50 protein-coding genes, 3 tRNA genes and 5 pseudogenes are annotated in these 50,196 nt (G+C 51.4%); 31 read left to right on the top strand and 27 right to left on the bottom strand.

Annotation, left to right across the window (positions count from 1 at the left end; all coding sequences use genetic code 11):
• The first annotated feature begins 131 nt into the window (after positions 1-131).
• Both BN1135_RS10770 and BN1135_RS10775 read left to right on the top strand, forming a co-directional pair.
• Positions 132-217 (top strand) — tRNA-Leu (locus BN1135_RS10770).
• A 109-nt stretch (positions 218-326) separates the two neighbouring features.
• The gene (locus tag BN1135_RS10775; protein ID WP_042020981.1) at positions 327-599 is read left to right on the top strand and encodes a late competence development ComFB family protein; all 273 of its coding nucleotides are present in this window, start codon (positions 327-329) and stop codon (positions 597-599) included.
• On the opposite strand, the pseudogene BN1135_RS22420 reads toward BN1135_RS10775, so the two are convergent.
• Positions 594-799, bottom strand: a pseudogene (locus BN1135_RS22420) (hypothetical protein). The gene BN1135_RS10775 and the pseudogene BN1135_RS22420 sit on opposite strands and share 6 nt — an antisense overlap.
• A gap of 295 nt (positions 800-1,094) precedes the next feature.
• Between BN1135_RS22420 and nhaC the strand changes: the two are divergent.
• Positions 1,095-2,504, top strand: a complete 1,410-nt coding sequence (nhaC, locus tag BN1135_RS10780; protein ID WP_042020982.1) for a Na+/H+ antiporter NhaC — start codon at positions 1,095-1,097, stop codon at positions 2,502-2,504.
• Between the two features lie 138 nt (positions 2,505-2,642).
• Here the strand turns inward: nhaC and erpA are convergent, their stop codons facing one another.
• The 3 genes from erpA to clcA form a co-directional block, all read right to left on the bottom strand.
• Positions 2,643-2,993: an iron-sulfur cluster insertion protein ErpA gene (erpA, locus tag BN1135_RS10785; RefSeq protein ID WP_042020983.1), complete on the bottom strand. Its 351-nt coding sequence runs from the start codon at positions 2,991-2,993 to the stop codon at positions 2,643-2,645.
• 87 nt (positions 2,994-3,080) lie between these two features.
• A complete protein-coding gene (locus tag BN1135_RS10790) occupies positions 3,081-3,776 on the bottom strand; it encodes a DUF6776 family protein (RefSeq protein ID WP_042020984.1) in 696 nt (231 codons plus the stop codon).
• A gap of 91 nt (positions 3,777-3,867) precedes the next feature.
• Positions 3,868-5,256, bottom strand: coding sequence for a H(+)/Cl(-) exchange transporter ClcA (gene clcA / locus BN1135_RS10795; RefSeq protein WP_042020986.1), 1,389 nt, complete (start codon positions 5,254-5,256; stop codon positions 3,868-3,870).
• Between the two features lie 243 nt (positions 5,257-5,499).
• On the opposite strand from clcA, the gene hemL reads away from it, so the two are divergent.
• Entirely contained in the window at positions 5,500-6,786 is a 1,287-nt protein-coding gene (hemL, locus tag BN1135_RS10800; RefSeq protein ID WP_042020987.1) for a glutamate-1-semialdehyde 2,1-aminomutase, read from the top strand.
• A 215-nt stretch (positions 6,787-7,001) separates the two neighbouring features.
• Positions 7,002-7,817 (top strand): hypothetical protein, encoded by an 816-nt coding sequence (locus BN1135_RS10805; RefSeq protein ID WP_042020988.1) that lies wholly within the window; start codon positions 7,002-7,004, stop codon positions 7,815-7,817.
• Here the strand turns inward: BN1135_RS10805 and BN1135_RS10810 are convergent.
• Both BN1135_RS10810 and BN1135_RS10815 read right to left on the bottom strand, forming a co-directional pair.
• Positions 7,732-8,634: a sulfite exporter TauE/SafE family protein gene (locus BN1135_RS10810; protein ID WP_042020989.1), complete on the bottom strand. Its 903-nt coding sequence runs from the start codon at positions 8,632-8,634 to the stop codon at positions 7,732-7,734. The two genes, BN1135_RS10805 and BN1135_RS10810, sit on opposite strands and share 86 nt — an antisense overlap.
• 298 nt (positions 8,635-8,932) lie before the next feature.
• The gene (locus BN1135_RS10815; protein WP_042020991.1) at positions 8,933-9,682 is read right to left on the bottom strand and encodes a DsbA family protein; all 750 of its coding nucleotides are present in this window, start codon (positions 9,680-9,682) and stop codon (positions 8,933-8,935) included.
• 197 nt (positions 9,683-9,879) lie between these two features.
• Here BN1135_RS10815 and BN1135_RS10820 point away from each other — a divergent pair.
• Positions 9,880-9,967: transfer RNA gene (locus BN1135_RS10820), tRNA-Ser, on the top strand.
• Between the two features lie 1,148 nt (positions 9,968-11,115).
• Entirely contained in the window at positions 11,116-12,324 is a 1,209-nt protein-coding gene (locus BN1135_RS10825) for a tyrosine-type recombinase/integrase (RefSeq protein WP_042020992.1), read from the top strand.
• A gap of 151 nt (positions 12,325-12,475) precedes the next feature.
• Here the strand turns inward: BN1135_RS10825 and BN1135_RS22100 are convergent, their stop codons facing one another.
• Complete coding sequence (locus BN1135_RS22100; protein ID WP_139245109.1) at positions 12,476-12,919, bottom strand: hypothetical protein; 444 nt, start codon at positions 12,917-12,919, stop codon at positions 12,476-12,478.
• Between the two features lie 104 nt (positions 12,920-13,023).
• On the opposite strand from BN1135_RS22100, the gene BN1135_RS10830 reads away from it, so the two are divergent.
• Positions 13,024-13,233, top strand: a complete 210-nt coding sequence (locus BN1135_RS10830) for a DNA cytosine methyltransferase (protein WP_042020993.1) — start codon at positions 13,024-13,026, stop codon at positions 13,231-13,233.
• 335 nt (positions 13,234-13,568) lie between these two features.
• Here BN1135_RS10830 and BN1135_RS22105 read toward each other — a convergent pair whose 3' ends face one another.
• Positions 13,569-14,228 carry a hypothetical protein gene (locus BN1135_RS22105; RefSeq protein ID WP_139245107.1) on the bottom strand — a complete coding sequence of 220 codons (660 nt, stop codon included), beginning with the start codon at positions 14,226-14,228 and terminating at the stop codon, positions 13,569-13,571.
• 277 nt (positions 14,229-14,505) lie between these two features.
• Here BN1135_RS22105 and BN1135_RS10840 point away from each other — a divergent pair, with 277 nt between their 5' ends.
• Positions 14,506-15,153 carry an EAL domain-containing protein gene (locus BN1135_RS10840; RefSeq protein ID WP_042020995.1) on the top strand — a complete coding sequence of 216 codons (648 nt, stop codon included), beginning with the start codon at positions 14,506-14,508 and terminating at the stop codon, positions 15,151-15,153.
• 67 nt (positions 15,154-15,220) lie between these two features.
• Here the strand turns inward: BN1135_RS10840 and BN1135_RS21570 are convergent, their stop codons facing one another.
• The 9 genes and pseudogenes from BN1135_RS21570 to BN1135_RS22425 form a co-directional block, all read right to left on the bottom strand.
• On the bottom strand, positions 15,221-16,117 hold the full coding sequence (locus BN1135_RS21570; RefSeq protein WP_139245105.1) for a helix-turn-helix domain-containing protein: 897 nt from the start codon (positions 16,115-16,117) through the stop codon (positions 15,221-15,223).
• Positions 16,118-17,389: 1,272 nt separating this feature from the next.
• Entirely contained in the window at positions 17,390-18,298 is a 909-nt protein-coding gene (locus BN1135_RS22110) for a hypothetical protein (RefSeq protein ID WP_139245103.1), read from the bottom strand.
• A 263-nt stretch (positions 18,299-18,561) separates the two neighbouring features.
• Positions 18,562-19,071 (bottom strand): hypothetical protein, encoded by a 510-nt coding sequence (locus tag BN1135_RS22115; protein ID WP_139245101.1) that lies wholly within the window; start codon positions 19,069-19,071, stop codon positions 18,562-18,564.
• Positions 19,058-19,750, bottom strand: coding sequence for a fimbrial chaperone (locus BN1135_RS10850; protein WP_175479092.1), 693 nt, complete (start codon positions 19,748-19,750; stop codon positions 19,058-19,060). The genes BN1135_RS22115 and BN1135_RS10850 overlap by 14 nt, the downstream gene beginning before the upstream one ends.
• A complete protein-coding gene (gene pefC / locus BN1135_RS10855; protein ID WP_302846870.1) occupies positions 19,734-22,148 on the bottom strand; it encodes a PefC/AfrB family outer membrane usher protein in 2,415 nt (804 codons plus the stop codon). Before pefC ends, BN1135_RS10850 begins: the two co-directional genes overlap by 17 nt.
• A 106-nt stretch (positions 22,149-22,254) precedes the next feature.
• The gene (locus BN1135_RS22120) at positions 22,255-22,773 is read right to left on the bottom strand and encodes a fimbrial protein (RefSeq protein ID WP_042021001.1); all 519 of its coding nucleotides are present in this window, start codon (positions 22,771-22,773) and stop codon (positions 22,255-22,257) included.
• 441 nt (positions 22,774-23,214) lie between these two features.
• Complete coding sequence (locus BN1135_RS22125) at positions 23,215-23,532, bottom strand: hypothetical protein (RefSeq protein WP_139245099.1); 318 nt, start codon at positions 23,530-23,532, stop codon at positions 23,215-23,217.
• Between the two features lie 794 nt (positions 23,533-24,326).
• Entirely contained in the window at positions 24,327-27,761 is a 3,435-nt protein-coding gene (locus BN1135_RS10865; protein WP_042021002.1) for an ImpA family metalloprotease, read from the bottom strand.
• Positions 27,762-28,463: 702 nt separating this feature from the next.
• Positions 28,464-28,701 (bottom strand): annotated as a pseudogene (locus BN1135_RS22425) (hypothetical protein); the annotation flags it as partial.
• Positions 28,702-28,727: 26 nt separating this feature from the next.
• On the opposite strand from BN1135_RS22425, the gene BN1135_RS22130 reads away from it, so the two are divergent.
• Positions 28,728-29,009: a hypothetical protein gene (locus BN1135_RS22130; protein WP_175479091.1), complete on the top strand. Its 282-nt coding sequence runs from the start codon at positions 28,728-28,730 to the stop codon at positions 29,007-29,009.
• Between the two features lie 158 nt (positions 29,010-29,167).
• Here the strand turns inward: BN1135_RS22130 and BN1135_RS22430 are convergent, their stop codons facing one another.
• Positions 29,168-29,404, bottom strand: coding sequence for a DUF2931 family protein (locus BN1135_RS22430; protein WP_223290121.1), 237 nt, complete (start codon positions 29,402-29,404; stop codon positions 29,168-29,170).
• A 40-nt stretch (positions 29,405-29,444) separates the two neighbouring features.
• Between BN1135_RS22430 and BN1135_RS22135 the strand changes: the two are divergent.
• The 3 pseudogenes from BN1135_RS22135 to BN1135_RS10890 all read left to right on the top strand — a co-directional run.
• Positions 29,445-29,570, top strand: a pseudogene (locus tag BN1135_RS22135) (IS481 family transposase); the annotation flags it as partial.
• A 1,410-nt stretch (positions 29,571-30,980) separates the two neighbouring features.
• Positions 30,981-31,878, top strand: a pseudogene (locus tag BN1135_RS10885) (IS110 family transposase); the annotation flags it as partial.
• Positions 31,879-31,976: 98 nt separating this feature from the next.
• Positions 31,977-32,276 (top strand): annotated as a pseudogene (locus BN1135_RS10890) (helix-turn-helix domain-containing protein); the annotation flags it as partial.
• A 13-nt stretch (positions 32,277-32,289) separates the two neighbouring features.
• Here the strand turns inward: BN1135_RS10890 and BN1135_RS10895 are convergent.
• From BN1135_RS10895 to BN1135_RS10920, 7 genes are all read right to left on the bottom strand, one after another.
• Positions 32,290-33,087: a LuxR family transcriptional regulator gene (locus BN1135_RS10895; protein ID WP_042021006.1), complete on the bottom strand. Its 798-nt coding sequence runs from the start codon at positions 33,085-33,087 to the stop codon at positions 32,290-32,292.
• Between the two features lie 170 nt (positions 33,088-33,257).
• On the bottom strand, positions 33,258-33,485 hold the full coding sequence (locus BN1135_RS22435) for a hypothetical protein (protein ID WP_223290122.1): 228 nt from the start codon (positions 33,483-33,485) through the stop codon (positions 33,258-33,260).
• Between the two features lie 474 nt (positions 33,486-33,959).
• Positions 33,960-34,034: transfer RNA gene (locus tag BN1135_RS10900), tRNA-Thr, on the bottom strand.
• A gap of 169 nt (positions 34,035-34,203) precedes the next feature.
• On the bottom strand, positions 34,204-34,602 hold the full coding sequence (locus BN1135_RS10905; RefSeq protein ID WP_042021007.1) for an H-NS family histone-like protein: 399 nt from the start codon (positions 34,600-34,602) through the stop codon (positions 34,204-34,206).
• A 71-nt stretch (positions 34,603-34,673) separates the two neighbouring features.
• Positions 34,674-35,345: an inovirus Gp2 family protein gene (locus BN1135_RS10910; RefSeq protein WP_071287612.1), complete on the bottom strand. Its 672-nt coding sequence runs from the start codon at positions 35,343-35,345 to the stop codon at positions 34,674-34,676.
• A 428-nt stretch (positions 35,346-35,773) separates the two neighbouring features.
• Entirely contained in the window at positions 35,774-37,354 is a 1,581-nt protein-coding gene (locus BN1135_RS10915) for a YfjI family protein (RefSeq protein WP_042021009.1), read from the bottom strand.
• Positions 37,332-37,580 carry a helix-turn-helix transcriptional regulator gene (locus BN1135_RS10920; protein ID WP_042021010.1) on the bottom strand — a complete coding sequence of 83 codons (249 nt, stop codon included), beginning with the start codon at positions 37,578-37,580 and terminating at the stop codon, positions 37,332-37,334. Before BN1135_RS10920 ends, BN1135_RS10915 begins: the two co-directional genes overlap by 23 nt.
• A gap of 99 nt (positions 37,581-37,679) precedes the next feature.
• Between BN1135_RS10920 and BN1135_RS10925 the strand changes: the two genes are divergently transcribed.
• Positions 37,680-39,746, top strand: coding sequence for a hypothetical protein (locus tag BN1135_RS10925; protein ID WP_042021012.1), 2,067 nt, complete (start codon positions 37,680-37,682; stop codon positions 39,744-39,746).
• A gap of 1,182 nt (positions 39,747-40,928) precedes the next feature.
• Here the strand turns inward: BN1135_RS10925 and BN1135_RS10930 are convergent.
• Positions 40,929-41,273 carry a helix-turn-helix domain-containing protein gene (locus BN1135_RS10930; protein WP_042021014.1) on the bottom strand — a complete coding sequence of 115 codons (345 nt, stop codon included), beginning with the start codon at positions 41,271-41,273 and terminating at the stop codon, positions 40,929-40,931.
• A gap of 271 nt (positions 41,274-41,544) precedes the next feature.
• Between BN1135_RS10930 and BN1135_RS10935 the strand changes: the two genes are divergently transcribed.
• The 17 genes from BN1135_RS10935 to BN1135_RS11015 all read left to right on the top strand — a co-directional run bounded on the left by BN1135_RS10935 (position 41,545) and on the right by BN1135_RS11015 (position 48,855).
• Positions 41,545-41,910 (top strand): hypothetical protein, encoded by a 366-nt coding sequence (locus BN1135_RS10935; RefSeq protein WP_042021015.1) that lies wholly within the window; start codon positions 41,545-41,547, stop codon positions 41,908-41,910.
• 17 nt (positions 41,911-41,927) lie between these two features.
• Positions 41,928-42,614: a hypothetical protein gene (locus BN1135_RS10940; RefSeq protein WP_042021017.1), complete on the top strand. Its 687-nt coding sequence runs from the start codon at positions 41,928-41,930 to the stop codon at positions 42,612-42,614.
• An 84-nt stretch (positions 42,615-42,698) separates the two neighbouring features.
• On the top strand, positions 42,699-43,262 hold the full coding sequence (locus BN1135_RS10945) for a lecithin retinol acyltransferase family protein (protein ID WP_042021019.1): 564 nt from the start codon (positions 42,699-42,701) through the stop codon (positions 43,260-43,262).
• A gap of 35 nt (positions 43,263-43,297) precedes the next feature.
• Positions 43,298-43,723, top strand: coding sequence for a DUF2787 family protein (locus BN1135_RS10950; protein ID WP_042021044.1), 426 nt, complete (start codon positions 43,298-43,300; stop codon positions 43,721-43,723).
• A 10-nt stretch (positions 43,724-43,733) separates the two neighbouring features.
• Entirely contained in the window at positions 43,734-44,162 is a 429-nt protein-coding gene (locus BN1135_RS10955; protein WP_042021020.1) for a hypothetical protein, read from the top strand.
• Positions 44,137-44,445 carry a hypothetical protein gene (locus BN1135_RS10960; RefSeq protein WP_042021022.1) on the top strand — a complete coding sequence of 103 codons (309 nt, stop codon included), beginning with the start codon at positions 44,137-44,139 and terminating at the stop codon, positions 44,443-44,445. The genes BN1135_RS10955 and BN1135_RS10960 overlap by 26 nt, the downstream gene beginning before the upstream one ends.
• Before the next feature lie 91 nt (positions 44,446-44,536).
• Positions 44,537-45,034, top strand: a complete 498-nt coding sequence (radC, locus tag BN1135_RS10965) for a RadC family protein (protein WP_042021024.1) — start codon at positions 44,537-44,539, stop codon at positions 45,032-45,034.
• Positions 45,031-45,222 carry a hypothetical protein gene (locus BN1135_RS10970; protein ID WP_042021026.1) on the top strand — a complete coding sequence of 64 codons (192 nt, stop codon included), beginning with the start codon at positions 45,031-45,033 and terminating at the stop codon, positions 45,220-45,222. Before radC ends, BN1135_RS10970 begins: the two co-directional genes overlap by 4 nt.
• Positions 45,223-45,246: 24 nt before the next feature.
• On the top strand, positions 45,247-45,585 hold the full coding sequence (locus BN1135_RS10975; RefSeq protein ID WP_175479090.1) for a hypothetical protein: 339 nt from the start codon (positions 45,247-45,249) through the stop codon (positions 45,583-45,585).
• 119 nt (positions 45,586-45,704) lie between these two features.
• The gene (locus BN1135_RS10980) at positions 45,705-46,211 is read left to right on the top strand and encodes a hypothetical protein (protein WP_042021028.1); all 507 of its coding nucleotides are present in this window, start codon (positions 45,705-45,707) and stop codon (positions 46,209-46,211) included.
• Positions 46,211-46,426 carry a hypothetical protein gene (locus BN1135_RS10985; RefSeq protein WP_042021030.1) on the top strand — a complete coding sequence of 72 codons (216 nt, stop codon included), beginning with the start codon at positions 46,211-46,213 and terminating at the stop codon, positions 46,424-46,426. The genes BN1135_RS10980 and BN1135_RS10985 overlap by 1 nt, the downstream gene beginning before the upstream one ends.
• Positions 46,423-46,785, top strand: coding sequence for a hypothetical protein (locus BN1135_RS10990; protein ID WP_042021031.1), 363 nt, complete (start codon positions 46,423-46,425; stop codon positions 46,783-46,785). Before BN1135_RS10985 ends, BN1135_RS10990 begins: the two co-directional genes overlap by 4 nt.
• Positions 46,782-47,069, top strand: coding sequence for a hypothetical protein (locus BN1135_RS10995; protein WP_223290123.1), 288 nt, complete (start codon positions 46,782-46,784; stop codon positions 47,067-47,069). The genes BN1135_RS10990 and BN1135_RS10995 overlap by 4 nt, the downstream gene beginning before the upstream one ends.
• 70 nt (positions 47,070-47,139) lie before the next feature.
• Positions 47,140-47,682: a hypothetical protein gene (locus BN1135_RS11000; RefSeq protein ID WP_042021035.1), complete on the top strand. Its 543-nt coding sequence runs from the start codon at positions 47,140-47,142 to the stop codon at positions 47,680-47,682.
• Position 47,683: 1 nt separating this feature from the next.
• The gene (locus tag BN1135_RS11005; protein ID WP_042021037.1) at positions 47,684-48,040 is read left to right on the top strand and encodes a hypothetical protein; all 357 of its coding nucleotides are present in this window, start codon (positions 47,684-47,686) and stop codon (positions 48,038-48,040) included.
• An 84-nt stretch (positions 48,041-48,124) separates the two neighbouring features.
• Positions 48,125-48,439 (top strand): hypothetical protein, encoded by a 315-nt coding sequence (locus tag BN1135_RS11010; RefSeq protein ID WP_042021038.1) that lies wholly within the window; start codon positions 48,125-48,127, stop codon positions 48,437-48,439.
• Positions 48,440-48,441: 2 nt separating this feature from the next.
• On the top strand, positions 48,442-48,855 hold the full coding sequence (locus BN1135_RS11015) for a type IV toxin-antitoxin system YeeU family antitoxin (RefSeq protein ID WP_082186779.1): 414 nt from the start codon (positions 48,442-48,444) through the stop codon (positions 48,853-48,855).
• Here BN1135_RS11015 and BN1135_RS11020 read toward each other — a convergent pair.
• Entirely contained in the window at positions 48,852-49,457 is a 606-nt protein-coding gene (locus tag BN1135_RS11020; protein WP_042021040.1) for a FimV/HubP family polar landmark protein, read from the bottom strand. The two genes, BN1135_RS11015 and BN1135_RS11020, sit on opposite strands and share 4 nt — an antisense overlap.
• Positions 49,458-50,196 lie beyond the last annotated feature (739 nt).

Below are 50,196 nucleotides of genomic sequence, written 5' to 3' on the forward strand. Positions count from 1 at the left end.
GCTAGCTTCAGGTGTTAGTGCCCCCCGGGTGTGAGGGTTCGAGTCCCTCTCTTCGCACCATGATTCTGACATGTAAAAACAGAGCAATGCGTTCCAACCGCATTTAAAAATCAGATGGAGAAAATCAGTGTGCGAAGGTGGCGGAATTGGTAGACGCGCTAGCTTCAGGTGTTAGTGTCCCACGGATGTGAGGGTTCGAGTCCCTCTCTTCGCACCATTCATTTTTGCAAAAGGCCCTTCACGAAAGTGACGGGCCTTTTGTTTTTACTCCTTGTTATGACTATGCTTTTGACAACTCCCACCGAACGTCATACCAAGGAATGCATATGATACTGGATACCGATATTCACAACTTTTACGAACATCTGGTACTCAAGGAAATTGAAAAACAAAACCTGCAACAGACTCTCACCAGCGATCAGATGGCCGACCTCTGCTGCCTGACCCTCAATCAGCTCCCTTCCCACTATATTCGCCACGATGTCGACATGATCTACTTCCTGACCGATGCCAAACGCACCGAAATGGAGAAACTGGTCGTCGAATCGCTCAAGCTGGCACAGCAGAAGATCAAGCAGGCTCCCGTCAAGACCTCATAACCTGGGCTGCTGCCAGAGCAGAGTGACGATACCGGTCAACCCGGCCACTGGCAGCAAGATCAAGGCAGGCCGCAATCCGCGGCTCCAGCATCACCCATGCCGCCAGCAGACAAGCGGCACTCCAGGAGTCGAACTCTTTATCCTGACCCCATGCAAGTACGCCCCACCAGCAACATCATCCCCCGCAATAGCCAGCGCATTGTTTTCTCCCCCACCAACCATTGATAAAAATCATCATCTATTCGGGACGCAAGTCGCGTGGTAAGCCAGTGTCGTATGTGGCCCCCCCTGTCAACAGGGCGCTCAAAAACGGGTTATGAGATCAACTAATTTGTGATTTTTTCAATCAAATGTGTATTTTTACCAATTTGATGGGGCTTTAACCCATCAGGTTTGTGGTAGATTGCGGCCTCTTTTTGGGTTGGCCCCTCGGGATACATGTATCCACAGGACGAGAGGGACTGACCTTGGCGAGCAAGAGTTTAGGAAGTATCTATGCAAAACCAACAAAACCACATCCGACTACCGGGCATGGCACAGGTGTTTGCCTGTCTGGCCATTTTCCTGGCCTTGGCATTCTCGTTCACCAGCGTGCTCGATCTGCCGATCCAGCTGGCGCTGTTCATCGCCTGGTTTGTCATCATGGGGCTCGGCATCAAACTCGGCCACGATTACAAATCCCTGGAGCAGGCTGCCGTTGACGGCGTCGCCAAGGGGATGGGGGCCATCCTGATCCTAGTCTCTGTCGGTGCCCTGGTCGGCACCTGGATTGCTGGCGGCATAGTGCCCAGCATCATCTACTTCGGCCTCAAGGTGATCCACCCGTCCATCTTCCTGCTGGCGACCCTGATCATCTGCTCCCTGACCTCGCTGGCCACCGGCACCTCCTGGGGCTCTGCCGCCACCGCCGGTATCGCCATGATGGGGATCGGCCACAGCCTCGGCGTGCCTGCGCCGCTGGTAGCCGGTGCCGTGCTCTCCGGCGTCTACTTCGGTGACAAGCTCTCTCCGCTCTCCGACTCCGTGGTGCTGGCCTCGACCATGTCCAACGTCGACGTGGTGGAGCACATCAAAGGGATGCTGCCGATTAGCCTGCTCTCCTATATCATCACCGCCGTGCTGTTCACCGTGGTGGGCATGCAGTACTCAGGCAATGTCAGCCTGGAGCAGGTCAATCTGGTGATGGAGGCCCTCGACAGTCAGTTCAACATCACCCCGCTGGCCATAGTGCCGGTGGTACTGGTGCTGGGCCTGCTGGCCAACCGCAAGCCCGCCTTCCCGGTGATCAGCTTCGGCGCCCTGCTGGGCCTGATCTGGGCCATCGCCTTCCAGGGCATGGATCCGGTCAAGGCAATGCACTCGGCTTATAGCCCGTTTGCCATCACCTCCGGCATCGACTTTATCGACAACATTCTCGGTCGCGGCGGCATGGAGTCCATGCTGGGCTCGGTCGCGGTCATCATCTTCGGGCTGGGTTTCGGCGGCCTGCTGGAGAAGGTCGGCATTCTGGAAGTGATCGCCAGCGCCTTCGAGAAGCGCATTAACAGCGTAGGCAGCCTGACCAGCCACACCATAGGCACCGCGTTTCTGGCCAACGTGTTTGGCTCAGCCATGTATGTGTCGCTGATCCTGACCCCCAAGATCATGGCCAAGAACTACGATCGACTGGGACTGGCGCGCAAGAACCTCTCTCGCAACGCCGAGTTCGGTGGCACCCTCACCTGTGGCATGGTGCCCTGGAGCGACAACGGCATCTTCATGGCCGGGGTGCTGGGGGTGGCGACCCTCGACTACCTGCCCTACATGTGGCTCAGCTTCACCTGCATCATAGTGACCGTGTCCCTCGCCTATATGGGCAAAGGGGTAAACCGGATCCCGCTGGTCGCGGCCGCAAGCTCCCGCTAAGTCATCCTGCAAACAACAAAGGCGCCATCAAGGCGCCTTTGTTGTTTCAGGGGGATGCTGTTTGACCCTCATCGCAGAGCCCACAAACAAAAACAGCCCTCGTCGCCGAGAGCCGTTTCATCAGACTGATAACGCCAATCAGATGGAGAAGCTGGAGCCACAGCCACAGGTCGTGGTGGCGTTGGGGTTGGTCACGGTGAAGCGTGAACCTTCCAGACCCTCGATGTAATCCACACTGCCGCCTACCAGATATTGCAGGCTCATGGGATCGATCACCATGGTGACGCCGTTCTTCTCGACCACGGTATCCCCGTCGTTGATCTTCTCATCAAAGGTAAAGCCATACTGGAAACCGGAGCAGCCCCCACCCGTGATGTATACCCGCAGCTTCAGCTCGGGATTCTCTTCTTCGGTGACCAGGGTCTTCACCTTGTTGGCCGCCGCATCCGTCATCTGGATGGGCAACGGGGCTTCTGCTACTGCACTCATTACTGACCTCACAACCATTAGATCCACAAACATGGAAACCGCGAAATTATCTAATACCCGACCATTCAGTTCAAGTATTCACCACGTTTAACCGGCAGCGGGAACCGGAGCAGGCGGTGCGGCGACCAGCGGCTTGATCACCTCCCCCCACTCAACCAGCAGCTCTTGTGCCGGTTGCCTGCCGTCCTTGTTGATGGTGACACTGATCCGATCCGGCACAAAGCCTTCCGGCAACTGCCAATTCCCTTCCAGCAGCTGGAAATAACGCAGGGCATAGCGCCACTCGCTCACCTTCATCCCGAGATCCCGCCCGGTCAGCGTCTTCGGCTTATCGGCCAGACTCCCCTCGACCCGGATCTGCACCTGCCCACGAAACAGCTCCCGCTTCTTGGCAGGCTGGGTCAGGGCGAGACGGTAGTGGTAACGACCGGGAATGCTGGTCTCCTGCAGAGTCAGGTTGTCGATAACCACCCCCACCTGTTCACCGGTGGGGCGCATGATCCGCTCGAAAAAGGCCAGCTGGCGCTTGAGCTCCTGCACCTGCGCCTCCTGACTCTTCAGGGTGGTCTGCAACTGTTCGAAGGCTGCCCGCTGGGTCGCCAGCTGGGTATCTTTCACCCCCAACTCGGTCTTGAGCTGGCCGATGGCCTTGCCCTGGCGTTCCAGCGTCTCCTGCTGCACCACCAACAGACTGCTCTGGGCCAGCTCCTGGCGGTTACCGGCAAAGTAACCGATGAGCCCGCCAACGGCTAACACGACCAATAACTTCAATAGATTGGACATAGCCCCTCATCCCGTTATCACGCCATTTACGGCAGCGCCGCTCCCTTCACTATACCGCCCGGACTGGCGTCAAAGGCGATAAAGGGAAAAATTAACTGGCCGTGGCGCTGCCCTCACCCCGCTTTTGACGCGCGGCGAGCCGTAAAGTTCGCTCCAGGATCTGGGAATAGATGGGTCGGCCACCCAGCCACTGGGCAACCAGGGTCGCCCCGACCGTGGTGATCATCATCGGCAGGATCAGCTGATAGTTGTCGGTCATCTCGGTGACCAGCACGATGCCGGTGATGGGGGCACGTACGGTGGCAGCAAACAGCGCCCCCATCCCTGCAATGGCAAAGGCGCCGGGCTCGATGCCCAGCTCGGGGAACGCCGCATGAAACAGATGGCCGAACACCACGCCAAACAGGGTGCCTAGTGCGAGGGTCGGCGCAAACACCCCGCCCGGGGCACCGGAGCAGAAGCAGATAAGGGTCGCGACCAGCCGCACCGAGAAGATCAGGAACAGGGTCGCCATCGCATACTCATCCCCCATCAGATGGGGAATAAGCTCGGTGCCGCCGCCCGTCACCGAGGGGGCGAACAGCGACAGCACACCAAACGTTCCGGCGACCAGCATGCCGATGGCCACGAAACGGTGGCGCTTGTTCTGATGCAACGCCAGATAGCCATCCTGACAGGCCAGCACCAGCTTGTTGAAGACAAAACCGAGCACCCCGAAGGTGGCCCCCATAAAGAGGAACAGCCAGAGCGCCTTGAGGGCGGGCGCATCGTAGTGGGGCAAGGTGATCACCGCCCCCTGCCCTTTCATGTTCTGCAGCATCAAGGTCGCCATGATGGCGGAGATCCCCACCGCCTTGATGGCCAGAAAGGAGTAGCGAAACTGCGGCCGCATCTCCTCCATCACGAACAGGATGCCCGCCAGCGGCGCATTGAAGGCTGCCGCCAGACCGCCCGCCGCACCGGCGGCCAACAGGGCATGGCCATGTTCCTTGGGCAGCCGGAAGATATCCGCCACCATCTTGCCGAGGTTGCCGCCGATCTGTACCGAAGGCCCCTCCCGCCCCAGCACCATACCGGAGCTCAGGGTACAGATGCCGCCGAAGAACTTGACCGGCAACACTCGCCACCACCGCACCGGGCGCAGATCGTCCATCGCCCCCTCGATCTCGGGAATGCCGGAGCCCCCCGCTTCCGGGGCAAAGGTATGAGTGAGGAAGTAACCGACAAATCCCAGCAAGGCGCTGAAGCCAAAGCCAAGCAGACCGAGCTGCCACCAGGGACGGTCTGCCAGCAAGGCAATGCGTTGCTCTGCCAGCCAGTGGACACCCGATTCGAACAGGCCGCACACCAGTCCGGCCAAGGTGCCGACCAGCGCAGCCAGCAGTAGAACCAGCAAGGGCATCTTGTCTTGCCGGATAATGCGGGAAAGTGACCCCCGCGAAGAGGTATCGGGTTCAGAGGAGAGAGCTTGTTGCGCCATCTTGTTACACCAACTTGGAAAAACCACATCGTCAGCTAGCTGAGATCAGGATCACCCGGCGCGTGCTCGGCTGCCCAGGGCTGGGGCTTTCTGCTATAGTCGGCCCGTTAAATTTTTGTCACGGGAGCAGACCGAGAGTCCGGGTGGCGAGAGCGCAAAGCATACTCCTGATGCCCCTGCCTGCCGAGTCTCAATCGGCTGCAATCCCTTGTGTGACGCCCAAAATCCCATTAAGGATGATCCATGTCAAAATCAGATCAGCTGTTTGAACAGGCCCGCCAGACCATTCCGGGTGGCGTCAACTCACCGGTCCGCGCCTTCAATGGAGTCGGCGGCACGCCCCGCTTCATCGATCACGCCGATGGCGCCTATCTCTATGATGTGGATGGTCAGGCCTACGTGGATTACATCGGCTCCTGGGGCCCCATGCTGCTGGGTCACAACCACCCGGCCATCAAGGCTGCCGTCATCAAGGCCGTTGAGAAGGGGCTGAGCTACGGTGCGCCGACCGAGATCGAAGTGCTGATGGCAGAGAAAGTCCGCCAGATCGTCCCCTCCATGGAGCAGGTGCGGATGGTCAACTCCGGCACCGAAGCGACCATGAGCGCCATCCGTCTGGCCCGCGGCTATACCGGTCGCGACAAGATCGTCAAATTCGAGGGCTGCTACCACGGCCACGCCGACTCCCTGCTGGTCAAAGCAGGTTCCGGCGCCCTGACCCTGGGTCAGCCCAACAGCCCGGGCGTACCGGCCGATTTCGCCAAACACACCCTGACCTGCGTCTTCAACGATCTGGAGTCAGTGCGCGAAGCCTTCACCCAGTACGGCAGCGAGATCGCCTGCATCATCGTCGAGCCAGTTGCTGGCAACATGAACTGCATCCCGCCGGTGCCCGGCTTCCTGGAAGGGCTGCGCACCATCTGTGACGAGTTCGGCGCCCTGCTGATCCTAGACGAGGTGATGACCGGCTTCCGCGTCTCCCTGCGCGGTGCTCAGGGCCACTACAACATCGAGCCCGACCTTACCACCCTCGGCAAGATCATCGGTGCCGGCATGCCGGTAGGTGCCTTCGGCGGCAAGAAGAAGGTAATGCAATACATTGCCCCGACCGGCCCGGTCTATCAGGCAGGCACCCTCTCCGGCAACCCAGTGGCCATGGCGGCCGGTCTGACCATGCTGGATCTGCTGCTGGAGCCGGGCCTCTATGAGCAGCTGAGTGCCAAGACTGCGCGGGTTGCCGAAGGACTGAAAGCGGCTGCGGCCAAACACGGTATCCCGCTCGCCATCAACTATGTGGGTGGCATGTTCGGCTTCTTCTTCACTGACGAGCCCGAAATCACCCGCTACGAGCAGGTCACTCGCTGCGATATGGAACGCTTCAAGCGCTTCTACCATCTCATGCTGGAAGAGGGCGTCTATCTGGCGCCGAGCGCCTACGAGGCGGGCTTCCTGTCAATGGCTCACGGCGATAAGGAGATTAAGCACACTCTGGCCGCCGCCGAGCGCAGCTTCGCCAAGCTGGCTGGCTAAATCGCCGCCGGTTGTCGCAAAAGGGCCCGTCACGGGCCCTTTTCTATTGCAGTGCATTCATCATCACACAGGGCTGCACGCCCATTTCTGGTGCATTCCCGCCTCATCATCCGTCGTTTTGTCATCCTCTGGTGCAAATTGCCCCGCCATCCCTGTCATAAAGCAGGCCCACTATTTGCACATCCGCTACAAGAGCCCACGTCACCGAGGTCCATATGGCAGAGATGAGCCCCATCGATCTGCTGCGGCGCTATCAGGAGTATCAGGAGGAGCTGACCCCGCTACTGCTGGGGCTGCTCAGCGCCCCCCTTGCCTCGCTCAAGAGGTATCCCTTTGTTGTCAGCATTGACCGCTATCAGGGGCCGGTGTGCATCCAGCCTGCGGTACCGGCGGCCCATAACCGGCTGCATCTTATCGTGCAGGGGCAAGGACGGGAGATCACCGTCTGTCTGAATCAGCTGATTGGCTGGTTGATGGGGGACAGGGAGCGCCGCCGCGCCATGCCCTGGTTCAAGGCCGTCTATGTGGTGCTCAGCATGGCGCTGTTTCTTATCGTCGCCACCCTGATCTGGCACGGGCTGGAGCAGCTCTACCAGTTGTTGTGCGGTGAGCAGCAGAACCAGCTCGGCGCCTTTAGCGCCATCATCTTCCTGACATTGGCGCTGGCGGTGTTCGATCTGGGCAAGACCATTATGGAAGAGGAGGTGCTGCTGCATAAGGATATCTTCCGCCACAGCGCCATTCGCCGCACCATCACCCGCTTTATTGCCGCCATTCTGATCGCGGTCTCCATCGAGGGATTGTTGCTGCTGTTCAAAGGGTCGCTCGGCCAGAGCGAGCTGCTCTGGCCTGCGGTCGGGGTAATGGGGTGTGCGGTGGGTTTGCTACTGGCGCTGGGCCTCTATGTCTATCTGGGGGCCAAGGCCGAGGCGGCACTGGTACAGGCTAGCCTGCGCTCTCCACCGCCAGTTGCACAGAGGAGCGACGCGCCGCCCGCCAGGAGGCGTACATGGTCCAGGAGGTATAGATGACGATAAAGGCGACCAACCACTTCAGCATCTCCATATCCATGGATTTGACCAGCATGGCGGCTAGCACCACACCGATAGGGCCGAAGATGGCCACCGCCAGCACGGCTTTGGCATCGAACGCCCCTTTGCGGATAAAGGTGCCTGCGGAGAAGACGCTGAGCACGGCGGTGGAGCCCATCATGATGGGAAACGCCGCCAGCGGATTCATCCCCAGTAGATAGACCAGCGTCATGCAGGGGGCAAACAGGCCGATACCGACATTCATCAGCACCCCGAATATGAAATTGCCGATCAGGGCGATCACCAACTTGTAGCCACTGAGCCCCATCGCATCCCCGCCTACAGGGAAAAGCCCCAGCAAACCGGCAAAGATCAACCCGGCGACAACCAGCAGGGAAGTGGCCATCACCAGCCGGATGGTCTGCCGATCAAATGAGGCCACATGGCGGGCGCCCCAAGCAGCGCCAGCTGCGGCGGCAATCATCATGCTGATCAGCGTCAGCGGCTCCACCGCCACTGCACCGACGAAGATCAGCGACTGGGTCACGGTCGGCAACACGCATTGGCCATTGAGGGTACCCGGCAGCACCCGATCATCGATCAGCTTGAACTGCTTGTAGCAGGCGGTCTTTACCGCAAAGCTGCCCACCCCAAGGGTATCGAGGAAGTTGGCAACCCCGCCGATCAACGCCACCGGCCAGAAAGGCGTGGCCTCGAGCGTGCCGTTGCACTTCTTCTGCCAGCAGGCTTGCACCAGCATAAAGACAAATGCCAGGCCACCGGCTATAAAAATAATCCGCAAAATATCAACTAACATATGGGTTTCTCCTGCACCGGGCGGCGATTCTAAGGCAGGGCACAGAAAAAGTCTTGGCTGTAATTAAGCAAGCTCCACGACCCGTCAGAAGGTGTTGAAATCTTTCCAGATAGAAGTCGAACGACTCTGCTAATACTTGTTACTGAGGCCAATAGGCCGAGTCCTGAGCACGTTGTTATGGTCCTTTCGCGACGACCACCTGTGCCAAAGGACATAATAAAAAAGAGGGCCGGTAGCGATACCGACCCTCTTTCTGTATCTGGCTTGGGGCGCGTAGACCCCTTGCCATGGCAAGCGCTTATTGAATGCTCTTGCCAGCACGCACGTCCTTGATAAACCCCTTCAGGCTGGCCAGATCACGGGGCGCACCGCGCAGGATCTGATCACCTATGATGAAGGCGGGGGTACCTGAAATACCGAGCGCTTCAGCCAACGCACGGTTGGTGCCGAGGTTCTGGTCAATGCTGCCATCCTTGATCTTGGCCTCCACCTTGCTCCAGTCAACACCGGCCGCCAGTGCCAATTGCTTGACCTGGGCATCATCCGCGAGCGGGCCCTGATGGGTATAGAGCTTCTCGTGGAACGCCTGATACTTGTCAGGCTGGCCCAGCTGTACCGCCAAGGCAGCGCGAGCCGCAAGGTAGGAGGACTCGCTCAAAATGGGGAACTGCTTGTAGATGTACCGGATGTCTTTATCTTCCGCCATCAGCTGCTTGACCAGCGGATGAGCCCGCTTGCAGTAACCGCAGTTGTAATCAAAAAACTCCACCACCGTAAGCGACGCCTTCGGATTCCCCATCTCGGGATCATTGTTGGCATAAAGCTGCTTGGAGTGAGCCTTGATCAGCGCCTTGTCGCTTTCGGCCTGCTGGCTCTCCTGCTTGGCGCGCAGGGCATTGGACATCTCGACCAGGATCTCGGGATTCTTGACCAGATAGTCACGAACGATTTGCTCGACATCGCTTTTGGTCAACTCGCTTGCATGTACCGGTGCCGCCAGCAGGGTCACGCCTGCCAGCGCGCAAAACAGGGCATTTTTAATAGTCATAACGTTATCTTGCAGAGGATATGATAGAGGCCACTATAGTGGTTGAGTCTGTTTTCAAGTCAAGTTATCTGGCCTAAAAAGCGCTGGCGGTACCCGCTTTGCCACTTTTTTATGTCATTTCGTGCAATTTACCAGCAATCAAACCAAGTGGGGATTTACAAGCCGGATCAGCATGGTAATATTCGCCGCACTGCTGCGGAGGGGTGGCAGAGCGGCTGAATGCACCGGTCTTGAAAACCGGCGATGGGTGACCATCCGTGGGTTCAAATCCCACCTCCTCCGCCATCTATATAGCCCAACTGATTAATTCGGTTGGGCTTTTTTGTATCTGCTATTTTTGGCTGAATCACTCATCCTCCACCTCATTGGTCAGCGCCAGGCAGGGTGCGCCACTGAATTCGATCGTACCCATCACTTATCTGAATTCAGTAGTGATCCGAAGCTGTGTCTTGGGCGGCACCCCATTTCTTATTTAATGACCTCCCTGAGCATGTATCTTGTAGTAATCCCCATTGTCGGGCTGATGCTGCTAGCCCCTTGAGGCTGGCTCGCAACAGCTGCAAAGAGTGTCAGCTCACCAGCACCACTCTTATAACCTGACAGCCTAAGACACAATGCAGGGAAGCCCTCATTGAAGGTGCGCACCTCAGCCAGGCTCCAACATTACGGGATCAGCAAAAACACGACCCTCCACTGATATAGCCACTTTCTGAGCGAGATTGAAGCACATCAAGCCACATGGACAAAAGGCATCATTGAGGTGGCTGGAACCCTCCCTCTTATCGAATCGCTCAAGGAGCTACATGGATTATCCAGCTAGGCACGCCGACGTGGCGGTAAAGGACAAATATCCAGGATGGGATACGGGTTCTCTGAGCATGGTGCACTCCATTGGTTGACCATGCAGTAATTAGATCAAACCCCGGGATCGGCGCCGGGAGGGGTGTCATCAGCCTGAGGTCTTCCCAACGGGAAGGTCTCTTGGTTTGTGCAGCCGACCCAAGCCCCGTTCAAATGGTTGTGAATCGAGCAGATAATGCCGCGGTATAGATACAAAAAGGAGGGAATTGCAGGCTGTTGGGCACTCTTCCGGCAGGAAAAAGCCAGATTTAGGCTATTTTACATACTAAAAATGACAACGCCCGGTCGAGAGGCTGGGCTTTGGTGTTCACTCTGGTGTGCAAACATGGGCTTCAATGGGCAAAATCCGCCCATAGCAAAAAGGCCTTCCCAATCGGGAAGGCCTTTAAAATTAGTGGCGGAGCGGACGACCGCTATAAACAAGTCCGACACACGCCAAGCAAGCTCATTATACTAATCAAAATCATGAGCTTACATTAAAACCCAGTTCATCCCTGTCCAATCACACTTAACCATAGCCAACGTAAACTGGCATACTGCGTGGCACACTATGCTTTTATCAAGGATCTGTTATGGCACTCCTCTCTGATGCAAAAGCGCGTAGCATCAAACCAGACGACAAACCTATCCCACATGGCGGCATTACCGGCCTCACACTGCATCCCTCCACCACAAAAGGTCGTGGGAAATGGGTATTTCGCTATGTCAGCCCTGTTACCGGCAAGCGCCGTAACGCTGGGCTCGGTATCTATCCTGAAATCTCGATTGCCGATGCGGGCAACCAGGCTCGCCTGATGCGTGAGCAACTGGCCAAGGGGCTGGACCCCTTGGAAGTAAAGAAAGAAGAAGCCAGTAAGCCTGCGATACCCACAGTGGAAATTGCGGCTCGTCAGGTGCACGAACAGTTGTTACCCGGCTGGCGTAACCCCAAGCATGGGAAGCAATGGATCTCGACCCTGGAGCAATATGCCTTCCCGATCATCGGTCGACAGCCGATCAACGCCATCACCCCGGCACATATCGCCGGTGTACTACAGCCTATCTGGCTGGAAATCCCGGAAACTGCTACCCGCGTGAAACAGAGACTTCATGCAGTGATGGCCTGGGCTTGGGCTCATGGCTTTTGCCAAGCAAACCCTGTCGATGTCGTGGACAAGCTCCTGCCACTACAGCCCAGTAAAGCAATCCGCACTCAGCACCAACCAGCAATGGATTGGCGGATACTGCCAGCGTTCAACCAACAGCACTTGGCGAATGCAGAGCGCTTTGATGTCAGTAGGGCTCTGCTCTCGTTTGTGATCCTAACGGCCTGCCGCTCTGGCGAGGCGAGGAAAATGCGATGGGATGAGCTCGACCTAGACGCCGGAATCTGGACCATTCCGGCTGATAGGATGAAGACGCAAGTCACACATCGCATTCCGTTATCTCTTCAAGCTATGGCTGTATTGGAGAAAGTGCAGGGATTACATGGGGAATGGGTCTTTCCCTCCCCACGTAAACAGGTGCCGCTGACAGATATGGCGCTGACCACTTTGCTAAGAAGGATTGAAGCCCCGAGCACGACGCCTGGACGGCTGGCCACCGCTCATGGTTTTCGCTCCACATTTCGGGACTGGTGTAGCGAACACGGTTACCCCCGAGACTTGGCTGAACGGGCCCTGGCACACCTTATCCAAAACAAGGTTGAGGCGGCTTATCACCGCACCGACTTGCTGGAACAGCGACGTCTCATGATGTATGCATGGGCCGAATGGGTTGAACATGGTACAAATGGTAAATAAAGTGTGTGGCCCTTGGGGCCACTCTCATCATGAACATTAATTAATGATTATCATAGAATCAACAGTGAACATTATAACTTCACTATGGCTGAAATGAATCGGCACTATAATCTACATATGCTCTAAATATTCCATCTCCAACATCATCCACTCAGCGATGATATATCCTTGCCTTCTTGCACTTTTCCAGATAGTCATCTTCAGTAACGCTAATTGTTGAAGACACTGTATCTATAACTTTAATCCTATTCCCAAACGAGTCAACCGCATGTACCACATCTAACTTGTAGTTACTAAGATTACCTCTAATTGGGATCTTGAATCTTTGCTTTCTCCCAATCTCAATACCACTAAAACGCCAAAGCTGTGGAGATACAGGGTAACAATTCTTGGTTAGCGGAGTAATAACAATGTAGCCTTGATAAACATTTTCAACACCTTTATTTTCCAGCATACCACCAACAAAAGATGCATCATTGACACCCGACTCATCATGATAACTTAGGTACAAAGCAGGCTCTGCTGAAAGTAGTGATGAAAAAAATAACAAAGCTACAAGAGCAACACCTGATTGCGAACATAAAAGCATTCTCATGTTAATATCTAGACCCCATGATTCTATTCGCATTGCTTACACAGATATCCATAGACAGATTGCGTTAATTAATCATCACTCCCTGGATAAATGGAGAACATGACATGGAAGGGATGATCCATTCTGGACACTTACTCGCTTTACTCGTTGAGATGCATCACTACGCAATTGTAAAAATTGCTCTACCAAGTGTACATTGCCAGAATGTGGCTCATACTGACACCCACCATAGAGAGATAACCACCAACGTGGGCGAGTTGGATGCCAACTATCAACCGCTTTTTTTAACTGCAGGTCTGCGTGTGAGTAAGTAGCCAGTACATCTTTGTCACGCATTATAAACCTCCAATAAAATATAAACCTTTAGATGCTCATGCGGGTCTTAGGCATCAAGCCCACACAATAAACAAGGGAATAGTGTCGTCAAATAAACAAACTAGCATTACTCTCAGACGCTCACCCATCGAAAATAACAACCAGCAAGAAACACTTCAAACACAAGCACAATTATATAGCATACGTAGACAGGTCTCATTTTATTATACGCAATCACTCTGAGCTATTCACGTAAAAACGCATCGTCAAGCGGATAACGATATTTATTAAAAAATACTGCAATAAACCCATAATAAAAAACAACATATTCCTGTTATGTAGCACCTTTCCTCACAACAGTGAAATACTTATACTCTGGTCTATATATCGACAGTGTACTTTCTGCCTTGACCGAATATTTCTTATCATCTTCAAACAAGAATTCAACATCGAACCTACACAGGTTGATAAGCATCAACCTGAAACCGCTCTCACTGCTAAATAGATAGCCTTTATCAAAGGCAGATTTTACTTTGGTGCAGCGCTGTGGGTCTATAGAATATGGGTCTAAGCCATCCACACCCATTTTTGGCTCAACCCGTCTCCAATTAACATTTGGCTTTCGCCCCAAAATATCAGCGGAATAATAATGGCGTTCGCCAAAAAGATTTAGAGATGAATTTAAAGTCAAATTGGTTTCAAACACTTTAACTCGCTCTGACAGCCTCTCCCCGTCAATAAAATACCCTCGCAGCCTAATGTTTCTTGACCGTTCTGGAACTTCAAATAAATACTCTCCACCTGATACAACAATACTTTTTTTAAGTATTTTTTCATTGGAAAATCCGCTCACCCATTCAATTTCAAATTCACCATCATGTGTACTAGAGTTGCTTACCTGAACATTAACCCATTTATCAAAAGGCTGATTTGATGCTGCAGAGTTACTTGCAAAAAATGCAAAACACAAAACTTGAAGTAACCGTTTAATCACATGACACCTCAACACGACCTTGACTCGCCATTTAATAGCAACGCCCTAGAATAGGGCATATTCTAGCAAGACTTTGGCATCGTCGCCGTGTCATATATTGAAATGTAAAGGGTAGATAAGACAATCTCATGCCTAAGTTGGACTGCTGTAAAACAGGGGAAATATATAACATACATTTACATTGTGAATTTCACTCTATGACACACTCATCTCCTATGCACATGCTAACATTTCACGCATGCAAAATCGGACCAATAAATACTAGGCTTTTTAGAACATGCATGATATCAGAGGTGAGCGCTTTTTTTTGGTTTTCGAACCAATCGTTGACATGTTAAACAATGAAGTAATTGGCTATGAGGGACTGTGCAGGAGTGAGCTCGGCAATGTCAATCCTGAGACTTTTTTCAAGACACTCTCGATAAATGAGCACTTTGATTTGCTTTCGAAGCAACTGCAGAAATATCAAAAGTGGGTTGAGCAACACCCTGAAATTTATCAAGGTCGAAGATTATTTTTGAACATAAACCAAGAGTTATTAGTGGAAGATGACTTCCTGGCATTATTTATACCCTACTATCGCCACTACCCCATTAGTTTGGAGTTGGAGCCTCAATATCCGCTGACTTGTACTCAGCGGTTAGCAATAAAGAGCATTATTGGTGCGCATGGTATTCCGGTATGGTTTGATGACTATGCCGATGGGGTACTTCTCGCGACATATGAAATTTGGAGTGGCGTTAAGTTAGATCGACATTTTTTCTGGTCTCTAGCTAGAGACAGCAAAAAAAACATTACACTTGAAAGTCATTTCACAGCTGCAAATGTAATTTGTGAAGGTGTTGAGACATCCCAAGAAAAAGATGTAGCATTGGCATTGGGCATGCGATATGGACAAGGCTACCTTTGGCCTGCAGTCGGCTAATATGCTTACATAAACCAGCGAATGAAAAATACTAAGAACCCTGCGCATGGAATGACGACTTAACTATTCAGTTTCCCACTTCCCTCATGATCGGGATGTAATGCTCACAGAGAATTCTTGGAGAAGCGTCAAAAACATGATGAGTGAAATGAAAAATTTCTACATCACGGGCCTCCCTTCTAGTGTATTTAAACTGCGGCAACAAATGTCTATAAATGTCTTTATTATGCTCTGCATAATCTTGCAGAGAACCATAGAATGGGCAGCATAGATATAATCCATCAAGAGGGTAGAATATTGAATCTTTTGGCGGGGTAAATATACTATCAACATGCACACTAAGGCCTGCAATTGCATTAACCGTAATAAGCTCATTTCGCGCGTCTAGATTCATATTCTTACGTACGATGTCAGAGGCAATAGTGAAGGGAGCTTGGCTGTCTGTAAACCAGCTTCTTAGTCGCTGCAATCTTATTGGTCCGCCAAGTAAGCCTGGCTTAGTAAACTGATCTTGGTACTGAAACTCTACTCCATATAGTGCCTTGTTGGTGAACGTGACCAAGTGATGGGCAAACTCATCTCGATGGTTCGTCTTAGGCAATCTTACTGCGGGCAAGAGCTCTTGCGGAAGTCGACGGAACGTAAGTGGAGTACAATGTAGCTTCTTTTTAAAAGCACGACAAAAGTTATGGTGATTATCATACTTGAGCATCAATGCAATTTCACTGACCGTTAACTCGGTCAACCGAAGTAGGCCACAGGCTCGGTAGAGCCGACGGTTACTGATATATTCACCGATACTCATACCATAAATTTCTTTGAAATAAAGCTGTATCATCCGCTTGCTATATCCTATTCTGGCAGCTAAGTCCTCAAGGCGCGGCTGTTCATCTATATTGGTTTCAATCCAGGTTAGGATACTGTCGTGGCAATCCTTGATAGTTAATCGTTTTTGCTTTGTCACTTGTCGTGGTCCGATTGATTTTCGAAAGATAGATAATAACTAAAGGTTATTTTTTCTACCCAAGCACAACCCATTATCATGCAAACTGTAGGTCCTGAAGCCTATACACTATACACTTGGTCGCATTCGTTATAAAGATGGGCGTCGCGGTGGTCATTTTCACTCCCACGCTCAACGCCCTTACCAGTCACTGATATGCAACGTTAACACGTAGGTTTGTTCGGTAACTTCCTAGACGCGCATTAGTCGGGGCATGGATTTCAAGACGGGTATTTATAGGATGCGTGCCCGCCGCCCCTATGAGCACGTATGCCGTTCCACCAGACAGGTCGGCGAAGCCACTCTCTGGATGGCCAGAGACAAACCGCAGGCGGAGCGTACCATCACCGATCTTCCCGTCACGCCCATCCGGCGTAGATATGGTGTACGACACCGTGGCGCGAAAGGGACCATCGGCACGGAGCTGATAAGTGTAGTCAGCGGTTGCGGTGCCTCCGGGGGCCACGTCGGGAACACGCACCGCCGTGGGCGAGGACAGAAGGACTGTCGTAAGGGAAGAGAGGTTGTTGGGTTCTGCTGGCGCTAGGACTGTAATGTGATGCCCGTATTGGGGGCCTCCATCGGTTTCAGTATAGGCAAGATAAATCCTACATCTCTGTGTCATACTTAAACGATCACTAGGAAGGGCCGAGTTGAACTTAAAGCGAGGACTCCACATGACGACCGCCGGGCGACCGGTCTGGTGAGCAGTCGACGCGTTGCTGTAGTTGAGCTCGTCGCCGGGACGGACACCTATGTCGGTACGGTTGGTCTGTGTGACGATGGTTTGGCCGTCGCTGTAAATTGAGGCGGTGGGGACTGCCGCGTTCCAAGCATTTTTTTGACTATTATTCTGATAGCCACACTGGATGGTGCTGCTCCAACTAAATATAGGGCGGTCAGCAACCACCTCTATCCGATCCTTGTGGGCCATTAGGCGTAATATCTCTTTATCAGGATTCGTGCTCGTTCCCACGTTAGTGTTGTATGATGCTGCCGACGGGATGTAGTCATAGGTCACAAAAGCTGTCATTAGTGGGCTCTTCGTATTGTTTTTTGAGCATGGCGGTAACGTTGCAGATATGGCAAGGCCTCTTGGTCTTCATAATGCTCACAGTGGTTATCCAATAACCGAGGGGAAATACCTATTACCCCCTCGGTCGTTATTTGCAGAAAATCCATGCGGCCCCTGCGAGGGAGAGCTCCATCCGCCCCCATTCAAAGCCGGACAGATTAAAAAAATCTGAGAATCACCCGCAATTTTGTCAAGTACGTGCCAAGTGTGGCATTAGCAGGCACCTCAATATGCACGCGATGTTCTAGCTTCTTTTCGCCACTGATGCCGGAGATGGGAATACTTGTATTCCCAGATAAATCAGCATATCCGGTAGCGCTGTGCCCAGTACTATAGGCAAGTCGTAGATGACCATCACCAATTTTTGCATCGGTTATGTTAGGTGTGTCTGCGATGTATCTCAAATTCCCACTGAATGAGCCGTCAGAACGTATTGTTAGTGGTAACTCACTGACTCCGTGACCTCCAGCTGAGATAGTGTTAAAAGTAATAGATGATGGCATATCAAGAGATACATTTGTTCGCGGCAAAACTATTGCGCTAGCCGTACCACTGACCTGATAATGTAGCGTTGTTATCGATTGCTCGTTAATGATTTTCCCTTCACACCGGACCCTTGCTCGTACAGGCGTAGGAGACGTAATGACACTCGCTGGAATGTGCAGAGACGGAGCGTTCATCCGAACCATAAGCTCCCCGGAGCCTTCTCCACCATGCGGGCGTTCACCACCAAACCACGGAATGGTCATGGTCGCGCCGGGCAGAACATTTCTATCGACCAGATTCCGAGTTACCCATTTGCTACCTACATTGTGTGCCACAAATGTAGGAAGCGTCACACGTGAAATTAGCGGGATACTGGATTCGTTCGTCATGCTACAATACGAGTCGATAACGCCATTGGGAACCACCGACACGGCTTCGCCGACGAAGGGAGCTTCTATTTCTTGGTCATTATTATATATGGTTATGACACCAGGCACAGGACTGCCATCCTGACCATTTCCATATGAAATAATTTCAGATCGTACAGTCGCCACATCCCAGCTCAAGTTATAATCAAGCATCTGTTTCTCCGAGTAAATATATTTCTATCGGCAGCGCGACATAACCCGTTATGCCGATGCGGCTCTATTGTTCAAATCAACACCCTACGTATAAAATGAAAACATCTATCATTTTACCTTCACCTAGTGAATTACTATATACCAGTTGAGCATAGCATTTGTTGCACGTATTCTTTTTGCGATTACGTCATACGTAATACAGAACTGACAGAGTGACGTTTCACTATCACAAGTCTCTCTTGGCTATACCAACGCAACCAAGCTTATGCGGTATACCGTATATTGAATCTAACTATAGTAGAGGCAATTCCTCTAGGTGTGTCTGGCTTTACCTCTGTAATTGGCGTTAGTGTGCAAGTACGGCTATTAACCCCGTTACAAAACACATTACCAGCGTCACCATTGAGAGTGATTTTTTGACCACTTTCCATAAGTGAGAATCGAGCCCCAGACCCTGAACTTCCTAACCCCGTCATGAACACCGTCTGGGTATCTTCCAGACTGCCGCTAACAGCCTGCGCAACAATAGACGTTTTACTCTGCGTATTGCAGGTCACTTGAATATCAAATGACTTGTGCATCTGAGAGCCATTAACCATTGTATCCAGTACCACTGTGTCTGGAGCACTGAGATCACAAGATGCCGCGACAAAGGTTACGCTAATCTCTACATCTGCCGTTACCTCTGCTGCACGCGTCATTGAAGCATTGCCGATAAGCAATATACCGAGCCAGAATGAGATATGTTGGATGACGCGCTTACTTGATGTCATAGCTTTGGATCCCGCCCCAGTCATTGATCGCATCAATGGTAACACCACCACTCAGCGACTTAGTTCCCAACGATGACTCAGAAAATGGTGCTAATAATGCGAGTGCTGCACTCTGCTCAGCCGTCATGGCGACTTCTTTCCCATTCTGCTTCAGTCCGACAACAGCAAAATAATAGGGAGTTGGATTTTTCATATAGAAATTTCCGCTCTTGTTTATCACCTGGATTTTTTTCTCTGCATCTTTACGGCCATCCTTCAGCGCCTTCGGTCGATAAATCAACTTGACCTGAGTGTTCATCGCAATTGCCAATACACTTCCCTCCGTATCAGTTGGCTTGGGGGGTACTTCCTGGACATTCAGCCAGAACAGGGACTCTTGGTCTTGTGGAAGCGCCGGATTAACGTTCAGTAAACGAACAATTTGTTTCTGCTTGGGCTTAATCTTAAAAAATGGAGGCGAAGGGACGATGAATACATCGTCCTTGCTCTGAGTTGTATTATCTACCCAGACTTGTCCACCATATGTTTGGTCTGCGTTATTTGTTACCTCGAAGGAGAGGTTCTTCTTGTCCCCTTCGTAGATAAATCTAGTCCCATTCAAGACGAAAGCCGCCATTGAATGATTGCTAATACTCATGATGAGAGAGGCAACAACAGCCTTCTTAACTATTTTTTTCACAACGAACCTCTTGGACTGAACTTGTATTTTCATTAAGAATTGAAATGTTCACGCGACAACTATTCCCATTACTCTGGGTAATGATAACATGCTTGGGCTTTGCTTGCAGGTTCATCAGCAGAATGCCATTGCCTGAAATAAATCCAGCATTCATGCCGTCTGCTGTCTCAGCGCTACCACCCTTGATGATGTTACCTTTGAGATCGCGAACTCGTAATATGTATCGCTGTATATTCTCGAATCCGAACTCACGATAAATAATAGCTTTTTCAGTAGGCACCACGCTATACGAGCTATTGAGCAGTTCAGCTTCATCCGGTACATTTTCGGTGTTTATATTGATGCTAGTCGGATTGTAGCTTGATAAATACACAGCAGTCTTGCCATCCTTATTGGTTGGCAGAGAACCATTGAACGTCACACCAGGCATGTCTTTAATCTTAACAATTGCGATAGTGTCAGATGCTTGTTTTGTTAACAGCAAACCACTCTCTTCTGTCACCACTGCAGAACCTGACAAACTGCCCGAGAGCGTAGTCCTGTCTCTGTTTTGGGACACAGCCAAGTTAGTTTGAACTGTATCAAATGCATAGCCAACAGATGCACCGGCCCCCTTGGAACCCTGTGAATTGGTGTTCGCATTGACACTGTAGTTCAAGCGCTCATTCACCGTGGCAGAGACCCCCGAGTTAAAGGTTGTGCCGCCGCTTCGGCTATAGCCAACACTATTACTGTTATAATGTCTGAGTCCGCCGATATTGAACGGAATGCTCACCCCCAATGAGGCTGAATAGTCATCACGATTAGAATAGGCATCGCGAGAGTAACTACCATTGAGATAAAGAGAAACATCATCAAAGACGGTTGTGCTTGCGGACAGATTTGCACCGATAGCCGCCTTATCACGATCCCAATAGGATTGTTGCCAAAAAGATGTCCCTATATGAACGTTGCCATCGAGGCGGTGTGAGAGGAGCGCCTCGTAGCGGACCTTCTCTGAGTTGACATGATTACGCTTATCCGGGTCAAAGGTGGCAAACTCTCTATAGCCTGCACTTTGATAGCGATAGGTTAGCAATTGCAAATTGGTTCGTTCGCTAAAGCTCTTGGCGTACTTGAATGCAAAGCTGACGCCCTGCTCAGATGTATTGTCGTCAAACTCAGCCTTGGATAGGTTGACGTTGGATGAGAACGCCCCCCACTGGCCAAGGGGCTGGGTCACGCCAACACCGCCAGCCTGGTACTTGTCATGTAAAATCCCCGCCATGTTAATGGTGGTTGTAGCCAAGCCATAATCAAAGCTCCCTAACAGGAACATACCCTGACTGGATGAGAAGGCATCGCCTAGCTCATTGCTTACGCTTTTCTGGCCGATAGCAAAGTTGTAATTGTACTCACCAGGACGCAACAGCGTCGGCAGTGTCGCTACCGGATATACTGTTGTTGTCTTGGCTCCGCTGTCATCTTCAACGGTAACAAGTAAGTCACCGTTACCAACGGGGGAAATATCATCCAGCTGATAGGGGCCTGCAGGCACAACCTTGGAGTAAATTGTGTACCCACCCTGAGAAACAGTAATACGAGAAGTCGAGGGGGCAACACCTGAAATAAGTGGTGCATAGCCAGTTGCAGACCATGGACGCATACTGCTATTGGAGCGTAACGCTGCACCATAAAAGCCAAAATCTGAAAACAACTCCGTGCGCGTTTGTGAGCGCCCCAGTTGAAAATCACCCCGCACCTGACCGATGGCGGTAGAGAGCGTTAAGTCATTTGTACTAAACTCATTACCATATGCATTCTTGGTGGCATTCATATTGCTGGAAAGCACCCAGCGCCCCAAGTTAAGGTTGGTATCAAAGTTACCAAAAACATTTAGGGAGTCATCACTACTTTTACTAAAGTTACCGCTATATGCGAGTCTAAAACCATTAACACCATAATCCCATAGTGCGGCATCAGACTTATCTAACAAGTACGCCTGTGGAATTATAAAATCTACAGCCTGTGCACCAAAATCAAAATCAATCTGCGTGTGCTTGTTTTTTTCTAAGTAGTAACACTCACGGATAGCATCAAAGGTATCCGCATAAAACTCGGTCTTGAACAGGACTCCCGCTCTCAATAACCACTCAGGACTCAGACATATATTGCCCGCCAACTCATCCTCTTTACTTATTGTCAGCGATGCTCGAGCATTTGTTGTTCCATTGAGTCGAACATCAACATAGTACTGACCTGCCGGGTATTTTATACCTGGAGCAAGTACGGCGGGAACTCCAGATACCCCCTGCAGAAAATCGGTATTTAATTCAAACTCGTCAGCAGCGCGTCCACTATTGGCAAAAAAAACGCTGACCGATAACGCTAAAAATACGGCGGGGCGTGCTGTGTTCACCGACATCCCTCCCTCCAATTATTCAGGGTGCCACATTAAATGGCTCGCCTTAAAATCAAATAAAAAGGCCCAAGCGAACGCCTGGGCCGCTCGCTAAATAAGATGATTAGCGGTAGGACACGGCGTACTTCGCAGCACCAATGAACTGACCTGCAACCGCACCACCATTCAGCTGGGCGGTGTACACCAAGCCATCCTTCAGCAACACGTCACCAGTTACAGAGCTCAGCAGATTGCCGGAATTAATCGCGGCAGAACCACCGGTGTTGTTGGTGTGGTCAAGCTTGACCCATGCATCGGTGGCATTACCTGAGAGGTTGCGCAGACCTTGAGGGGTGAACTCGGAGCCAGCCCAACCAACAGTAACCATGTTCGTTTGAGTTAGCGCAGCGCAGGCATTCGCAGTCGCATCAGTAGGCTTCAGTGCAAATCCAACGGAGGAACCTTGAGTGGAGAGCGCTACAGTACCCAACTCAACGGTTGCTCCCATCGCGCCACCGAATTCTGGGGTCAGATCACAAGTAGTCGAGCTGACAGCGCCCAAAAAGTGGACTTCGTTGGCAGCGTGAGCGGTACCGGCCATACAACCCAGAGCAATCAGAGTACAAGCAAAAATCTTCTTCATATTCACCTCGATAAAGTTTGTTATTCACCAGAATTCGGGCGGCCATTTCATGACTCGCCCTAGCGACAGCGAGGCAATAATGCATTTTAAATACGCGAAAAAAGTGTCATATCCTGCAGCCCCATGTCACATATCGTGGTGTTTTTGCTCTATTTTTTTAGTCATCTCTTCTGCGGACTGCAATGAAATAATGATAATGAGATGTATTTATCTGCATGCGACTTAATCATCTCTACTGNNCAGTAGAGATGATTAAGTCGAAGAGATATCTTACGGATTGACTATCTACTTACGTCTAGGCGGACTTGCCGAAAACCAAAGGGGAAGAGCGTTCGAGGGATAATAACTGTGGCTAAAAAATCATGTGCTTGTGCGGAATTTAAAGCCGACATAGCGGTGTTAAAGCCACTATGCCGGGCGCTTTAGTCCAAGCCAAGGGTATCAATAGTAGGCCACTGTCACCCGGGCTAAGCCAGGCTTACTTTTGATCGTGGCAAGCTGAATACTCTTGTAACGTGAGCGAAGGGTGCCCATCTTCATGAGCGATACTATGTTGTACTTCTCAACTTCTACCCCTGTCACCACGTTGTTCAGACAAGATAGTGTAACCACACTTTCAGAATGGCCTGTATTGCATAAAGGACGGACAACCGAGCCCACAAACATGAGTTTTCTTTCAGCTGAACTATTCTCATTTGCTAATGTTGCACAACTTAATAATGTACAAAAAATAAATGTAACCGATGTGCTCCGCATCATGATCCACCTCCTTGTTGTACTTCTAGTGTAGTAAAAATATTGATTCATCGGACTTTTACTTACACGGCGCGCCAATTGGGAGCGTTTTTATTCAACTGCCTCATGCCTTCTTCAATTCGCATTGAGCTACACGCATACAGCAGATATTGCGACAGCCAATGAAGCGAGTTGATACAGTTTGATTACTGTTAGCTTTGGACTTGTCGGCTCCTCGAGTACAGTTTGATACCTGTCACCGAACTGCCACGTGGCATGAGCGCGGATCTGCTAGTCAGCGCCTAACTATCCTGACTGATTACCGCCTGCTGCATCCAGTTCATTGCACAGTGTCGAGGGCAAGAGGCACGCAACATTTCCACTAACCAGAAGGGAGGACCATGGGTCATTGGTGGACAACCATGTCATTGTTGGCACATCAGCGAATGGTCGGACGTACCTGCGAACTCGGAAATGATGAACTGGCGTTATATGTCTGGTTCCAATGCCGATAGAACGTGGAACAGTAAAGCCAATTTTTGCTAGAAAGGAAATCCGCTCCATGGCATACCGTGACGGCGCAGGAAAGCAGACGCACGCGGCGCCGGACAACGTCATGATGAGCTCGGGGGAATAAAGTCGATGAGTGATTCAAACTGAGCAGCATTGCTCGCATGGGGGAAGTCGAGAGCCTGTACAATACGCATAAAAAATCCGAAACCCATCAACAGGTTTCGGATTTTCACACATCAGAAGGCGCGGTCAATGGCTCCTTAACTGATCAGCATTCCCCCTCGGGGGCTTGCTAGTCTCCACTATTATGATGTCGGGCAGGTTGCAGGCGAGCCATTGCCTCGGGGCCAGAGGGTGGCAGCATTGCTCGCAGAGAGCGGCAGGAACGTGACGCCTTCGCTCATGTTGACAGGGGGCAGGTCATCCTCCAGCACATACATCCCCATCGGCAGGCTGCCATAGCGCTGGTTTGCCTGCACCTGAGCGACCGCGAGGCTTGAGTAACGCAGGCCGAGCAGATCGAAGTGATTGCGCCAGTCCCAGCCGGTGAGCCGACTTAGGGCAACCAGCATAAAGTCATTGCCCGGTATGTCGCGTACCCATTTGCCGCCATAGATCGCATGTCCCGAGTAGGGGAACAGGCTAAAGCCGAGCGTATCCTTGTTGGCATTCCACTGCGCTTCACTGTCGGCTGCCGCGCCAAAGATCCGTGAATGCTGATAGAGCAGAGTGAAGATAGTGAAGCCATCGTTCAGCCGGGTGCCATCAGTCAGGATCATACCGTGGGCGCGTAATGCCATCTGGATATAAAAAGCCATGCGATAGCCGTTATGGACCGCGTAGGCATTGCTCTTCCAGGGGGCTTCGTAGCGACTCTCGCCGGTATCGAGCACCTTGCAGTTGGCCCCGAGCACGATGCGACGGCCACTCTTGTCCCGTACCTGCGCGGCATCAGACATGAACACATAGAAGAGATCCTTGTGATTCATGTGTCCATCCTTGATGGGTGCCGTGTTGCCATCACGCTGATAGTGGGCACGCCACTTCACCACATAAGGGAAGATGTTGTTGGAGTTTTCTCCCGCCCGGCTCCCGTAGCCACTCCAGTTGTCGGCATCACCTGCCGCAGCGTACTGCACATTTAACCGGTTGGTCTGCAGGTTGTGGCCCAGCTCGTGATTATCGAGCCAGCCGGTCGGGCTGATATTGCCGGAAGAGTCCCACGGGTTGCCGCTGCAACCGCTGCCGCAATGGGCATTCTGGTCATAGTTGGCATGCTGGATGATGGTGCGGGTATGGAGAGATTCATCGAAACAACCCTCCCCCAGCAGTGCCACGCAGGCGTTTTTAACATCCGCAGGCAGTGACTCATCGAGCCCCTTGCCCTGAATCTTCAGGCCCGCCAGAGTGTAGACGCCATTGATGTGATCCCTAGCGATGCTGTCGAGCAGGGCATTGGTGTCGGGGATGACGCCACCCACCGCCTTGGTGAAGCGATCCCGGCGCAGGTGCTGCTCGGCGCTATCAGCCCGCAGATCGATATGGGGAAGCTCGGTTTGCTCCAGCCGCTCGTTGAACTCGCGGATCTGCTGCTCATCACTGAAATCCATGATGGCCGGATGACGGGTGACGCCTGTGGCGCTCACCTGGACGGCCAGCGACGCGGCACCCCCTTCCAGATAGAGGTAGATAGGGCCGCCATAGGGAGAGGTGAAAGTGACGCTGCCACCCTTTGCCAAGGTCAACCGCCCGGTGGTTAGCTCCAGCGGGGCCCGATAGACCTTCTGCTCATAGGCGCGATTGGTGTTGGGCCTGTGGTAGTTGAGCCGGACGGTGGCTGACACATCGGCGTTATCGGTACGTCTCAGGGTGATGATTTGTCCCGGCAGGGCATACCAGCCGGTGGTGGTCCACTGCCCACTGTAGGGAACCGAAATGCGGCGGTTGTCGGCGAGCGTCGCGGGGTAGGCATAGTGAGCCGCTTGTTTCTTCACCACCTTGCTGCGATCGGTTACGTACTCCCCCAGATCGGGCTGGGCCGGGGTTCGGGTGCGGGCATAGCTCACCAGCCAGTCGGCAAACATCGCCTGCTGCCAGGATTGATGCTCATCCCAGGCAATGGGGTAGTCGATGGCTGCACGGTATTTGTCGGCCAGCAGCAGGGTGGCGGGCAGCAGTGTCACGCCATCACGGGCAAAAGGACTGATCCCGGCCTTATCGAGGGTGATGGCCGCATTTCTCAGCCAGTCGGCCCCCAGCTTGAACTGCTGGTTGAAGCTCTCCGACCCACTGCAATTGATAAAGTTGCCGCCGCAGCTATCGAGCCACTGGGTCGTGAAGTTGCGAGTCTGAAGGTTGCCAAGCAGGGTATCGACCGCCATCAGCTGGGCGTCGGGGGCCATGATGGTGTTCACTGCCAGATTGCTGGCTCTGAGTTTTGACCAGTAGTTGCCCCAAGTGACCAGCCCCATATCGAGATAGAGGGGGCTTAGCAGCGGGCTGGCATCACGCCGATAGTTGGAGAGCAGCAGCGGGATCCCGGCCGCTTTGGCCTTGGCGATCGCCTGTGCGATCCCCTGATAGCCCAGCCCTTGGCGGTCGATATCGCTGATCACGATAAGCTCCGGCGCCATAGTGTCTATACAGTCGCTCAGCGCCTGATAATCGCAGGCATTGGCAGGGTTGATGCTGTGCTTGTCGGGATAGATCGCCTTGAGCCAGTCCCGCACGCCTTCGTTATGGGGAAAATACCAGCTATCGGCACGGCTCGGCATCTGGGCGGTGAGGATGCGCAGGCCATCGCTATCCTTGCCCCGGGTCAGCCAGCCAATCAGGCCCTTGAGCAACGCCTCGCTCTGCGCAGTGCGGTCAACGGAAAACAGGTTCGCCCCCATGGCGGCCTGACGGTAATCGGCTTGCTCGGAGACAATCACCAGACCCCGGATCTCGCTCTCCCCCTTGCCATTGATGTTGGAGGGGAGCAGGGTCACCGTGCTCTCCGGCTGGAAGCTGGAAAAGGTGATGGAGTCGTGGCTCGGGTTCCAGCTGATCTGTGCCATCCCCTGATAGAGGCTGCGAACCAGCTCGGAGCGGTGCGCCTCACTGTCGACAATCGCCGAACGGGCATGAGCGATCAGGGATTGCTCGCTAGCAAGGGTGTGATCTTCACGGGCAATGGCATTGGCGGCATTGCTGATAAAGCGGGCCGAGATCTGACAATCGGCACGCATGGGCGCTGTGGTGTAGGTGTTACCCGTCAGTGTGCCCTCACACCCTGTAATCTGCGCCAGTACGAAGCCACTCTCGGGCTGCGCGGTGAAACGGCCCTGCTCACCCACGGTCAGGCGCAGGGCATCGGGGCTTAGTGCGCCCCCCTGAGAAGCTTGAGTGGTAGCGTTGAAATAGACGGCGGCACTCTCCTGCGTGAAGCTGGCCGAGACCTGGCAATCGCTGCGCATGGGGCCGGTGGTATAGGTGAGTCCTTCTAGAGTGCCATCACATCCGGTTATCTCTGTCAGGACGTAACCGCTGTCAGCCTGTACCGAGAATCGCCCCTGTTCACCCGCCGCCATCCGCAGGCTGGTGGGGTTCAATTGTCCGCCTGGGCTACTTTGGCTGGATGCCTCGAAATAGTGGGTGTCAGTAGGAGGGCGGGGATAAGTCTCATCTTGTTCGCCATCTCCTCCGCCACAGCCGGTGACCAGCAGAACTAATAATGGAGTAAGAACTATTTTTTTCATTTATAATATATCTCTAGAGTCTCAGTTTATTTAACAGCGATTCACTCTGATAATCAGATGTTGCTATTTAAAGACATTGAATTAGTTCTCTTAACCCTCCCTCTGTACAACTCCCGTGTGTACCCACTGACTGACTCAGCTGTAATCGTGGGCACAGAGCGAAACGTTCATTAATGCGTACAGGGGGCGAGTAACCCTTGAGTTGCGCGCAGAATGAGGCCAAAAATATCTTTGAGTATCAGGAGGTTACTGACAGCCTTAATCGATACCCCCCCATGCTTTGACCAGGCTCGACAAGCTCACGCCACATGAAATGTGGTTGCGCTATGATCTACGTCTATCGCCCAAAAACACGAGTCTCTTTTATAAGAGATAAAACTCATACCTTGCCACAATTATACTTATCGTTGGTTAAAGCCCCTCTAACTGCTGACACTATTCAGCATTTACGTTAAAGCAACAGCTCAGTAAATCTATAGCAAAGCCACATGACAAATAAGTGTCATTTAGTGAAGTTGGATATAGATTCATCTAGGTTATATATAATCAGTAGATATTGGTTATATGGATTGATATCTATCAACTGCGCTCTCACATGACTTCGACGCTCTGCAAATTCACGACATAGTCCGGTCGAAAAACGCACCAGCTTGTCTTGATGCTATTTCCTGCGCATGGGTCCTTAACGAGAGCTGATATTGCTAGGCGTGCCAAGCTTTGCCACCACTGTGTAGCAAACACCGGATTTTTGGGCTCACCGAGCCCAGCCTGCTGCATCCAGCACATGGCGTTGGGGTAATCGGGTTGGGTTGCCAAGCGTCTGGCCAGCTCGTATTGGGCTCGGTCATCCCCCTGCTTTGCAGCTTGAGATAACTAGACATCAGTGAGTGACGCAGTACATGCTAGCTGCCAACACCAGCCATAAGGCTCGATGAGTCATAGGGAAAATTCTTCATAGAGTGAACAGTGGCGGATAAGGTACTGCTGTATTGCGGGCTAATCCGTTATGCTACGCAGCCACCTGATGGGCATAAAACTGATGCGGCGCCTTCCCTGGCCATGAGCCTCGCCCGTCAGGTGGTTTCGGTGATCCTGATAGACCTTCTGCCACTTGGTATGCTCAGTCTGATCGCCTCTGGCCTGCCAGAAAGCACAGATGCTCTCAGCCAATTCTGCGGCCATAGCATTATCACCATCACGACGACAAATCAGATACTGGGCCAACCTGTTTTGGCATTGCTTCATTGAGACTTCTTCAATCACCTTCTGGGAGGGCCGATCTTACTTGATCGGCTGAGCATCAGTCTTGGGCTGTGCTGCGCGGTAAGCATCCATGATGGGCGCCCAAGCCATACCACTGGGGTGGGGTATTTGGTAGATCTGACCAAACTTGGCCCAAAACTCATCTATGGCATATGCTTGTTGAGTGGTACTCGTTTGTCATAAGTGTCATCGGTCACTTCTGTCGCCAACCCTCTGGCCAACAATATGTCCTGCTTGACCTTGGGGTTTCTTAAAAACACCTCGACATAGCCACCGCAAGCCAGGCCCAGCGCTATGTTGTTGCGCTGTTCTTCTCGCCATTTATCACCGACCTGCATTCGATAACCACGAGCCATCTGGGCAGCCAGATCCTTGGGCAAGTTCTGGGTGATACCTTAGCGTTTCTTATCATGGTAGGAGACCTCAATCCATGTGCTCAACGAAGCGGCCCTGCCGTTCTTCGAAGCTCACGAGGCGAGGGTCTATACCATCTTGTCAGATAATGGACGTGAGTTCTGCGGACATTCTGACCATCATCCCAACGAGCAGCACCGGAGGGAGGACGCTCTTGCACAACAGCCGCTCACTGCGGCACAGTCTGCGGCCTGCGGCCTGCGGCTTAATCATCGTTAATCGTGCTTTAGCACCAGACGGAGATTCGTACGATGAGCGCCCAGTTGCCCTCCGTGCTGCGTGTCGATGAACACATCGTGGCTATAAATTTGTGGCTGCTGGCCCCCAAGTCCAGTGACTCGGTATTCAGTACCCCCAGACAAGTCGGCGTAGCCCCCGAGGTATTGCGCCCAGAGCCGCATGGTTGCCCCCCCGATCGGTGCTGCAGAACCATTCGCGCTATCAGCCACAAATCGTAGCGTCCCAGTGTAGTCGAGGTCTGCAGTAACCGTTACGTCAAGCCCCCGCACTGAGTGTCCCCCTAGCGGGATAGCCCCAAACGTTATGGTACTCGGTACAAGTAGGGCTACGTCATTTTTTCGGGGGAGCGTCCCGGCCCCCTGGACTGAGGCTTTGAAGCGGTACAGCACCTGCCCTTGGTCCCTGTCCCGCAGGGTAGTTTCGCACGTCCCAGTCACATTCAATTGGAGTTCAGGGATAGAGCCGGATGGGTAGGTGACTTGAACCTTGCTGGGCAAGAGCCCCGCCCCCCGGAACAATTGCAAGTTTGTTTGCTGGTATACGAAGCCTGGCGTTGTTACGGGTGCGTTCCAAACGGTGGGCGGATGATGCTCCACAATGACCCCAGCGCCCGAAGGGCTACCGTCACTCAAAGAGCCTGAGCCGTACGAACTGTCGACAGGGCCTACCGCATCGCCCCATTGCACTCCATAATTGGTTCCCTGATTGTCCCACCGGCATGCGAACTCTATGGCGGTCCTGAGGGGGATACGGAGACCATGGATCTCGTAGAGCACGCCCGGAGGAGTACCACCCGGGTCGACTGATGCGACGTACGCAGTGCCAAGAGGATCTTCAAGGATAGACACCCTGTAAGAGCCTGGTACCGTATGAAAATCGACTACACCTATCATTAGAAAATACACCTATACCGACTTATGCTCGCCAGCTACCACACCACAGACGATACCTGTGGTGTGCGATGAACAAACTGAATGCCCTTGGTCTGCCGGTTAACTATCCCCTGGGCTGGGGAAGTTGTGGCCTAATGGCTGATTTGGGCCCCCCCCCTGCACCCCCTGAGGGTGCGATACACTAATCGTACATTTTAAATACGCGATGAAAGTGTCACATGCTGCAATCCCATGTCACATATCGTGGCGCTTGTGCTCTATTTTTTGAGTCGTTTTCTCTGCGGACAGCAGTACTGCAGATAATAGTAATTAGAGGCGTTGTTAATGGGATGGTTGCCCCTACCCCAAACGGCATCTGAAGTGCCAAAGTGGCGAATGTACGTTCCCACTGATGAGAGAGGCGACCACCATGAAGGCTACGACAATCGGCATAGATTTGGCAAAAGAGGTATTCCAGGTTCACGGGGTGGACGAGCACGGTAAGCGGTTGTTCAACAAGCAACTCAAGCGTTCACAAATAGCCTCCTTTTTTGCCAATATTCCACCCTGCTTGATCGGCATGGAGGCCTGTTCCTCTGCCCACTTCTGGGCCAATAAGCTGCAAGGGCTGGGACATACCGTCAAACTGATGGCTCCCCAGTTCGTCAAGCCCTATGTCAAAACTAACAAGCATGCTGCTGCTGATGCAGAAGCTATCTGCGAAGCCGTCACTCGACCCAATATGCGGTTTGTGCCTATCAAAAGTCCTGAGCAGCAAGCCGTTCTGGCACTTCATCGGAAGCCGCCAGGGATTCATCAAGCAGCGGACCGCACAAGCTAATCAGATCAGGGGATTATTAGCTGAATTTGGCATTGTTATGCCTATCGGGATCCACCAACTACTGCGACGGTTACCTGAGATCCTGGAGGACGCAGAGAACCAGTTACCCAGCCTATTTCGTGTTCAGCTGCGTTTGCTACAGAAACATATGGAGTATTTGTTTGATGTCGTGTCGACGCTCGACAAACAGATAGAGCAGTGCCGTCAGCAAAACGCGCTATGCCAGCGTATTGGTAAGATCCCGGGCATCGGCCCCATCACCGCCAGTGCGTTGATTGCGACCATCGGCAACGCCAACAATTTCGAGAATGGCAGACAACTTGCTGCTTGGCTTGACTTAGTGCCACGCCAGCATTCTAGCGGAGGTAAACAAGTGCTGCTTGAGATAAGCAAACGCAGAGACGCCCATTTGAGAACCTTGCTTATCCATGGCGCCAGGGCTGTCTTACAGTTCGTCAAACGTAAACAGGATACCGTATCGGGTTGGGCTGTATGGAGATGGTATTCACCTGACAGTTGCCCACAAAAGGGAGTGGTCATACGGCTTCAAACCGGTACCCCTACCGTGTTATCTGGAGTCACCATATGACCACCAACGAGAAAGTAGCACGTCGCAAACTCAGCCTGCTAGAGCTTGCCAAAGAGCTCAATAACGTCAGCAAAGCCTGTAAGCTCATTGGCTACAGCCGTCAACAGCTCTACGAAATTCGCCGTAATTATCAGACCTATGGCGCCGAGGGCTTGCTCGACAAATTGCCTGGCTGTAAAGGGGCTCATCCCAACCGGGTCGCTCCTGAGATTGAGCAGGCCATCCTCGATTACTCCCTCACCAGACCTACCCATGGCCCGCTGCGGGTCGTGCAAGAGCTGGCTTTGCAAAGTGTTGCGCCAGTTAGCATCACTCACTAAGCTCACTGATATTTCCCACTAACGCAGCATCGATATTGAGCCGCACCAGCCCCTGCTTGAGCGCCCAGGATATCGCCTGGTTTTTATTACTGGCTCCCAGCTTCTCGGCAATACGCTCCAGGTGAAAGGTCACCGTTCTAGGGGTAATACCCAGGATTTTGGCGATATCACTGACTTGCTTCCCCTCTGCCGCCCACTGGCAGACCTCCAGTTCCCGCAAGCTTAAAGGGTCACGAGGTAGCATGGCTGACGTACACACCCGTACGACAGCTTCGAAGACATGGCTTGATAACCAGCTCAGAAATGGGATCGCGCTAAGCCATCGATGTTCCGTGCGTGGTGTGCGTGTGATAAGAGAGAGCAACCCTACATGGCCGTTAGGTCCATGCCAAGGGATAGTGATGCCATCACGCAGCCCCGCCTCTTGGGCTAGCATCATGACCTCCAATCCAGCTGCATCCTGTTCGCAACACTCAGTGATGAGATTGGCCCACAAGATTGGCGTGCTATAGACCATGCCTTTACGCACAACCGGATCGACAGTCAGAAAGTCACGTTCGTTATAAACCTGAACCCAGTCAGCAGGACAGCCATTGAAGATCCGTACGTCAGGGCGCTGTATCGAGCTAGGTGAAATGAACCCCAAACGAAAATGATCAAATCCCATCTGCTGGCAGAGGGAGTGGAGTAAGCACATGATGGACTGTTCGTCAGCGGCGGTATGGCATTGAGATATCAGGGTCAGCGCATCGGTCGTATTGAGAAAATAAAGTGAGGAAGAGGTCAATCGCTCGGCTTAACAGGGCGGAAACACGCTAAATATTGTTAAGTATTAATCGAGTGAAAACATATCCAATCATGAAATGATAAAGCTCAAAATGAGTGGTTCATCAAATCAGTTCCCTTTACCAAGGCGCTTGGTTCACTTCGATAGGTAAGCGATCGATACGAGCAGGATCAATCGTCGATGCTGCGTTGATGTCGGGCGACTAATTGACACCAAGGACGGCAGAGCAGGTCTCGCCACGTAAGGGGGGCGTTGAGGTTCCAGGAACTCGCGAGCTGCTGATGGGGTTGCTGGTGTTCGTCAAGCCAGTAGGGGAAAATCTGCAGCACCCGCAGTAGATATTGCTGCCCACCCTTGCTGGGTACTCGTTGCTCATCGAACACCACGATCCCGGACAACGCTCGAACCCTGGCAAAATCGCGTTCTATGGACCAAGACGAAACACCAAATACATCTGCTGCTTCACGGGCACTGATTGCTCGTTGTTGGTCATGTAGCCAATGTGCTACTTACAAGTAACGCGGCAAAGGTGGCTTCGGATCGATTGACATATCATTCCGTCATAATGCTGGTGATGGGTAGACACATTGGACTACCCATTGAGCGATTAGTTCAGAGAATGGCAATAAACACCCAGGCTAGCTACTTGTCAGCAAGGCTTGGGCTTCATCGCGTATCGCACAATATCGCTGCGTGAGGAGGGAGCGCTTTTCAACTCGCCAACCGCCATATTTTGCTAACCAGCGCCTGGGGCGACGTGGATCCCAACTATCAATGGCTTCACGTAATCGCGCATCCAAATCGGTACGTTCTGCGTCTAAGTCTTTTATGGCGGGCATCAGGATCTGCTATGAGAAATTCGGTGGTGATCGTGGTGCGGCTACCGGAATCGAACTGGTGACCTACTGATTACAAGTCAGTTGCTCTACCTACTGAGCTAAGCCAGCATCAAGCGCATGCTAAAGGATGATTTGAATAGTGTCATTAGAGCTGACCTCAGTCATGCGACAGAACATTACCGAATATTCCTGGTTCGTAACGACGAGAGCTGGCATTAATTGAGCCACGGAGCGTGTAAACAGAAAGGCCACACCGTGAGGGCATGGCCTTGTCTATTTAGATAAGAAACTCGTCCAACTGACGACCTTGCTCGAGCTGCTCAGCCAGGAACTTGGGTGTACGGCCCTGACCGGTCCAGGTTTTCTCTACGCCATTTTCAACATAACGGTATTTCGGTGGACGAGGTGCTCGTTTCGCTTTAGCCGCAGTCGCTGCTGGGGCACTGCCTACCAACTCAGTCGGGTCAATACCAGCCTGAGCCAACATCGCTTGGAACTCAGCCAGCTTTTGCTGACGTTCTGCATTGGCGGCTTGCTCTTTCTCTGCGTGCTCCAGACGCTCCAGATAAATCGCTTCAATCTTCTCGTGGGCTTCTTGTATTTGCTCCAGCGACAACTCGCGCAGTGCTGCACGTAGACTGCGGATGTTCAACAGCACTTTCAGAAATTCACTCATAGATATCCTTTAATTAAATATGCAGGGATTGTTCTATAGCATACTAATGAGCACTGATGTGCTCAAGCATATTATCGAACTTGACTGCAACCGAAGTTGCGTTGTCCATCAACAACCTTCGTTCTTTGTTTACTCAGGTAAGCCATACGAAATAGAAATGCGCTGAAATTGTCATCTAAGTTTCGCGCTGAGTTACGGTCAAACCTGTATTGTGGATTTACAGGGAAGTTAACCAGCGTTGCATTATCAGGGTATGGGAGGTCCAACGCGCTGCACCACGCCTTCTGGATCCGAGTCCCCATGTTGTTGGCATCATAATCCCGATAATCTCCCAGGAAGGCATACACATCTTTGTTAAACAGCAGCATCAGGTGGTAATGAGGTGATGCCGATGACTCCTGCTCCCGACACCAGATAACGGTTGGTAATGACGGAGACCCACACCGTTTCTGACGGTAATGGTCTGCACGTAATTGGCTTTTCAGTGATTCCATAAAACGAGTGATCACTGATGAATCTGAACGCTGTAAACAAGTCAGCGTATCAGTATCATCTTCAGGCGACTCACTAGCAAAGCGCAGATCCACACGCAGAGCATAAACACGAGGATACCTAGCCAGGGTACCGGAAACAACATCTAAGCTACGCCTCAAATAAGTACTATTCATAGGGCCATAACTGTATGCGTATAAACTAGTAAGCGCTTTCATCTTCAATACTGAATTTTTTAAGTGATTCAACATAGGAGTCCCTACCTTGGTTAATAGACACAGGGGTATAGTTCTATTGGATTAAATAAATAGATATATTTTTTGCTTAAGCAAATACACCATGCTCTGGATGCTATCCATAGTGGTACATGCTTAGAGGCATGTAGTCTTCATGCTCCTCTCATCGTTAGATTGCATAGCGTATGCTGCTGAACGTTAGTAGTGTGCATGGCTATGTATGTATTGCTATATATAATACATATACCGCATCATGGCTTATCTAAATAAGCCCATACACTACTCAATCAAATTGACATATACACTGAAATATAAACATAGGGTTCCTAATTCAGATGCAATAATGATACGTCCATATATAAAAACACTCTTAAGTTACTTAAGGCGAGGTATCGCAATCGTTAATGCTGCATCTTACGGCATGGGTATGGGGCATACTCTTATCATCGTAATTGACTTCTCATGTCCATCAACGGTCTTTCAAAAAGTTCAACTGATGGTATCCCTAAATGGCGTCTTCCACGATACTCTACAAGTTCGTTAACATAAATCCTATCGTGAGTGCGTACTGAAGATCGCCTAACAAGCCTAGGGTATTTCTTCCAAGATAAAGAAATATAGATTGACTGTTTCTTTTTAAAGCAAATGATATCTCCTCGAGCAATAAGAACTTCTATTGCATCTTCTAGCTTATTCGAGTTACGAACACAATGTGGGCCACTTCGTCTAATGTCACCTTTCAAAAACAACTCATTATTCCAGTTATGAATAATCCACTCCAGTAGCTTATTCACATGTGTCTCGTCCACGAACTCCCTAGCCTCGGGCGATCTAAATATTATCAATGCTTGATGCAAGTATATTTCAGCTAGTTCAATAGCAGTCTGCATCGTTTCATGAGTCACAAGCGTGGTTTTGTAGTCTATGTTTTTAAACACATGAAGTGCCGCCGCAATTCTTGACGCCTGCTCCATAAACTTTGAACCAAAATCTTTATAGTGTTCCAAATATTCCCCACGCCTCATTGCGTATTCAATGTCATTAAACTTGTCATTCCAAATTTTCTTAGCACTTTCTGTTAAATTCAGGCAATGACGCTCCTTGCCTTGTGCTCTCATCTCGAGCCCTTCTTTCAGTAAAGAATCAATCCTGGAGTTAAATCTACCTAATTTAATTTTATCCTCTAGTGATGCGCTCTCATTTCTATCCTCTTGACGATAGCCAATCTCTGACTCAGGCTCACAAAGTAGAATTCGAGCATCTAATCCAGAACTCCTCATCGCATCACCATTACTATCTCTGAATGTTCTATATATATCAGGCTGGATTTGCATGCTCAAAGTCAAACGTGCACCTTCAATATGAACTTCAGTGGTGTTGGCTCTGTCTACCCGTATAGTTTGACCTGACCACAATGAGTTGAACAATGCATTATCCTTCATCAAGTCACTCGACAGCAGTGTCCCTGCTTCGTCTGACACTAGGGCTAATGACGTATTATGTCCTGCTAACATTGATTTCAGCTTTGCGACGGTTACGTCTTCAGCTAAAATTCTACTGGCTATTGGTGACGTTGGCTTATTCAGATTGTGAGTATGCAATGAATCTTTCAGAATAGCCTGCTCCTCACCTTTTTTATACATATCATCTAACTCCTTGCTTAACACTTTTTTCTTCATATTCCACAATTCCAGTTCAGTCTGATATTTTTGCTGTGTATTTTCTGCTTGCTCAGCCAACCATTTTTCAAATTCACGAACTGGTTTCATCAGTAGCTTATCGACCGTGCTTTTTCTCTCGCCAGAAGCAGCTAGAATTAGAGTGTAAAGTGATGCCGGTATTTTCATCTCACTTTTTGGGCTAATATCTACCAACTGCTGCGATGCGATAGCTATAACAGACAACATTTGAGTCAAGATCATAAATTTCGGGGCCTTTGTTCTATAAGCGACGACATCCAGTGGATCCCAAAGGGACTGATCTAACCGCTCAATGACAGCCTCAATGGCTCTGTATTGATTCATTATTGACCTCCATTGCTTGACTACTTTGCGACCTGGTTGCTATCCATTGATTGACCTCGCTCTGACGCCAGCCGATCGCTGACTTGCCAAGCTTTATCGCCTTGGGAAAGCTGGGATCATGCCGGGAGGACCTCGCGTTCAGCTTGTCATAAATTGTTGATCTAGCGAGGCTAATCATCTTTGTAAGCTCCGGCATCCTAATGATGCGGTCTATTGCGTCTTGCATTACGTGATGTCCTTCTAACGTCTGAGTGGATGAGCTCGCATTATGGTGGGGACATGGAGTAACGTCAGGGGGACAAATTACGAACCCAAGAGGTAAATCATGATGACGCACTTTTTCGCAGCATTTCTCTACTTTGTAGAAAAGACCCTTGGGCTTAGCAAGCCAGTCCGCTCATCCGAGAAGCCCAGTAGAGATGGCGAAAATTCATACAGAAATGCACAGTCAGACGATGACAAGTACAACTACCAGGTAACACTGGATAAAATATGCCAGCGGCTACATATTGGCAGCAGTTTGTCACAAAATATCCTTTCCAATCATATTGATATATTAGAGAGTGTATGCAATGTATTGGTTCGAAAAGACATAATAACAAAGGATCCATTAGAGAATGAGTTAAATGTCTACACCAAAAATTCAATAATTCCATTAATCTGCACAGACATATATATATTTAAAGAACAATCTAGTGAAGAGTCTATTTATTATCATCTCGACGAAATACTAAGACAGGAAAACTTAATATTAATAAAGGAGGGACAAGAGAGGTTCCGAAAACTAACAGCACAAAAATACATACGAGAGTTAATTAAAAATAATTATATATTAGAATTTTGCGAATCAAGAAAATATAACAACCCTGAACTATTCATTCAAGAGCTATTGGACTATTTAAATGAATTACACAAGAAAGGAAATCAAACCTGTAAAACATTAAATGAAAAAATAAGTCTCTGTCAAAAAAGACTCTCTGATTGTAACCTTAATAGTTATAATCTGAATTCAATTTCCGCAGCTTACACTGCTGTTATAATCCTGCAAGATATAGACAATAAAACAGGCATGTTTGGTCATTTTCACAAGACTTACAACCAGGTTGTGATTGGATCGAACCCATTACTAAATAATTTGAAAAAGACGTTAAGATTCGTCCTTGACGATAATTACGATGAATTCAATGAAGAAGACAAGGCACTTGGTAAATTACTCGGACTGCCCCCGTTACTGCTAGTTAAAGAAAGACGCATAGAGCGAATAAATAATGTTGTTGATTGTGTTTTACGACTGTTTGACACACCTTTAATGCCCCCTTTCAAAGAGAAATTTGGTTTTGCCAAACTGAAAGAGAATTTGGATTTATTGTCACACATGGTATATCCACCACCGGCACCTTATTTTTATAGCCTAGATATTGATAATGGGCATATAAATTTTGAACACAACCCAAGTGAAAATCCTACTCACGCCAATTATATTGTGTTTAATAGGGATTATTTCTCTACTATAGCTGAACTCGCAGATGACCCAACTAACCAATATCAAGATTATTTTTCCCAATATATCCCCCTACTCGAAATACTTGATTCCCTTCAAAGGGCATTACCCGAAAAAGCCCTGGATGTGATCGATAACATAAACGAATTCAGTTTATCAACATTTGGATTCAATAAGTATGCATTGGCTGTACTGACCATTGGGTTATTGTATAATAAAAGAGCAAGCGAAATAAAAAACATCTCATTATTACCACAAGTGAACGATACGCTTAATCATGAAGGAAATATATCCATCCTTTTATATAGATCTCGCTTTTTAGATTCATGGCTTTCAGAGGATTCTTACAATAAACATTCTGTGATTTTTAGCCTAAACCAATATAGACATTACAACTTGTACCTTGCAAAAGCTATTTATTGTTATAATTTTACTATTGCGCGACATACTACACCGGCTAGTGGCATTCATTATAACGTATTTGAACAGCCTCTTTTGACTGTAGATATACATAATTTGAACTATGACTCAAAACTGATTTGCCATAATTTACTTGAACGTTTAAATATTGTATGCGGTAAGGTATTATCTGGTTTGGATAAAGTTAACACCGGTGTGGATCTGAAAGATCCTAACGCCCTTGTAAATTTTGTATATGACTTAAGTAGAGCCAAGATTATTTCAAAAAATGAGTTCATGAGTAATCTAATCCACTGTATTACCGACTCCTCACTCGGAGCATGCCTCCTAGACTACTTAACTCTCATAATGCTATTTTCTGTTCCTGGCGATAATGTTAATAACATTATAAAGCTTGGTGAGAAAAGCGATGTTGTGCAGTTATTATTTCTAGCATACGAGGAACTATCATCTAGAATGTCAAAAAAGTAGCTTGCTAGTGAATTACTTTCAATTTATATATTAGATATAACTTGTTGAAAAGTATGTTTTTATAGCTTTGGTTGATGTAAAACCACTCACAGAGGCATCGAGTCTTGAGTCAGTACACGCTCCTGTTCGTACTAAGTTACGGCAGCCAATGAAATACGATCACCCCAAGTCCTCTCCAGATACTTTCAGATACAAATATCAAAAGTATCTGGGATATCCCCTAATAGTGCCTCTTTGAATTGGAGCCATGCTTCTCACATGAAGCTCTGCGACATTAATCTATGTGAATAGATTGTGTGGCAATCTGACATTCTTGCTACTGTTGTTAAAATCAGCCTAAAATATAGGTTTCATCTACACAGCGGTCACCACCAAAAACACCCCTTGGAGCCTCACAAGAATTCCACCCCCACAACTATTTTTGATGCATTTATTTAATGCTGAATGCATCACCAAAAAACATTTAATATCTTATGCTTATCAATATACTAACCTATACGGTGAGAGTAACTTGTTCCGATCTCCCTCTACCTAACGAATCAGCTTCTAACGTGATGCAGCGCCATGAGGCTCTACACCTTTATAAATACTCAGCGAAATAAATTTAAGCTGAAATGGAGACCTGCTCAGAGGTGGTTGAAACCTTTGTGCTCAGACTCGCATTGATAAATGCTTAAACTCGAAGCGAGGATGTTGTTAAATATCATTTTCGTTGACCATCGAACTGTAAATTGCTTGATTGATAAGGGAGCATTCCTTAACTGGTGGCTCTTTGATGTGTTCGCATCAATAACAATACTGCACCTCAATCACCGAGCAACCGCTAAATTAAACACCAATAAAATGTAGTTCGCTTTGCGACTAGATGTCATGCTTTTTATGCGAATAGCACCCTCTCTGACACGCGAACAGGAATAACTCACATATAGCTGAAGAGACCAAGCAGCATGGTCACTAGACATTTCCCCATTGAAATAGATAAATGGGTGAGGCTTCATAGTTTCGTCTTGGTAGCTCAGGGTTGTCGCTTTTCCGGTCCGATTGAAAAGTAACTCAGATAGATATTATCAAGGGAAAGTAAACACATATCGCTGTGAAGCTGCTTGGGAGCGCCATTGCGGCCTCCCAAGTTATCTGTCCTGGTATCGGCATCAGTCTGTCATCGATGCGCACTGTGAGCCATTAAGGCGCCAGTCGCGCCACCAGCTTATCAACCACCTCCAACACCAGCGCTCTGTCAGCTGTATCGAGTTTGGCCAACTGCTGGCTGAGCACAATACCTTGTTCGGTAGGGCGGTTGCTGGTCTCACGCAGAAAGTCTGCAAGCTCACAGCCAAACAGCTGAGCCAGCTCAGCGAGCCGCACGACAGTCGGCACTACGAGACCTCGCTCCATTCGAGAGACGGCTTCCATACCTATCTTCAAGTGCTCTGCCACTTGCTCCTGAGTCAGCCCCGCCTGCTGGCGTTGGCGCCCAATCGCTTTGCCCACGCTCTTGGCCAGCGCTTCAGAGTTGATGTTTTTCATAAGTCCTCCAGTCAACCCTGATAGTTGACTATGGACTTTTATTGACATTAAGGACCCTTTGCGATGAGGATCACCCCATTAGATCTAATCCAGTGAAATAGTTACCCCAACATCGAAAGGAGTTCGACACGACCTAACCTCAACCCATCCCCTTGGTGGCATTTGGCTATCAGCCAGCACCACCATTAAGCCATTACGTTTACACCCGTTAGCCCGACAGGCTCGCCTCGTTGGTCAGGCATCCCTTTGCCATTTTTATTAAGGAGAAATCATGAATCGCACACTGCTTTATCCCTTGCTGCTGGCCTCTGGCCTATCACTGAGTGCCTGCAATGCTGAATCTGCCGATGGCCCAGAATTTACTCTGGAAGTGGAATACACCGCTATTGGGCGACCTCAGATCGTCGTCACCTCGCTCAACGATCAAGTCACCATTCAAAAAGTGCTGATTAATGGCGGCAAGAGTAAATGCCGGGTAATGCTGCGCAGTGACTTGATGGGGTCGGTGGGAGGAACCTATTTTCCACTCAAGCTCAATTACACCGAAAGCTGGCGGCTGGTCATGACCGAGCCGTGCCGGTTGAGAGAGGTCACCCTCTTCACCAATCTGGGCAATGCCTCTTACACCATTGAATAATTTATCTGGAGAGTGACATGACAGAAAAAATCAGACTGGCACTGTGGTGCACATGGTTATCGCTGTTTGCTTTACCGACCTGGGCTGCGCCTGAATTCACTGTGCCAACGGTCACGAAACGGGTACCGGCTAATGTCGAGGGTACCCTCAATTTCGCCAGCATGCAGTTTTGGATAGAGACCTCGAAAGGGGAGCGCATCATGCTGATGCCGCTGGATGAAGATGAGCCAAGGCTCATCCCCAGTGTCAGCCAGCCGGTTGCCCTGAACGGTTTTATGCTCACCTATTCAGATGGCAGCCGTTACTTCGAGCCCTCCTTTGCACCTGCGTCAGCTGCATCAAGTACCACGTCATTTACCATCGTGAAAAATGGTGATGACAGCATCGAGATCCGGTATCGGGATGAGGTGCTGCTGCACACCAATGAATATGACGCCATCAAGCTCACGCACCGATTGCCGCTCGTCAACGGGCAGGCGGTCTTGTTTGAGCTGCACAGTGGCGGTGTGGCATGCCCGGTGCTCTATCAGTTGGCGGTCGCCCAGACGGGGGCGCTGACCATGCTTTCACAGCCCTTTGGTACCTGCAGCGACGAAGGCAAGCTGACCCCCGCCCCCAACGGTTTCACCCTCGACCTGCCCGGCAATCCTCGTCAGCGCTGGGTATGGGATGCCAACAGATTGACGCTGCGAAAGCAGTCCTAACCACCAGCCACCACACATTCACCACCATCAGGGCACCTTCGGGTGCCCTCTGTTTTATGCCGCATTTTATTTAAGGAACGGTTCATGCCATTACCACAACCGGGGGACCACCTCGTTTCACCCCGCACCGGTTACCAGCACCACGGTATCTATCTGGGAGACCATCAGGTTATCCACTACCAGGGGGTCAGTGCCGGAATACATTCCGGTCAGATAGCTATCGCCACGTTTGCTGAGTTTAGCCAAGGGCGGGGCTATCGCATCCAGCACCATAGCGCACGAGCTTTCAACCGGGAGGAGAGTATCGACCGTGCTTACTCCCGTCTTGGAGAGGCGCACTACAGCACGCTCTTTAACAACTGCGAGCACTTTGTGCTCTGGTGCATCGAGGGCTTTCACTACAGCAAGCAGATTAACCAGCTCATTGCTACGGGGTGTATCGCACATCAGGCGCTTCACTCTGTGGCTCGGCAGCCTACCCTTGCGGCCCTGCCTAGCATGGCCACCAGCACGGCACTGAATCCATCAGCAACTACCGCTGTGACCGCTGCAGTCGGTGCGTTGCTGGGGAGTTCGGCCACCTCGCTGGCGGCGCCCTTGGCTGCCACCTACGGCCTCTACCGCGCCTGGCGCTGGTTCAGGGATTAACGCGTCTCACATTCGATACGAAAGGACACACCATGATGACCATGCCATTTCACTTGGCAGGGATGGCCCTGCCGATTTCGCCCGAGCAGCCTGACTTACTGCGCAGCGTCGTGCGGGAACAACAGCTCGACCTCACCGACCTCTCGACCCTGACCTTCAACTTTCGCAGCCCCGGCTACAGTGCCGAGACGGGTGGCGTCCATCCGGTAGAGCTGCGGCTTATTCGGGGATTGCACGGCTGGGTCTTCGATTACATCACCGACTTCAGTTATCAGGGACTGGGCCAGGATGCCGAGCTCTGCAAGGAGCTCGACTTCAACCTCTCCTGCGACGAACACTATCTGCAGGGCTGGGGACCACTGCCCGGCGTGGAAGCACGCGAACTGTTCGCCCTGTGGCAGAGTAATTTCATCGCTTATGGCCAGTTGGGGTATTTCACCGTCACGGTCAGCGGGGATTAGGAGGTGTGTGATGACTAACGAACTGCCGCTCTCCCACTACTCACGCCAGTGGCTGGGACTGGTCGCGGCCAAGGCCAAACTACAACCAACTCGCCAGAGCGAGCGCTGGTTGCTGCACCTAACCCCTGATAGTCCAAACGCCCGCACCGTCACACTGCATCTGCGTTGGTCTGGCGTGCAGTGGCAGCTGCTCTCCCTCACCAATGCCGAGGACTGGCGCACCATGAGCCAGCCCATGGATGAAATCTGCGTTGACCCTAAGCGTCGTTGTTTCTGGCGCGGCCAGGCAGGACCGGTCTCACTCTCTGACCAGCCCCGTGTACTGGCAAGTTTCCTGGCTGACCTGCAGCGTACCTGCATTCATCACGGTTATCGTGTGGAGAGTGACCCCTTACCCCAAGAGGAGGCAGAAGATGCCCAAACAACCGATAGCCGTTGAGCTGGAAGCGATTAACCGAGAGGGGGAAACACAGGTGGTACGTGACAGTGGCATACCCGTGCACGGCTACAGCGTTTATCTGCGGGCCGTGGAGGCCAGCGGGCTGGCACTGGCCACCTGGGTTGCTGACGACGACACCATCGGCCCAGCCTATGAACTGGCTGAACGGCTGAGCGTTGCGCTCGCTATCCCACTCACAGTGTTAGTCCCCGAATCGCTGATGCCGGTGAAGCGTGCCCCTACAGCCGGAGCAGGAGCAGAAGCCGCCACCAAGGCCAACTGAACACCCCTCACAGTGAACCAACAACCTCTTTGCCTTTAACTCCGACATGCTTCCTGCCTGCCGGGGTTTTGTTTATTTGGAGAATTCCACTATGCGTTACCACAAGCTGAAAGCCGGGGAATGCCCCGGCACTTATGTCGTCACCGAGCCGGTGACAGAGCAAGACCTGCTGCGAATCGCCAATCAGATTGCCAGGAAGCGCTTGGCTAAAGGCACCGCCATCACCAGCACCACGGAGGCCGCTGAGCGGCTGCAAACCCTGCTGCAAGAGCGAGAGCACGAAGTGTTTGGGGCACTGTTCCTCGACTCCCAACATCGCGTACTGGCTTTTGAGGAGCTGTTTCGTGGCACCCTCGACAGCGCCAGCATCTACCCACGGGAAGTGGTCAAGCGGACCTTGTTACTCAACTGTGGGGCCATCATCGCGGTGCATAATCACCCCAGCGGTGACCCTGAACCCAGCCACTCTGACCGGGTCTTTACCCAAGCCCTCAAAGAGGCCTTAGCGCTGGTCGATGTGCGATTGCTTGACCATCTGGTGGTCGGTGCCGAGGGCGTAGTCTCGCTGGCCGAGCGAGGCCTGCTATGAACATTCCCCCTGGCAAATCACACCTCACCGTCATCGATATCCTCATCGAGTTGCGTTGCTGGCTTGCAGACAACGTCCAGATGCAGGCAGCGCCCGCTATCGTGGCTCACCTGCCGAGCGGCCACCAACTCACCCAGGCCGACTGTGTCGAAGCTATTGATGCCCTGCTGCATCATCTGCGCCATTAGCCGCGCCAAGAAGGGACAAGCGCCATGCGATTACTCAACCCCTATTCCCTCGAGGAAACGCTCGGGAAGCTACGCCATGGCCTGGCTACCGCCTGCAACGAGGAGGCGCTGGCATTACTGGAAAAAGCCGTCACCAAGGCGCGTGACGACGAGGGTTATGCCAAGCAGTTTGAAGAGGCTTTGCTGCGGGGATCCACCATCGAGATCCGCGAGTGCCTCAGTTGTTTTGGCGACTACTTCGAGCGATCCCGAGACGCACCGCCCTATTACCCGCATCACGATGCCGTCAACGGCATTGATTGTGCGCTCTACGCCATGCAGTTTGATGCGGCTTACCCAGACGCAGAGCAGGCGCAGCAATAACATACAGGTCGATCGTTCACCCGGATCATTAGAGCCAATACCATGATCCGGATATTCCGACACAACCCACAGGGCCACCTCACCAAAGGTGGCCTTTTGCATTTCAAGGAGCCATGCCCATGTCTGCCTTCATGATCGATCGCAAGGACTATCTTGCCTTTGCCGTTCAGTTGCACCGTTTTTGTAATGCCCCGATGCCGCCTCATTACACCCTTGAGTTGCTGCGCACCCTCTGGTGGAACTCACCAATGGATGTCACCAGTACCGGGACGTGGCGGGTAGACCGGCTGGTACGGCTAATGATGCTCGCCAATCGGCGGGCTGTCTGGCATCGCTATCAGCTTGGGCGTCAGCAGGACCAGAAGGAACCAAGCCAGCGCCGCTCGACCAAGCTGGGACCGGTTAAACCTGCCCATCGTTACCACCAGGCACCACTCACCGATGCCGAACTGGTAGCCCTCTACAAATTCACCTGCTGCGCCCTGTACCAATCGAGTGAATGGAGTGGGAGCCCTGAGCATGCTCCTCGGTTGGTCAAGGTAATACAGCAGTTGCAGCAAGCGCTGGCGCAAGACGTGCTGACCCGATTGTCACTGTGGGAACAAGCCCCCTGGGGAGAGATGTGATGAACCTCTCCATCACCCTGACGGTGACAAACTCACCACCGAGTTCAACGGCCCACCTGGCTCAACGCATCGCCGATGACATGGCACACCTGCATCACCGCCTCGGGGATGGGGTCAGTGATGAACTGGGCATCAGTATCAGCTATCTGGTCGAACAGTTTGCGCTGCTGGCAGCGGCCTACCGTTCACCAGCAGAAAGGGAGAAACAACAATGATTACGTTCAATGACAGTTTTAGCCAGGCCGCCGTAGCGGAGGCCATGTGTGCCCATTCAGGGCTCGCCAAGCTCATCAGTCAGCAGTTGATGCTACCGGGCTTTGCCTATGCCCACGATGTGGAGGGAAGGCGTATTGGTGGCCCCATTGTTGCGCCCAACCCGGTGCTGCACAAGACCACGCTCTTTGTCAGTCCACGGGATATGCGTGAGCACCTGCCACGAGAGATTAACTTCGCCCGCTTTCGCTGTGCCTGTAATGCTGCGGGTCAGCCGGTCGGCGAGTGGCAACGGGTGATAGTCGGAGCCTACGTCAACCACGGCAGCAACGACGCGCCGGATTGGAGTAGCCACACGTGACAACACCCACAGCACCAACAATGTCGCCAGAGGCCGCCATTGCGAGGCTCCGAGCCCATATCGAGGAGTTCATCGCGTTGGAGCTGACCAGCAAGCTCGATGCGCAGCTGGCCAGTCTGGTGCGCTTCGGCGGACTGGACCTGGATAACTGGGATGGGGCAAATCTGGTCCTGCCTCGCACCGTGACCACGGCCTTGCTGGAGGCTGCCGCCGAACGGGTGATTTGGCACAGCCACCGTCGTCGTTATCAGCGAGACATCAATCGCCTCAAACAATGGCTGTAGACAATCCTCCCCCTAACCCCATGCAGCCCCTCACGCCGAGGGGCTGTTTGCATTTGAAGGAAGCCACACCATGCACGACCTGCGTGATTACAAGACTCTGACCGCTCAGCAGATAACCGCAGCTATCGGTCAGCTCAACCACAACACCGCGCCGAAGATAATGACCCACCTTGCATTGCGGGCCACACAGCCCCATCCATTCGGTAATAGTTGCAGCAGAGCCAAGGCCCTCAAGCTGCTGCGTCGGGTAAAGCAAGCTCACAAGGCGGGACGTATCCCGCTTGAGCTCACGGTGACAGGCTGCCGCATCGACCGGGGTAGCCATCAGGCAGACCGTTACTACTACGACCGGACACTACTGGCCCAAGGGTGGCAGCAGTACGACACCGAAGAAGATGCGTGGTACTTCGGTATCTGGATTAACACAGAGACGCTGGAGACCTTTACCTACACCGAGGGGGATACCAACCATGTGATTGCACCAAACATCGAAGCCTTTCGAGCTGAGTTGGCACGGCTCTACCAGTACCACCCGCAGGCTCCAGCGTTTATCACTATCGACCCGGAGGCAGGCATTGTGACCCACCACTTTGAAGCCAAACCGGAGGTGTGAGATGGCAAAGAACATCACTATCAAGGTGCCCGGCAAACATCCCCAAACTGGCGAGCTCACCACCTTCGAGCTCAAGGGCCAGCGCATGGATATCGACATTGGTGGGCAGGCAGTGCCTTTCCTCATTCACGGGAGGGGCATAGGCACCTCGCTCACCCACATCCCGAGCGGCTATCGCATCGCGCTGCTCGGTGGCTGGCTGACCGCTCGTTACGCCATACCTGAGAATAAGCCCAGCAGAACGGCCTGTGCCCAGATGGCCATTGACCGTCTGGTGGCTCAATACGGCTCGCTGCACCTGCTGGACCGGCTCAATTGCAAGCCAGTTATCAATGAGACGGCTAACTGCGCTCGTTGACGCCCGACTGTCTTGCTCATCGACACACAGCATAAAGGGCCAGCCCTCTCAGGCTGGCCCTTGGCACCATTGGAGTCACCGAACATGACCCGTCTTATCACCGGACTCGAGGTGCATCGCTATGCCCCCGAGCTCAACAAACTGCATCTGCGCAACCAGCAGACGTTACCCGCTCCTGGCATCACCACCATCAAGGAGGCCAAAGCCCGCCTGTTTGGCCGTTGGCAGCCAGGGCATCAGGTAACCATCACCGTGAGCCATCCTGACTACGTCAATCTCTCCCGGCTCTTCCGAGGGCGACTGGCAAACCTGACCGACCTCCCTGAGCATCTGACCAGGCTACGCCAGCGCCACAACGTGCCCGGCACCCGCATCGACATTCAACTGAGGTATCGCTGATCATGACCACGACAACCACCCACACCAATGGCCAACAATCTGAAGCACCAGACCTGCCCACCCGGATCTTTGCGCAGTGGGGCTTGCCCCATACTGTTACACCGCGCTTTGGCGCTCGTCTCATTCAGGAGCATCACCGGCTGCACGTTCTGTCAGATCGGGCATCACTAGTAGGCGAATGGGTAGAGGAGGCAATAGACCAGCTGGAAATTGCCTTTCCTAGCATCATCAAGGAACAGGAGGGCAAATTGCTGACGGGTGAACTCGATGCCCAACGCCAGCAACGCATTACCGTCCAGCACGCAGAATTTACCTGCGAAGCCGATAGCCTGGGCAGCCACGGATACATCTACATTGCGATTTATCAGGCTGCGCAGACAGCCAAAGATCATGCCACAAATGTACCCTCTACCTAGGATTGCTTTTTAAACTCCAGCATCTCCTTAAACAAGCGATGGGCATCTTGAGGGGGGATTTGCTCAATCAACTGATCTGGTGGGCATCGCAGCAAAGGGCTTTTAAGGCGGTTGATGTCTTCACCGGAGAAGGCTGTACGATTAGCCAGAAAAAGGGCATACATATTTTGGTACACGGTCGCTTTGTTTAGCTTACTAACCTCGGTCGCGGCTCGCCACAAGGTGTTATCACCGATATCCAGCCAACACTCGCCTTGCTTGTCAAAGACCGTGACAGGGGTAACCTCACGGGGAAGCTGACAATTCTGGGGAGGAATAGGGGCATGCAACAACGAACGCCCAGTAGCCCAATAAAGCGTCGTGCCAGCAGTCAATTGCTCACAAGGAACCTGAACATTGAGCATGAACAGGCCTTCCAGCTTAGCATTCTTGAGGGGGAGCATCTTTTCACCAACCTGCAACAAGACATCCCCCTGCGTGGTTGGGCTCACCAGATGCATATACAGCTGGTTGCTTTTCACATCATACCGTTCAAAGCTGAACGTAGAGGCAGCAAAAGCGGGAATGGCCATAAGGCAGAGGGTCAATAGGGGGGCGGTCATTCGGTTCACGGTGTTGGTTGTTCCTCCTGGATGATAGTTTGCAGGGTAACGGATGACTGACACAGCAGCTATGTTACCGCTGACCACCTTACCCAAAGCTGAACACAACATGTCCGAAGCAATACGGCAGCCAAGGCCCTCAGCTGCTACGTTGGGTCAAAAACGCCGACAACGCAGGGTGTATCCCGTTCGAACTCACCGTGACAGGTTGCCACATCGACATTGATCTGAGATATCGCAGGAAATAACCATACTTTTTAAGTGGTAACTATTGAAACCCAATGCCAGTACCCCCAAATAGAATAAAGCATCGCCACCTTGAGTGATGCACAACCAAAACTGGAGTGTTCAATGTACAAATCGGGCCAAATTGTCCCTCAATCAGGGATCTACAAGTGCACCAAGTGTGGAAATGAAGTGACTTGTGTAAAAGGGGAACCGTTCCCACCCTGCTGCCCAAATGCAGGCTTTACTCTTGTTAGAGCAACTCGGTAACCGAGAATAAAAAAGGGCTTTAGGGTTATGCTGTACCTAAAGCTCCATGCCATCCACAGTAGCGTTTAGAGCAGGGTGAAGAGTTGGTGGGGAAATCAAGCGCAAGTAACAATGGCTGTTTTGCATTGGTTCATCGGCTTAATAACGTGTCCAAAGCAGTACTATCGAGGAGAAGGGCAGCCAAGGCACTGTGGCACACTGCGTGGCATACCCAAATTTCAGATAAGAAAAAAGCCCAAGCGAT

The sequence above is a fragment of the Aeromonas sobria genome (assembly GCF_000820145.1).
In the GTDB taxonomy this organism is placed as follows: Bacteria; Pseudomonadota; Gammaproteobacteria; order Enterobacterales; family Aeromonadaceae; genus Aeromonas; species Aeromonas sobria.

Excerpts from the sequence above, each read along its gene's own strand:
- BN1135_RS10775 (WP_042020981.1), top strand. The coding sequence starts at position 327 with ATGATACTGGATACCGATATTCACAACTTTTACGAACATCTGGTACTC.
- nhaC (WP_042020982.1), top strand. The coding sequence starts at position 1,095 with ATGCAAAACCAACAAAACCACATCCGACTACCGGGCATGGCACAGGTG.
- erpA (WP_042020983.1), bottom strand. The coding sequence starts at position 2,993 with ATGAGTGCAGTAGCAGAAGCCCCGTTGCCCATCCAGATGACGGATGCG.
- BN1135_RS10790 (WP_042020984.1), bottom strand. The coding sequence starts at position 3,776 with ATGTCCAATCTATTGAAGTTATTGGTCGTGTTAGCCGTTGGCGGGCTC.
- clcA (WP_042020986.1), bottom strand. The coding sequence starts at position 5,256 with ATGGCGCAACAAGCTCTCTCCTCTGAACCCGATACCTCTTCGCGGGGG.
- hemL (WP_042020987.1), top strand. The coding sequence starts at position 5,500 with ATGTCAAAATCAGATCAGCTGTTTGAACAGGCCCGCCAGACCATTCCG.
- BN1135_RS10805 (WP_042020988.1), top strand. The coding sequence starts at position 7,002 with ATGGCAGAGATGAGCCCCATCGATCTGCTGCGGCGCTATCAGGAGTAT.
- BN1135_RS10810 (WP_042020989.1), bottom strand. The coding sequence starts at position 8,634 with ATGTTAGTTGATATTTTGCGGATTATTTTTATAGCCGGTGGCCTGGCA.
- BN1135_RS10815 (WP_042020991.1), bottom strand. The coding sequence starts at position 9,682 with ATGACTATTAAAAATGCCCTGTTTTGCGCGCTGGCAGGCGTGACCCTG.
- BN1135_RS10825 (WP_042020992.1), top strand. The coding sequence starts at position 11,116 with ATGGCACTCCTCTCTGATGCAAAAGCGCGTAGCATCAAACCAGACGAC.
- BN1135_RS22100 (WP_139245109.1), bottom strand. The coding sequence starts at position 12,919 with ATGAGAATGCTTTTATGTTCGCAATCAGGTGTTGCTCTTGTAGCTTTG.
- BN1135_RS10830 (WP_042020993.1), top strand. The coding sequence starts at position 13,024 with ATGGAAGGGATGATCCATTCTGGACACTTACTCGCTTTACTCGTTGAG.
- BN1135_RS10840 (WP_042020995.1), top strand. The coding sequence starts at position 14,506 with ATGCATGATATCAGAGGTGAGCGCTTTTTTTTGGTTTTCGAACCAATC.
- BN1135_RS22110 (WP_139245103.1), bottom strand. The coding sequence starts at position 18,298 with ATGCTTGATTATAACTTGAGCTGGGATGTGGCGACTGTACGATCTGAA.
- BN1135_RS22115 (WP_139245101.1), bottom strand. The coding sequence starts at position 19,071 with ATGACATCAAGTAAGCGCGTCATCCAACATATCTCATTCTGGCTCGGT.
- BN1135_RS22120 (WP_042021001.1), bottom strand. The coding sequence starts at position 22,773 with ATGAAGAAGATTTTTGCTTGTACTCTGATTGCTCTGGGTTGTATGGCC.
- BN1135_RS22125 (WP_139245099.1), bottom strand. The coding sequence starts at position 23,532 with ATGATGCGGAGCACATCGGTTACATTTATTTTTTGTACATTATTAAGT.
- BN1135_RS10865 (WP_042021002.1), bottom strand. The coding sequence starts at position 27,761 with ATGAAAAAAATAGTTCTTACTCCATTATTAGTTCTGCTGGTCACCGGC.
- BN1135_RS10905 (WP_042021007.1), bottom strand. The coding sequence starts at position 34,602 with ATGAGTGAATTTCTGAAAGTGCTGTTGAACATCCGCAGTCTACGTGCA.
- BN1135_RS10910 (WP_071287612.1), bottom strand. The coding sequence starts at position 35,345 with ATGTTGAATCACTTAAAAAATTCAGTATTGAAGATGAAAGCGCTTACT.
- BN1135_RS10915 (WP_042021009.1), bottom strand. The coding sequence starts at position 37,354 with ATGAATCAATACAGAGCCATTGAGGCTGTCATTGAGCGGTTAGATCAG.
- BN1135_RS10920 (WP_042021010.1), bottom strand. The coding sequence starts at position 37,580 with ATGCAAGACGCAATAGACCGCATCATTAGGATGCCGGAGCTTACAAAG.
- BN1135_RS10925 (WP_042021012.1), top strand. The coding sequence starts at position 37,680 with ATGATGACGCACTTTTTCGCAGCATTTCTCTACTTTGTAGAAAAGACC.
- BN1135_RS10930 (WP_042021014.1), bottom strand. The coding sequence starts at position 41,273 with ATGAAAAACATCAACTCTGAAGCGCTGGCCAAGAGCGTGGGCAAAGCG.
- BN1135_RS10935 (WP_042021015.1), top strand. The coding sequence starts at position 41,545 with ATGAATCGCACACTGCTTTATCCCTTGCTGCTGGCCTCTGGCCTATCA.
- BN1135_RS10940 (WP_042021017.1), top strand. The coding sequence starts at position 41,928 with ATGACAGAAAAAATCAGACTGGCACTGTGGTGCACATGGTTATCGCTG.
- BN1135_RS10945 (WP_042021019.1), top strand. The coding sequence starts at position 42,699 with ATGCCATTACCACAACCGGGGGACCACCTCGTTTCACCCCGCACCGGT.
- BN1135_RS10950 (WP_042021044.1), top strand. The coding sequence starts at position 43,298 with ATGACCATGCCATTTCACTTGGCAGGGATGGCCCTGCCGATTTCGCCC.
- BN1135_RS10955 (WP_042021020.1), top strand. The coding sequence starts at position 43,734 with ATGACTAACGAACTGCCGCTCTCCCACTACTCACGCCAGTGGCTGGGA.
- BN1135_RS10960 (WP_042021022.1), top strand. The coding sequence starts at position 44,137 with ATGCCCAAACAACCGATAGCCGTTGAGCTGGAAGCGATTAACCGAGAG.
- radC (WP_042021024.1), top strand. The coding sequence starts at position 44,537 with ATGCGTTACCACAAGCTGAAAGCCGGGGAATGCCCCGGCACTTATGTC.
- BN1135_RS10970 (WP_042021026.1), top strand. The coding sequence starts at position 45,031 with ATGAACATTCCCCCTGGCAAATCACACCTCACCGTCATCGATATCCTC.
- BN1135_RS10975 (WP_175479090.1), top strand. The coding sequence starts at position 45,247 with ATGCGATTACTCAACCCCTATTCCCTCGAGGAAACGCTCGGGAAGCTA.
- BN1135_RS10980 (WP_042021028.1), top strand. The coding sequence starts at position 45,705 with ATGTCTGCCTTCATGATCGATCGCAAGGACTATCTTGCCTTTGCCGTT.
- BN1135_RS10985 (WP_042021030.1), top strand. The coding sequence starts at position 46,211 with ATGAACCTCTCCATCACCCTGACGGTGACAAACTCACCACCGAGTTCA.
- BN1135_RS10990 (WP_042021031.1), top strand. The coding sequence starts at position 46,423 with ATGATTACGTTCAATGACAGTTTTAGCCAGGCCGCCGTAGCGGAGGCC.
- BN1135_RS11000 (WP_042021035.1), top strand. The coding sequence starts at position 47,140 with ATGCACGACCTGCGTGATTACAAGACTCTGACCGCTCAGCAGATAACC.
- BN1135_RS11005 (WP_042021037.1), top strand. The coding sequence starts at position 47,684 with ATGGCAAAGAACATCACTATCAAGGTGCCCGGCAAACATCCCCAAACT.
- BN1135_RS11010 (WP_042021038.1), top strand. The coding sequence starts at position 48,125 with ATGACCCGTCTTATCACCGGACTCGAGGTGCATCGCTATGCCCCCGAG.
- BN1135_RS11015 (WP_082186779.1), top strand. The coding sequence starts at position 48,442 with ATGACCACGACAACCACCCACACCAATGGCCAACAATCTGAAGCACCA.
- BN1135_RS11020 (WP_042021040.1), bottom strand. The coding sequence starts at position 49,457 with ATGACCGCCCCCCTATTGACCCTCTGCCTTATGGCCATTCCCGCTTTT.